The 57,671-nt window shown below is 41.3% G+C and carries 48 protein-coding genes, 1 tRNA gene and 2 pseudogenes (1 of these 51 running past the window's edge); 32 read left to right on the top strand and 19 right to left on the bottom strand.

The window, feature by feature from the left end:
• The 5 genes from AC2SLM_RS04175 to AC2SLM_RS04155 all read left to right on the top strand — a co-directional run.
• On the top strand, positions 1-161 hold the 3' end of the coding sequence (locus tag AC2SLM_RS04175) for a phosphodiester glycosidase family protein (protein ID WP_486552219.1). It extends 748 nt beyond the left edge of the window; 161 of the gene's 909 nt are visible here — the last part of the coding sequence; its start codon lies beyond the left edge, outside the window; it ends in the stop codon at positions 159-161.
• Positions 162-428: 267 nt separating this feature from the next.
• On the top strand, positions 429-1,520 hold the full coding sequence (gene ychF / locus AC2SLM_RS04170) for a redox-regulated ATPase YchF (RefSeq protein ID WP_486542204.1): 1,092 nt from the start codon (positions 429-431) through the stop codon (positions 1,518-1,520).
• Between the two features lie 187 nt (positions 1,521-1,707).
• Positions 1,708-2,292: a hypothetical protein gene (locus tag AC2SLM_RS04165; RefSeq protein WP_486552218.1), complete on the top strand. Its 585-nt coding sequence runs from the start codon at positions 1,708-1,710 to the stop codon at positions 2,290-2,292.
• A gap of 176 nt (positions 2,293-2,468) precedes the next feature.
• Positions 2,469-3,962: a deoxyguanosinetriphosphate triphosphohydrolase gene (locus tag AC2SLM_RS04160; protein WP_486552217.1), complete on the top strand. Its 1,494-nt coding sequence runs from the start codon at positions 2,469-2,471 to the stop codon at positions 3,960-3,962.
• 143 nt (positions 3,963-4,105) lie between these two features.
• Positions 4,106-4,801 carry a TetR family transcriptional regulator gene (locus tag AC2SLM_RS04155; RefSeq protein ID WP_486552216.1) on the top strand — a complete coding sequence of 232 codons (696 nt, stop codon included), beginning with the start codon at positions 4,106-4,108 and terminating at the stop codon, positions 4,799-4,801.
• Positions 4,802-4,820: 19 nt separating this feature from the next.
• On the opposite strand, the gene gspK is transcribed toward AC2SLM_RS04155, so the two are convergent.
• The 7 genes from gspK to tsaA form a co-directional block, all read right to left on the bottom strand.
• A complete protein-coding gene (gene gspK / locus AC2SLM_RS04150) occupies positions 4,821-5,954 on the bottom strand; it encodes a type II secretion system minor pseudopilin GspK (RefSeq protein ID WP_486552214.1) in 1,134 nt (377 codons plus the stop codon).
• Positions 5,941-6,912, bottom strand: a complete 972-nt coding sequence (locus tag AC2SLM_RS04145) for a type II secretion system protein GspJ (protein WP_486552212.1) — start codon at positions 6,910-6,912, stop codon at positions 5,941-5,943. Before AC2SLM_RS04145 ends, gspK begins: the two co-directional genes overlap by 14 nt.
• Positions 6,902-7,492: a type II secretion system minor pseudopilin GspI gene (gene gspI / locus AC2SLM_RS04140; protein WP_486552210.1), complete on the bottom strand. Its 591-nt coding sequence runs from the start codon at positions 7,490-7,492 to the stop codon at positions 6,902-6,904. Before gspI ends, AC2SLM_RS04145 begins: the two co-directional genes overlap by 11 nt.
• Positions 7,492-8,220 (bottom strand): pilus assembly FimT family protein, encoded by a 729-nt coding sequence (locus AC2SLM_RS04135; protein WP_486552208.1) that lies wholly within the window; start codon positions 8,218-8,220, stop codon positions 7,492-7,494. Before AC2SLM_RS04135 ends, gspI begins: the two co-directional genes overlap by 1 nt.
• Before the next feature lie 99 nt (positions 8,221-8,319).
• Positions 8,320-9,000: a TetR/AcrR family transcriptional regulator gene (locus AC2SLM_RS04130; RefSeq protein WP_486542220.1), complete on the bottom strand. Its 681-nt coding sequence runs from the start codon at positions 8,998-9,000 to the stop codon at positions 8,320-8,322.
• 158 nt (positions 9,001-9,158) lie between these two features.
• Positions 9,159-9,947 (bottom strand): TatD family hydrolase, encoded by a 789-nt coding sequence (locus AC2SLM_RS04125; protein ID WP_486552207.1) that lies wholly within the window; start codon positions 9,945-9,947, stop codon positions 9,159-9,161.
• Between the two features lie 147 nt (positions 9,948-10,094).
• The gene (tsaA, locus tag AC2SLM_RS04120; RefSeq protein ID WP_486552206.1) at positions 10,095-10,913 is read right to left on the bottom strand and encodes a tRNA (N6-threonylcarbamoyladenosine(37)-N6)-methyltransferase TrmO; all 819 of its coding nucleotides are present in this window, start codon (positions 10,911-10,913) and stop codon (positions 10,095-10,097) included.
• 435 nt (positions 10,914-11,348) lie between these two features.
• On the opposite strand from tsaA, the gene AC2SLM_RS04115 reads away from it, so the two are divergent.
• The 5 genes from AC2SLM_RS04115 to AC2SLM_RS04095 all read left to right on the top strand — a co-directional run bounded on the left by AC2SLM_RS04115 (position 11,349) and on the right by AC2SLM_RS04095 (position 14,622).
• Positions 11,349-12,122 (top strand): ferredoxin--NADP reductase, encoded by a 774-nt coding sequence (locus tag AC2SLM_RS04115; RefSeq protein ID WP_486542226.1) that lies wholly within the window; start codon positions 11,349-11,351, stop codon positions 12,120-12,122.
• Between the two features lie 157 nt (positions 12,123-12,279).
• Positions 12,280-12,366, top strand: a tRNA-Leu gene (locus AC2SLM_RS04110).
• Positions 12,367-12,539: 173 nt separating this feature from the next.
• Positions 12,540-12,869, top strand: coding sequence for a hypothetical protein (locus AC2SLM_RS04105; RefSeq protein WP_486552204.1), 330 nt, complete (start codon positions 12,540-12,542; stop codon positions 12,867-12,869).
• Between the two features lie 236 nt (positions 12,870-13,105).
• Positions 13,106-13,630 (top strand): cytochrome b, encoded by a 525-nt coding sequence (locus tag AC2SLM_RS04100; protein ID WP_486552202.1) that lies wholly within the window; start codon positions 13,106-13,108, stop codon positions 13,628-13,630.
• Positions 13,631-13,788: 158 nt separating this feature from the next.
• Complete coding sequence (locus AC2SLM_RS04095; protein WP_486552201.1) at positions 13,789-14,622, top strand: COG4705 family protein; 834 nt, start codon at positions 13,789-13,791, stop codon at positions 14,620-14,622.
• 149 nt (positions 14,623-14,771) lie between these two features.
• Here the strand turns inward: AC2SLM_RS04095 and AC2SLM_RS04090 are convergent, their stop codons facing one another.
• Positions 14,772-15,752, bottom strand: a complete 981-nt coding sequence (locus AC2SLM_RS04090; protein WP_486552199.1) for a CorA family divalent cation transporter — start codon at positions 15,750-15,752, stop codon at positions 14,772-14,774.
• Positions 15,753-16,079: 327 nt separating this feature from the next.
• Here AC2SLM_RS04090 and AC2SLM_RS04085 point away from each other — a divergent pair, with 327 nt between their 5' ends.
• From AC2SLM_RS04085 to AC2SLM_RS04045, 9 genes and pseudogenes are all read left to right on the top strand, one after another.
• Complete coding sequence (locus tag AC2SLM_RS04085) at positions 16,080-16,445, top strand: metalloregulator ArsR/SmtB family transcription factor (protein WP_486552197.1); 366 nt, start codon at positions 16,080-16,082, stop codon at positions 16,443-16,445.
• Positions 16,442-16,861 (top strand): YeeE/YedE family protein, encoded by a 420-nt coding sequence (locus tag AC2SLM_RS04080; RefSeq protein ID WP_486552195.1) that lies wholly within the window; start codon positions 16,442-16,444, stop codon positions 16,859-16,861. The genes AC2SLM_RS04085 and AC2SLM_RS04080 overlap by 4 nt, the downstream gene beginning before the upstream one ends.
• 64 nt (positions 16,862-16,925) lie before the next feature.
• Positions 16,926-17,381, top strand: coding sequence for a DUF6691 family protein (locus AC2SLM_RS04075; protein WP_486552193.1), 456 nt, complete (start codon positions 16,926-16,928; stop codon positions 17,379-17,381).
• 336 nt (positions 17,382-17,717) lie between these two features.
• Positions 17,718-19,400, top strand: coding sequence for a phosphoethanolamine transferase (locus AC2SLM_RS04070; RefSeq protein ID WP_486552191.1), 1,683 nt, complete (start codon positions 17,718-17,720; stop codon positions 19,398-19,400).
• Positions 19,401-19,405: 5 nt separating this feature from the next.
• Entirely contained in the window at positions 19,406-20,149 is a 744-nt protein-coding gene (locus AC2SLM_RS04065) for a response regulator transcription factor (protein ID WP_486552189.1), read from the top strand.
• 9 nt (positions 20,150-20,158) lie between these two features.
• A complete protein-coding gene (locus tag AC2SLM_RS04060) occupies positions 20,159-21,646 on the top strand; it encodes a sensor histidine kinase (RefSeq protein ID WP_486552187.1) in 1,488 nt (495 codons plus the stop codon).
• A 333-nt stretch (positions 21,647-21,979) separates the two neighbouring features.
• Positions 21,980-22,450, top strand: a complete 471-nt coding sequence (locus AC2SLM_RS04055; protein ID WP_486552185.1) for a diacylglycerol kinase — start codon at positions 21,980-21,982, stop codon at positions 22,448-22,450.
• 11 nt (positions 22,451-22,461) lie between these two features.
• A complete protein-coding gene (locus tag AC2SLM_RS04050; RefSeq protein ID WP_486552183.1) occupies positions 22,462-23,328 on the top strand; it encodes a PAP2 family lipid A phosphatase in 867 nt (288 codons plus the stop codon).
• A gap of 784 nt (positions 23,329-24,112) precedes the next feature.
• Positions 24,113-24,268: pseudogene (locus tag AC2SLM_RS04045) on the top strand (IS1595 family transposase); the annotation flags it as partial.
• Between the two features lie 46 nt (positions 24,269-24,314).
• Here the strand turns inward: AC2SLM_RS04045 and AC2SLM_RS04040 are convergent.
• The 3 genes from AC2SLM_RS04040 to AC2SLM_RS04030 form a co-directional block, all read right to left on the bottom strand.
• Positions 24,315-25,769 carry an SLC13 family permease gene (locus tag AC2SLM_RS04040; RefSeq protein ID WP_486552181.1) on the bottom strand — a complete coding sequence of 485 codons (1,455 nt, stop codon included), beginning with the start codon at positions 25,767-25,769 and terminating at the stop codon, positions 24,315-24,317.
• 244 nt (positions 25,770-26,013) lie between these two features.
• Positions 26,014-28,854: a DEAD/DEAH box helicase gene (locus tag AC2SLM_RS04035; RefSeq protein ID WP_486552179.1), complete on the bottom strand. Its 2,841-nt coding sequence runs from the start codon at positions 28,852-28,854 to the stop codon at positions 26,014-26,016.
• Positions 28,851-29,252: a (deoxy)nucleoside triphosphate pyrophosphohydrolase gene (locus AC2SLM_RS04030; RefSeq protein WP_486552177.1), complete on the bottom strand. Its 402-nt coding sequence runs from the start codon at positions 29,250-29,252 to the stop codon at positions 28,851-28,853. Before AC2SLM_RS04030 ends, AC2SLM_RS04035 begins: the two co-directional genes overlap by 4 nt.
• A gap of 400 nt (positions 29,253-29,652) precedes the next feature.
• Here AC2SLM_RS04030 and AC2SLM_RS04025 point away from each other — a divergent pair.
• The 6 genes and pseudogenes from AC2SLM_RS04025 to AC2SLM_RS04000 form a co-directional block, all read left to right on the top strand.
• A pseudogene (locus AC2SLM_RS04025) lies at positions 29,653-29,796 on the top strand (PepSY domain-containing protein); the annotation flags it as partial.
• A 48-nt stretch (positions 29,797-29,844) separates the two neighbouring features.
• Positions 29,845-30,060, top strand: a complete 216-nt coding sequence (locus AC2SLM_RS04020) for a PepSY domain-containing protein (protein ID WP_486552176.1) — start codon at positions 29,845-29,847, stop codon at positions 30,058-30,060.
• 246 nt (positions 30,061-30,306) lie between these two features.
• Positions 30,307-31,416, top strand: a complete 1,110-nt coding sequence (dinB, locus tag AC2SLM_RS04015) for a DNA polymerase IV (protein WP_486552174.1) — start codon at positions 30,307-30,309, stop codon at positions 31,414-31,416.
• Positions 31,417-31,546: 130 nt separating this feature from the next.
• Positions 31,547-32,698: a tRNA preQ1(34) S-adenosylmethionine ribosyltransferase-isomerase QueA gene (gene queA, locus AC2SLM_RS04010; RefSeq protein WP_486552172.1), complete on the top strand. Its 1,152-nt coding sequence runs from the start codon at positions 31,547-31,549 to the stop codon at positions 32,696-32,698.
• A gap of 141 nt (positions 32,699-32,839) precedes the next feature.
• Positions 32,840-33,655 (top strand): hypothetical protein, encoded by an 816-nt coding sequence (locus AC2SLM_RS04005; protein WP_486552170.1) that lies wholly within the window; start codon positions 32,840-32,842, stop codon positions 33,653-33,655.
• 284 nt (positions 33,656-33,939) lie between these two features.
• Entirely contained in the window at positions 33,940-34,422 is a 483-nt protein-coding gene (locus AC2SLM_RS04000; RefSeq protein ID WP_486552168.1) for a GAF domain-containing protein, read from the top strand.
• A 140-nt stretch (positions 34,423-34,562) separates the two neighbouring features.
• On the opposite strand, the gene AC2SLM_RS03995 is transcribed toward AC2SLM_RS04000, so the two are convergent.
• Positions 34,563-34,859, bottom strand: a complete 297-nt coding sequence (locus tag AC2SLM_RS03995; protein ID WP_486552167.1) for a tetratricopeptide repeat protein — start codon at positions 34,857-34,859, stop codon at positions 34,563-34,565.
• Between the two features lie 220 nt (positions 34,860-35,079).
• The gene (gene tgt, locus AC2SLM_RS03990; RefSeq protein ID WP_486552165.1) at positions 35,080-36,231 is read right to left on the bottom strand and encodes a tRNA guanosine(34) transglycosylase Tgt; all 1,152 of its coding nucleotides are present in this window, start codon (positions 36,229-36,231) and stop codon (positions 35,080-35,082) included.
• A gap of 375 nt (positions 36,232-36,606) precedes the next feature.
• On the opposite strand from tgt, the gene AC2SLM_RS03985 reads away from it, so the two are divergent.
• The 5 genes from AC2SLM_RS03985 to infA all read left to right on the top strand — a co-directional run bounded on the left by AC2SLM_RS03985 (position 36,607) and on the right by infA (position 41,129).
• Positions 36,607-37,119 carry a hypothetical protein gene (locus AC2SLM_RS03985; protein WP_486552164.1) on the top strand — a complete coding sequence of 171 codons (513 nt, stop codon included), beginning with the start codon at positions 36,607-36,609 and terminating at the stop codon, positions 37,117-37,119.
• Between the two features lie 117 nt (positions 37,120-37,236).
• Complete coding sequence (locus AC2SLM_RS03980) at positions 37,237-38,532, top strand: FimV/HubP family polar landmark protein (protein WP_486552162.1); 1,296 nt, start codon at positions 37,237-37,239, stop codon at positions 38,530-38,532.
• Positions 38,533-38,707: 175 nt separating this feature from the next.
• Positions 38,708-39,799 carry an asparaginase gene (locus AC2SLM_RS03975; protein ID WP_486552160.1) on the top strand — a complete coding sequence of 364 codons (1,092 nt, stop codon included), beginning with the start codon at positions 38,708-38,710 and terminating at the stop codon, positions 39,797-39,799.
• Positions 39,800-39,924: 125 nt separating this feature from the next.
• Positions 39,925-40,755, top strand: coding sequence for a tRNA pseudouridine(38-40) synthase TruA (gene truA / locus AC2SLM_RS03970; protein WP_486552260.1), 831 nt, complete (start codon positions 39,925-39,927; stop codon positions 40,753-40,755).
• A gap of 149 nt (positions 40,756-40,904) precedes the next feature.
• Positions 40,905-41,129, top strand: a complete 225-nt coding sequence (gene infA / locus AC2SLM_RS03965) for a translation initiation factor IF-1 (RefSeq protein WP_011961149.1) — start codon at positions 40,905-40,907, stop codon at positions 41,127-41,129.
• 278 nt (positions 41,130-41,407) lie between these two features.
• On the opposite strand, the gene AC2SLM_RS03960 is transcribed toward infA, so the two are convergent.
• The 4 genes from AC2SLM_RS03960 to leuC all read right to left on the bottom strand — a co-directional run bounded on the left by AC2SLM_RS03960 (position 41,408) and on the right by leuC (position 46,234).
• The gene (locus AC2SLM_RS03960) at positions 41,408-42,472 is read right to left on the bottom strand and encodes a L,D-transpeptidase family protein (RefSeq protein ID WP_486552158.1); all 1,065 of its coding nucleotides are present in this window, start codon (positions 42,470-42,472) and stop codon (positions 41,408-41,410) included.
• A 326-nt stretch (positions 42,473-42,798) separates the two neighbouring features.
• Positions 42,799-43,902, bottom strand: a complete 1,104-nt coding sequence (leuB, locus tag AC2SLM_RS03955; protein ID WP_486552156.1) for a 3-isopropylmalate dehydrogenase — start codon at positions 43,900-43,902, stop codon at positions 42,799-42,801.
• Positions 43,903-44,017: 115 nt separating this feature from the next.
• Positions 44,018-44,668: a 3-isopropylmalate dehydratase small subunit gene (leuD, locus tag AC2SLM_RS03950; RefSeq protein WP_486552155.1), complete on the bottom strand. Its 651-nt coding sequence runs from the start codon at positions 44,666-44,668 to the stop codon at positions 44,018-44,020.
• 129 nt (positions 44,669-44,797) lie between these two features.
• Positions 44,798-46,234 (bottom strand): 3-isopropylmalate dehydratase large subunit, encoded by a 1,437-nt coding sequence (gene leuC / locus AC2SLM_RS03945; protein ID WP_486552153.1) that lies wholly within the window; start codon positions 46,232-46,234, stop codon positions 44,798-44,800.
• Positions 46,235-46,667: 433 nt separating this feature from the next.
• On the opposite strand from leuC, the gene AC2SLM_RS03940 reads away from it, so the two are divergent.
• Both AC2SLM_RS03940 and putP read left to right on the top strand, forming a co-directional pair.
• On the top strand, positions 46,668-47,540 hold the full coding sequence (locus tag AC2SLM_RS03940; RefSeq protein ID WP_486542265.1) for a LysR family transcriptional regulator: 873 nt from the start codon (positions 46,668-46,670) through the stop codon (positions 47,538-47,540).
• Positions 47,541-47,889: 349 nt separating this feature from the next.
• Positions 47,890-49,389, top strand: a complete 1,500-nt coding sequence (putP, locus tag AC2SLM_RS03935) for a sodium/proline symporter PutP (RefSeq protein ID WP_486542267.1) — start codon at positions 47,890-47,892, stop codon at positions 49,387-49,389.
• A gap of 101 nt (positions 49,390-49,490) precedes the next feature.
• On the opposite strand, the gene AC2SLM_RS03930 is transcribed toward putP, so the two are convergent.
• On the bottom strand, positions 49,491-51,053 hold the full coding sequence (locus AC2SLM_RS03930; protein ID WP_486552152.1) for a surface lipoprotein assembly modifier: 1,563 nt from the start codon (positions 51,051-51,053) through the stop codon (positions 49,491-49,493).
• Between the two features lie 330 nt (positions 51,054-51,383).
• On the bottom strand, positions 51,384-57,671 hold a 6,288-nt coding region (locus AC2SLM_RS03925), incomplete at its 5' end, for a transferrin-binding protein-like solute binding protein (RefSeq protein ID WP_486552150.1).

Raw genomic sequence — 57,671 nt, 5'->3', positions numbered from 1 at the left:
TTAATTTTTATCAATTTGCCAATTACTTTAAGCAAGAGTTGCAATGTCCGAATGCGCTATTTTTAGATGGGGGTATCGCTTCTGCCCTCTACGCGCCAGACATTCATTATCAAGATAAAAAGAATATGGGTGTGATGGTTGGTCTTGTTGAAAAAGATTAGACGTAATAAACAGCTGATTAGTGGGTGAAAACAAATAATTGTTGCACTGGCACATTACCACACCCACTATCTGGCGAATTTTGCTACAATACGCCTTAATTTATTTAAGCAGCTGTTTTATTCACCTATTTAAAGCCATAAAGTGAAACGCTTAAAGTAATACCTTCTATTTAATACGTATATTCAATAGTCATTGTTATCCAATATCGCTATTCAATACATCACTTCATTTCAATTTTCATTAAATCAAGTTAAGAGAGACAAAACATGGGCTTTAATTGTGGCATCGTGGGCTTACCAAACGTCGGAAAATCAACCCTATTTAACGCATTAACCAAAGCAGGTATTGCCGCTGAAAACTTTCCTTTTTGTACCAAAGATCCCAACGTGGGCATCGTACCTGTTCCTGATCCACGCTTAAAGAAACTAGCTGACATCGTACAGCCAGAGCGTGTATTACCGACCACGATGGAGTTCGTAGACATCGCCGGTCTGGTCGCAGGCGCATCACAAGGTGAAGGGATGGGTAACCAGTTCCTAGCCAATATCCGTGAGACCGATGCGATTGCCCACGTGGTTCGCTGCTTTGACGACGATAACGTGATTCACGTTGATGGCCGTGTCAGCCCAATCGACGATATCGAGACCATCAATACTGAGCTTGCTTTAGCAGACCTAGAAGCCGTAGAACGTGCGATTGTTAACTTAACCAAAAAGGCTAAGGGTAATGACAAAGACGCACAAGCTACGCTTGATGTGTTCAAAAAGATTGAGCCTTTGCTAGCAGAAGGTAAAGCTGCGCGCGCTGCAAACCTAGATGACGATGAGAAAAAGCTAATTAAGAGCTATGGTCTAATCACCTTAAAGCCAACCATGTATATCGCTAACGTTAGCGAAGATGGCTTTGAGAATAACCCTTATCTAGACGCAGTACGCGAGTATGCGGCAAAAGACGACGCTATTGTTCTGCCGCTGTGCAACCAAATCGAAGCAGAAATCTCTCAGCTTGATGAGAATGACAAAGCTGACTTCCTAGAAGCGATGGGTATGGAAGAAGCAGGTTTAGATCAAGTTATTCGCTTAGGCTATAAATTGCTTGATATGCAAACTTACTTTACCGCTGGCGTAAAAGAAGTGCGCGCTTGGACCGTAAAAGTAGGCGCGACTGCTCCTGAAGCAGCCGGTGTGATTCACACTGACTTTGAGCGTGGTTTTATTCGTGCCGAAGTAATTGCTTATGAAGACTTTATCGAATATAACGGTGAGAAAGGCGCTGCCGCTGCTGGTAAATCTCGCTTAGAGGGCAAAACTTACATCGTTCAAGACGGTGATGTGATGCACTTTAGATTTAACGTATAACACTAACCTCCTATCTGTAATACTAAACAGATTATAAATAAGGTTCGCAAATACGGTTAATACAAAATAGCAATAAAGCCGATAATTGATTTATCGGCTTTATTTTGGGTTAGTATTGATATAATATAACATATCAACTCAACCACCATTCTTTTTATTCTGCTAATACTATTATAGGAAATTGCTTATGTCCGCCAATTTTACTTGCCTGTCTGGCTTAGGTCTTATCACTGCCATACTTACCCTCGCCGCTTGCCAGCCTGCTGATGATCATTCAGAAACCAGTCCAGAACATACTGCAACTGATACTACAGAAGCAATGCATGAGCATCATGAAGAAGATGAGATGCATGAGCACCATGAAGAAGACGAGACGCATGAGCATCACGAGCACGAAGCTCTAGAAGGCGAGCATGCAGAGCATGACGCACATCACGACCATGAGCACCATCACGATATTAATTATATTGCCTTACACTGTGAGCCTGAAGCGGATATTAGCGTTTACTACCACACGGATGTCACACCCAAAACAGCGCATTTACTAATTGACGGCATCGAATATGATTTAACCGAAGACAAAGCGCTGCAGCTTGAAAGCTACACCAGCAATCTTGGTTTAGATGAGAACCATGGCCTGGTTTGGCAGCGACAAGATGGCCAAGCCAGCCTATTTTCTGTTCCGGTCAGCATGGTACAAGCCAAGACCTTTGACGATCAAAGTCAGTTAAGTGCGCAAAACAGACTGTATCAATGTGAACAGGCTTCCTAGTTAGTGATTTAACCATTCATTAAATGCTCGATTTAGTCCCATTTAACCATCAGTAATGGCTAATTAGTCCTAGAATTTTTACCGTTTGGTAACAGTTCTGACAACGCTAGGCTGCCTATCCGTTTTTCTGTTATTCTAATTAGCAACTGTCTTTTACTTTGTTGATTGGGTGACCTATGACGCAGCCTAGCCTTAATCTAAAAAATCCGCTTAACTCTTCCCACTCGGCTACTCTCCCTGCCAATAAACGCTGGTCGTATTTATTTACTGACCGCCGCTTAGGCAATATCAAAAAACGTAATCCGCAAGAAAAATCCCGCACGCCATTTCATAAAGACTATGATCGACTTATTTTTTCACAGTCCTTTCGTCAGCTAAACCAAAAGACCCAAGTGCATCCATTAACCAATCAAATGGGCATTCACACCCGACTAACTCACTCACTTGAGGTGTCTTGCATTGGGCGCTCACTGGGTATGATGGCAGCAGAAAAATTACAAGATACCCTGTCTGATGGTCTGCCGCGCGGAGTCAGTGTCGGCGATGTCGGTGTCATTGTGCAAGCGGCTTGTCTTGCACATGATATCGGTAATCCGCCCTTTGGTCATGCCGGCGAATACGCCATTCGTGATTGGTTTAATCAGCCTAGCCAACAGGCGTTTTTGAGCCATATAGCGCCAGAGCAACGACTTGATTTGCAGGGTTATGAAGGCAATGCTCAAGGCTTTCGATTATTAACCCGTAACGAGCACCATCCTGATCGCGGTGGTATGCGCCTGACCTGTGCCACTTTGGGCGCATTTATGAAATATCCGTGGCTTGCTGAGCATAGCAATATCATAGATACCCATTCAAATAATGGCTCGTACAATCAAAGTAGTGAGTCGCAAGCCCTCTCTCCCATCGGTGCGCTAAATATTAATAAATATGGCTGCTTTAATAACGATGCCCATTTATTAGACAAATTAGCCAGCCAATTAAAACTACCCTACTCGCCCAATCATGATGGTTATGCACGCCATCCGCTTGCTTATCTGTTAGAAGCCGCTGATGATATTTGTTATGCGCTGATTGATTTGGAGGATGGCATTCATTTGAATATGATAGATTATCAGGATGTCGAGCCACTCATGTTAGAGCTTATCGGCTCTCGTGGCGCGCCACCTGAAGTGACAAACAATGCACCTATCGTACAAAAATTGGCTGCTCTACGCGGACGTGCCATGATGCGCTTGGTCGATAAAGTGACCCAAGCCTTTGTAACGCATGCCGATGCCTTGCTCGCCGGTGAACTTGAAGGCAGTTTATTTGATCATTGTGAGCCCAGTGTCTGTAACGGTATTGCGCGTGCCAAGAACTTAGCATCCAGTCAAATCTTTGCTCACCCCAGCAAAGTACGTATGGAGCTAATGGCCAATCGCTGTCTGCAAACACTACTGGATGCCTTTATGCCGCTGGCCTTATTACCTGTGACCAAACAGCCGATGCATTTTGAGCAAAAGCATTTAACCCAGTTGCTTAATCAGCATTTGCATACGCTCAACCGTCAATTGGGCGAAGATATTTATGATAATGCTTTAAATATCCTAGACTATCTGACCGGTATGAATGACCATGAGGCCTACCATCTGGCGCAAGATTTAAATGGTATTGGTGATAAAGGTTGGTAAGCTAATGAGCGTTGCTATCCGTTATCACTTTGTGCCTTTGAAAATTTTAGTTACTACCTTGTAAAGACTTGGCTGCGTTATTCGCTTTTGAAGATGCTATTATTAAGCGATACGATTCACTTTTATTTATTGAGACCGCTGATATGACCACCCCCTTAAACAGTCGCGAACAAAAGAAAAAACAGACCCGCCAAGCCTTTTTTAATGCGGTGCTTGATTTGTGCATGATGGGACAGTCGTTTGGGTCAATCAGCTTGCGTCAAGTCACCCGAGAGGTTGGCGTAGTGCCCACCGCTTTTTATCGCCATTTTGACGACATGGAGTCTTTGGGACGCAGCTTAGTAGAAGAAGAATTAGGCGAGGCGCTGTCGACTCTACGTAGCGGCCTGCAAATGGGGCGCACCCGCAGTTACGATCGTCAGATTGCCAAAAGCATTCAGCTGTTTTTTGCCTCCATCGACGCCCACCCTCGTTACTGGCAGTTTATGGTCAGTGAACGTTTTGGCGGCTCAGAATCAGTACGCAATGCCATTGATGCTCAAATCAAACTGTTCGCGCAAATCATGAGTGAAGATCTTGGCATTCAGCCGGCCTTTAAACATATTAACGCTGAGGACAGACGTCTATTAGCGGAGGCTGGATTGAATCTATTTTTGACATGGATTATCGATTGGTTGGATTTAACCTACTCGCAAACGCATGATGAAGATGTGGATGTTGAAAATTTAGAAGCCAAAAAAGAGCAAATGCTGCGTCAATGTACCCGTCAGGCGCAAATGCTATTTTATGGTGCTGAAAACTGGCGCTCTAGTGAAAAGACATTTTTAGAAAACGATTAAATATGACATTCAAATAAGACTAAAAAGCAGGGCGGTAGGTCCACAAACGTGTACCAAATGGCTCAATGGTGACAGATGCCGCTGCTGCATCAGAGCCATTCATACCTCCTGCTCCAAAGATTGCACCCGAATTACTGCTCTCTTCACCCTCAGACTCAGTACTTAGCTTACTGATAAAAGTAGTGGCATAGCGGTGCTGCTCTTCTTCTCTTTTCTTGACAACCACATCAATCAACACATAAAAGCCATGGCTGCGACTGTCAATCAACGACGGTGAATCGCCTTGCACCGCGGCCTCTATACTCGACCACGGTGCTTGTTGCAATAAGTCACTGATATTCTCAGTCGGCGCTGTTTGCCGAGCGGTCACCCAAGGCTCAAACTGCTCTGGCTGAATGTCCTTGGCCAAAGCGCTTAATAACATTGGTTCGGCAGTATTCACATTAATCGGTAAGTAATAAGGTACAGCGATAATATAAGGCTGTAATGAGGTGATAATCTCAGGCGTAAACCCTGTCACTGAGCTAAGCTGCTCCACGCTTAAAAACGGCTGATTAGGAGTCGTACTTGCCGCCGACTGAGCTGAGTTTTTATTTAAATAAACCTCTGACTCACTACTGCCTTGTTCAAAGGCCTCATCATCTGCATCTTGCCAATCTAGCACTGCATACGCCAGATTCGGCTCATGACCCAATTGACTTAATAAACGCTGAAAGACTTCAAGCGCTTGCTGATCAACCTCACCATCATGATATAAATTATTCACATTAAACCGAGCAGATGCATCTTTGATGGTCAGCCGAATATCATGACCACCTAGTGCAGTGGTTATCATTGGCTGCGCCCAAGCATCTTGTAGGCTATCGCTATCATTAACCCTAGCATCAGCCGCAATTAAGGTCGCCGCCAAATCTTCTGCAGCACGGATATCCTGAACAATTTCATCTTGAGTGACTAACAGCTCATATTGGCGCAAAGACAGACGTTGACTGGCCATCATAGAGCCTGCAACAACGGTAATAGCAACGACCAATAACAATACGGTCAATAGCGCTACACCTTGCTGATGGTCATAAGACACAGGGCTTAAACCCTTTTTGTGTCTACTAATAGATAGCGTCTTGACTGTCGATGTCAGCTTAGAATGGCGCATCGGCAGCCCCTACATTCTGGTTAGTGCTTGAGTTGGCATTACCATTACTGGTACCGCTATTAGTATTAGATTCAGTGTTAGTGTTCGTAGTGCCACTGCTTCCATTGGCTGTATTATTCTCATCGGGGACACCGTTTTGGTCAGCACTCCCGTTATTATTGACCCTATTATTATTCTGAATAACCTTGCTAGCTTGGGCTGATTTGGGCGGTAATGGACTTAGCGCATACGTCCAAGAAATTGGAATATCCTCACTGCCCAATTGAATATTAAAACTCACCTGTAAGCCTTTAGGGAGCAAAGGTGGCGACTCCTCATTTTCTGAGCCATTGATAGTGGTATTAGTGGACAGACTTTGTTCTTCTGGAAAGAGTGTGGCAGGTTGCGGTAATAAGACGTGAAACTGACCACCAGTGACTTTTTTTAACACAACACTTTGTAAGGGGTGCTCATTAGTTCGGGGTTCTAGACTACGATAACGTTGACGAATTAAGTTACCCTGATCAAACACATAGACGATACGCTCTAAACTTGGCGAGCGCGCATAACGGGGATCAGGGTCAGCATAACGCACAAAACTCAACTCGTTTTTCTTAAGCTCAAAAGCAGCCAAAGCGAGTGACACGACGCCTACAGTTTCAGGGTTTGACGCTTGTGAGTTTTCATCGACTACTGACTCATTTTGAGCATTTTGGCTTGAGTTATTTGGACGATTAGCGGCTGCCTGAGTTGGCTGCTGATATGGTGCGGCTTGTAACATATCGCGCTGTATTTGAGCGTAGCCGTATTGCAGTTCGGTCAAAACGTCCAGCTGCAGTTTAGCACGTTCTTTACTGCGGCTTAGACTGTCAAAAACCTGCCAGCCTGCCACAGCTAGCATAGCAAAGATGGCCATCGCTACCATCAACTCTAAGAGCGTAAATCCATTTTGTTGATGGCTGTTGGCTTTAATTGGCATCTTGATTACCGTCATTTACATTCAAATTAGCATTGGCATTTGCAGGCGGCACAGCGGTATTGGTTATACCTGTTGCAGGACTTGAAGTTTGATTTAACACCTTGCCTTGAGTATTACTCGGATTAGGCACCAACAGGGTGACATCAGCAATTGAATGCTGTACCTCGTTTGTCTGCTCATTGATGGGAGCCACTTCGATAGATAGCGGACGAATACTGTCCTCCATATTGCTCACAGAATAGTTGCCACTCCCTTCACCTAATACCTCGTCTATGCTCATAGGCACGATGGAAACTTGCCACGTTCTGCCTTGGGCAACTACTTTATTGACTTGGGTACTTTGCGGCCATTGTGGGCTTACTTGTAGATCCGCCGCAGTATTTTGTGCCACAAAATGGGCTAAGGTACGTGTCTTTAGATTATCAACGGAGCGCAGATACGTGCCACTTGCCTGACTGGCAACCACAGCAACGGTTGCTAGTATAGCAAGCGCTACCATGACCTCAATTAAGGTAAACCCTTGCTGAGCAGATGTATGCAGTGTTTGAGACTGTAATGAATCGTTAATTGTAGGTCTCATTATTCACCCACCTTAAGTCGCCCATCCGGCAATAAGATAATGGCATCACCGACTAGACGCCCATTGTGTCTTACCTCAATTCGAGCAGGCGCTGCCTCTCCTGTCCCAAACCATAAAGCTTGCGGCACGTCTGTATCCAAAAACCAAGGCTGTAATTGGTTGGTCTCAGATTGGGATGTTGAAAAAGAAAAGGACATATTATTAGCGGCATTAGCACCACTTTGCGAGGCGACTGTATCAAGCGGGCTGACGTCAATACTGACATTAGACGGTAACTGCGGTAAATCCAGATCCGGATCGACTACCCAGTTTGGCGTAGTTTGTGCGCCGTCTCTTGACATCGCTGTCAGTTGCATACTGTTTCGGCTACTGGTTGATGACCCTGATTGGGTGTTTTGAGCCTCAGCTTCAAAGGGCGCATAGGCATTATTGAGCGTTACAATAACGGGCTGTACTTGACCCTGATTATCCGCCTGCATGACCAGACCCATCGGCTGCATACGCTCCGCTGACACCAGTCGCACATAGCTTAAGCTATCAATTAGATGCTCATAAAAGGCACGGTTTTTGCGGGATTCGGTACTACCGACTGATAACGTCATCATGCCAGCAAAAACAGATAAAATAACCACCACCACCATGAGCTCAATTAACGTAAAGCCGTGCTGTGACTTAGTAGAATAAACCACAGGCTGATGTCGGCTGTCACGTTTTGGTGCTTGTGTCATAGGCTATGCCCTATGCTATATAAATAAATTGGTAGTCGTTGGTTTATCGTTTAACGATATGATTAACTCGTCTAGTACAGGTTATATTATTAGGGAGGGTTAGGAGGTTTTAGATTGTAAATGAGCTTCGCTTTCTGAATCAATTTGCTTCATCAAATCAACCATATCATCGTCAACTTCGTTTAGGCTTGGATACTGTTTTGGTAAATCAAGCATCTGACGCACTAACGCTAAACGTAGCGTATCGCGTCGACCCAAATAACGCTGATAGAAGCTTGAGTTAAGCAGGCTTGCACCGCCCTGACCGATTGACCAAATGGTAGACAGATAATCGCGCGTACTTAAGCCGCTGTTTTGGCTTTTTAGATACTGACTGGTGATATCGATCAAACGCTTCATGCGTGCGCGTCTGATTTCATATAACTCGCCAAACATACGGTTCAAACCGTGGGCTGACGCTGCTAGACGCTCTTCAATCTGATTAAACAATAGCGCTTTTTGCGGATTAAACAGCTGCTGCAAAATCATGCGTGAGACACCAGCTGCAGCGCAGTCATCGATTTTATTAATATTAAATAACTGCTCTTCATAACGAATAATAATACGAAGATACAGCTCATCTTTACTTGAAAAGTGCTTATACAATGTCCCTTTGGCCAGATCTAATTGATCAGCCAAACTGTCTAAAGTAATATCACCACTACCTGCTTCAAGTAAGAGTTGCTCAGCGGTGGCTAAAATCTTCTCTTCGCGGTTCTTGAATTGCTGCTGCCTGCTCATGCAAACTCCTAACCTTGTATAAACTTTAATAAAAATATCTGGTGTTAAAGCTCGGTGAAGTATTAAAAAAATGACGCTCTAGCACCGAGCTTTAAACACAAATCCAATAAAAAAAGAGGTATGACTCATTGGTCATAACCTTGCATAGGATACCCATTTTATTGGTATTGTGCCAGTAAATCCTCGAAGTTTTTTGTTGTGAGCTGTGCAACCTGCTCCTGACTCATATCAAACAAATCTGCCAAGCACGCTGCGACATAGGGCACATACGCAGGCTCATTCGACTTACCGCGCTTAGGTACCGGTGCTAAGTAAGGGCTGTCGGTTTCAATAAGCAGACGGTCTTTGGGTACTTTAACCGCAGCATCACGTAAGCTTTGCGCGTTTTTGAAGCTAACAATGCCTGAAAATGAGATATAAAAGCCCAAATCCAACGCCTTTTTTGCGGTATCCCAATCTTCTGTAAAGCAGTGAATGATGCCGTGCTCTGCTTTTTCAGCTTTTAGAATATCAATGGTGTCATGCTTGGCCTCGCGGGTATGAATAATTAGCGGCTTCTTTAGGCTTTGACTGGCATGTATATGACGCGCAAGACTCGCTTGCTGCTCCTGCTTATTCTCATCACTCCAGTAGTAATCAAGCCCTGTCTCACCAATGGCCCACACATGGTCTTTTGAAGCCATATCAACAAGGCGCTCAGTAGTCGCCGATTTTAAAACTGCCAAGTCTTCACACGGGTGGATACCCACACTCATACCTAGATTTAGCTTATCATCGCCCTGCGTTGTAATGATGTCGTAAATCTCATCATATTCAGCAAAGTCGCACATAATGGCCATGGCTCGGCTCACATTTGCCTCTTTCATTGCGGCAATGGCACCGTCGAGTTTGCCATCATATTTGCTTAAATCTAAACGGTTTAGGTGGCAGTGGCTATCTGTAAACATAAATACTCTTTTTAGATCAAATAAGGGTTTTGTGAATAATATTGCACATAATTGTCGTATCTACTTATTATCGTGACAACTGAGACAAATTCAAGCACCGCTTAACGGCACTGACTATTTAAAGCCATTATTTTGCTGTCGTAAAGGTTATAAATCAACAGGCTGTATCGAGACGATTTGCAATATATTCTCATTAATAGGCTGCAAATCAGCACCCTCTTTTAGCACGTGCTCACTTGCTTGGCAAAAGCCGATATCATAGTGTTTATATCTCATAAAAAACACCCGCTCACTTTCATGCTGACGATACGCTGGACGTGGGTCTTGCGCAATGAGCTGAATAATGACATCCCTATCATCCAGAGTTAATGTACTGGCCGCTTGCTGAGAGTAAGTGTCAAAATCAGACTGGGCCTCAGGCGTTACTATTACCTGCTTAAGCTGCGGCTTATCAGGAGCAAACCCGCTCACGGCATCACTTAGCGCATCGCTATAGCTAATATAGGGTTTGATATCGACAATCGGCGTGCCATCTACCATATCCGCCCCACTGATATGCAATCGCACCGAACCTGAAGCGACCTCTACCCGCACCAATTTGACCACGGACAGTCCCAATTGTGATGGACGATAGGTGCTACGTGTGGCAAATACCCCAAGTTTGGTATTACCACCCAATCTCGGTGGACGCACTTTTGGTTTAAAGTCCTCTGCTGCATTTGTCTGAGAATTAGCTGCTTGTTTTAAATGATTATGATGGGTATGCCAAGTAATCCACAAATGGCTAAAGTCCTCAATACCCATAAAAGCGTCAGGTGTATCGTAGGGTGTGACCATCTCTATCACACTCGATAATGCCACTAGATTTGGCTGACGTGGAATGCCAAACTTTTGAGATAAGGCAGAGCAGTGATACCCAATAATCGGCAAGGTGAGCTGAGGATGTTGTGTATGAGGCTGCGACATGGCTGTGGGTGAGGTACCTTTAATAGTCGAATAATAATTAAAAAAGCAGTCTGTATAAAATAAATGAAATGAATCGGTAGGCTGTAAAAGCCAGAATACAAGCCGTCTAAAATATGGCCTTATATTGTTTTGAGCATCTGTTATTCCATTTTACTATGAAACATTCATCCATTTTTACACTTATTGCCGTTATGATAAGCAATAATTTGTTATGATGTGCATCTTTGAATTATCCCTTAGGTTCGGCTTGTATTAACTCGATACTATCAATATTAATTAAGTTGCTGCCTAATATAATGTACCATCGCATTGCTTAGTAAGTTAATCGTTTAAATAATCAGTCGATGGCACCATAACATAACGATGTTTTAGTGCTTGTTCTTATAAGAAAACTCTTTTTTTAATTCTTTGCCATCATTTTTTATTGAGGCCTTTATGTCAAAATTTCACACTGAAACAGTGACACACGTACACCACTGGAATGACTCTTTATTCTCTATTAAGACAACCCGTGATGCCGGTTTACGCTTCCGTAATGGCGAATTTGCCATGATTGGTCTTATGGTAGATGGTAAGCCATTGATGCGTGCTTACTCTATCGCGAGTCCAAACTACGAAGAGCATTTAGAGTTCTTTTCAATCAAAGTACAAGATGGTCCATTAACCTCACGTCTACAGCATATTAAAGTCGGCGATGAGCTTATGATCAGTAAGAAACCGACGGGTACTTTAGTCTTAGACGACCTATTACCGGGTAAAAACCTTTATATGCTGTCTACGGGTACCGGTCTTGCGCCTTTCTTAGCGCTGTCTCGTGACCCTGAAGTCTTTGAGAGATTTGATAAAATCGTTTTATGCCATACTGTGCGTAAGGTTGAAGATTTAGCATATCGCGAAATGTTTGAAGAAGAGCTGCCTAATGATGAATTGTTCGGCGACTGGTTTAAAGAGAAGTTCATCTATTACCCAACCGTAACGCGCGAAGCGTTCCGTAATGAAGGCCGCATCACTGATTTGATGAAGTCTGGCAAGCTGTTTGAAGACATCGGCTTACCACCGATTAACAAAGACGATGACCGTGTCATGGTCTGTGGTAGCATGCCTTTTAACGCTGATATCTCTGAAATCCTTGATGGCTTTGGCCTAACAGTATCCCCACGTATGGGTGAGCCTGCGGATTATGTGGTTGAGCGTGCTTTCGTTGGTTAGTGATTGTTTGATGAATCAATACTTATGAGCCGTAAATTAGCAATAAAACTTCTTGACCGTGTTTGAGAAGTTGCTATAATACGGCTCCTAGCTTAACTACCCTGTTACCCATCATATTTATATATGATTCAGAATTAACAGCAAGCTAACCCTACATGCCGGTGTGGTGGAATTGGTAGACACGACGGATTCAAAATCCGTTGCCTTTAAAAGCGTGTCGGTTCGAGTCCGACCACCGGTACCAACACTAAAAACCCTTACAGACTATAATCTGTAAGGGTTTTTTCTTGTTTAAAGCTTACAATCAATAGCTCCTTAAATCCTATATCAAAATGGTTTTGATACTATCATGATACTTTGACTCCCCTGCCGATTACAGTATGATGGTTCTATTAGAACTTCCGCTAAGAGGCTAGCATGAAAATCAAACTCACCAAGCGATTTGTAGACTCTGTTGAGTATGCAACAAATGGTACCGATATTTATATGGATGAGGTACTGACAGGTTTTGCATTAAGAGTAGGCAAACAGTCAAAAAAATATACTCTACATAAACGAATCAACGGTAAGCTTTATCGTGATGAAATAGAAGAGACACACTTAATTACTTTGACTGAAGCTCATGAAAAAGCCAGTACCATGATGGTTAATATCAAAAAAGGTTTGCATGTTTATGATGGCTATCAAGCTAGTCCAGTTAACCAACCTGCTTCGAACTTTAATGTGCCTACGTTAAAATATGTTTAAGCGGTTTATACTAAGCTAGCGTAAACCATATTTACTATATTGTTTAGTATTAAAGGCTTACAGACATATTCGGTAAGCCTTTTTTGGACATTAATTTTGCGTATAGCCATCCGCCTTTTATCTAATCAATCTTAACACTTTCTTAACATCCTATACCTTATAGTCATTAAATTAGAATCGATATAATTTATTCTGTCACTCGTTAAATTGACAGGCTTTAAATATGGGAAAATACTATGGAAAGTAATACATTAAATAATAAATGGGCAGTGAGCAGTCGAATATTTCACTGGGTGAGTTTAATACTACTAGTCATAACTTGGGGCTTATTTGTGCTCTATGAAAATAGCGAAAATATCTCCTATATAAATTTACATAAAGCCTTTGGCCTCAGCCTGCTATGCTGGATGCTTGCTCGATTAATCAACCGCCTGATAACCCAAACACCGCCAAGCCTACCGATGCCAAAATGGCAGAATTTAATATCTCATTTGGTTCATCTGGCATTGTATGGTTTATTAATTGCCATGCCTATCGCAGGGCTATTGATGACCGTTTATGATGGTCATCCAGTGAGCTTCTTCGGTTTATTTGACATACCTGTTTTTGTAACGCCAGATCATAACACCTCAAAATTCTATCAAAATTTACATACAAACGTGATTTGGTCATTAATTCTAACTTTTACGGCAGTTCATATCCTTGCAGCGCTTTATCATCAATTCTTTAAAAAAGATAAGTTAATAAATAGGATGATGTAACACGTTACCTGCATATTGCTTTTGTAACTTAATACAATGGGATTTGTTTAGTATGGTGATCAGACAATAATCTTAACGCTTTCTTAACTTATGCATTGATAATTTAGACATTCAACAACATGACATATCGTCTGTTGATAATTATAGTGAGTTAGGAAATGGCTATAATGTCTAGAAACGCCGAAGGTATTAATAATAAGAGTTTTCACGACAACAACTCTAATCATGTTAAAAATAGCGGATCATATAGTAGTGCATTAGCAAAAGTGCCAGAAGTAACCCTAGTCTTCTGGTTGATCAAAATTGCCTCTACGACATTGGGTGAAACGGCAGGGGATGCGTTATCAATGTCGTTAGATCTTGGGTATATCGTTAGTACAGGTATTTTTGCCGTTATTTTCGCAATCGCCGTTGCCACCCAAATCAAAGCAGATCGATTTAATAAGTGGTTGTATTGGGGCACCATTATTGCGACTACAACGCTCGGAACGACAATAGCAGATTTTGTTACTCGCTCATTAGGAATTGGCTATGCAGGAGGGTCTGCCTTACTGCTAGGCTTACTCGCTCTAAGTTTATTAACTTGGCATAAAAGTATGGGCAGTATTTCTGTTGATAGTATTACTAACCCTAAAGCAGAAGTATTTTATTGGACGACCATTATGTTCTCGCAGACTCTTGGTACAGCACTCGGAGACTGGGTGGCAGATACTAAGGGTATGGGGTACACAACCAGTGCGGTTATTTTTGGAAGTTTGCTTGCCTTAATTGCAATAGCACACTTTTGGACGCGTATTTCTAAAACCTTGTTATTCTGGAGTGCCTTTGTACTCACCCGACCTTTGGGATCTGTACTCGGAGACTTTTTAGACAAACCTATTGACCATGGTGGATTGGCATTGAGTCGCTTTGGGGCATCGGCAGCTTTGCTTGTATTTATTGTGCTTTGCCTTTTAATCTTTAAACAACGTGCTAGTGCTAAAAGCCATTAAAGTAAAACCTCAAGCCATTTAACACGATCCCACGTATCAAATAATAAAACATTCATCATTAATAAGTTGGGCACCTCAATTTGAGTTTGAGGGGGCCTAATTTAAAGATTTGGTACTACTTTCGAGACAAAGTTAATGGGATTTTCTGTTTAAATCCACTTTTTCTTTCTAAAATAATAAACAATAAATAAGGCAGTTGATGCCATTCCGCTCAGTACAATGAAATATCCATATCGCCATTTTAATTCTGGCATGTATTCAAAATTCATTCCATAAACGCCTGCTATAAACGTTAACGGTATAAATACCACAGATATTATAGTCAGCATTCGCATAATTTCATTTAAACGATGACCCTGAAAGGAAAATATAAGATTAATTTTACTGTCTAAATTCGACAACTCAAAATCAATCTCGCTGATTAGGTTGTTCGCTTGTTCTTTGAGTTCAATAAAATATTTGGTTTGAATATCAAGGTTATTAATCGTCTGTAATTTAACTATTGTATTGCGTAAACTTAGCGTCGCTTTTTTAAAATTTAACAGCCGCATTTTTTGTTGTTCAACTTTTTCTGTAAAATAGGGAGTAGGTTGAATGTTAGACACATTCAAAAAATCATCATCGTTATTTATAATATTTTCAAAGGTAGTCTCATAGCTCGATACCATCGATTCAATAATAAGAAACATGAGGTAATCAACTTTTTTGCTGCGTATCAGTCCTTTACCTTGAGTTAATCGCTCCCTAATCCATTCAAAATAAGTTCCTTTTTCTTCCTGCAAACTCCATAGCATATTTGCAGATACGACAAAAATCATTTGTTCGCTATTGAGACTATTACCCTCTGTCATTAATACTTTTATTGCAATAAACAGCACATTATCTAACTCAATAACTTTATTAACGTGCCCCTTTTCTTGAAATAATTTTAATAAAAAGTCATCAAGGTTATTTTGAATAATAACCTGCTTAAAATCTTCAAGTTCAGTTAGCCCATAGGTGTTTAACCAGTAAACATCGTCACTTTGGGGATCAAAAATTAAACTTTTAAAGTTGTCACAACGAACGTTTGTAACGTAGGAGGGCGAATAAGTAATCAAGGTTGAATTTTCCAAAAACTTGTTATTCATTGATATACCTATGCACTCTGTTGTATTTATGGCAACCCATAACTCAGTTTAAAAAACTGCCTATTCGTAAAACATGGGGCTATTTAACTCTTTTTTAGGCTAAGCCGTTTAAAAGTTTAGAGGTTAACTTTGCCTGTATTTTTCTCTTCAAAAGCCATTCTGTCAATAAGATTTATACCCTAATTAGCTACTAATACCAACTATAAAAAGCTTTATTTAAATTATATAGCTTTATATTATATAAAAATATATAATATAATTTAATAGAGGGTAGTTAAGTAATGTTATGAGCAATGATATTACTATTTTTAAACTAGAAGTATTTTAATGGCATCAGTGATTGGGCAGTCTGTCGACTTTGACCAACTTAAAAACAATGCAGATAAAGCGGCAAAACTGCTTAAGTCTTTGTCGCATCCCGATCGTTTGATGCTGATATGTCAATTGGTTAAGGGATCGGCTTGTGTTAGTCAACTTGAGAAATTAACCGGTATCCATCAACCTAGTTTATCGCAGCAGCTTGGGATACTTAGGGAGCAAAATTTAGTGACGCCTGAACGTCAAGGTCGTCAAATTTATTACTCCATTGCCAGCGATGATGCTCTAGCCGTCATGCAGATACTTTATGAACGTTTCTGCGATCCACTGACCTCTACCCAAACCCTTAACTCAAATAGAGAAGTAGAACTATGACTGATTGGCTTTCATTTACCCCATTGTCAGCATTGATTGGGGGTGCATTCATAGGATTATCGGCTGCTTTACTTATTTTAGGCATCGGACGAATCTTGGGCATGAGTGGTATTTTTAAATCAATGCTGACCCAATTGCCCCGTCTAAGTTGGCAGTTTAGCTTTGTGGTAGGGATGGCAGTGACAACGTGGGGCTATAGCCTATTGATTGGATTCCCGAATTTTTCAATTGAGGCGTCTCCATTATTAATTATTTGTGCTGGTTTATTGGTCGGATTTGGTACACGATTAGGCTCAGGTTGCACGAGTGGGCATGGGGTATGTGGCATTTCAAGGCTATCGCCTCGCTCACTTGTTGCGACGCTAACTTTTATGGCGAGCGGTATTGCCACTGCTACCCTATTCAATATTTTTTGAATCCTTATTCTATATGTAAACCTTCTTTTAATAAGGTAAATCATACTCTTTTTGGAATACTACAATGTCAGCATCATACAAGACCTTTATTTTAAGCTTTAGCGCAGGGGTGGTTTTTACACTCGGCTTGATTGTCTCTCAGATGGTGGATCCCAATAAAGTAGTGGCATTTTTAAGTATCTTTCACAATTGGGACCCGTCATTGGCTCTGGTAATGGGCGCAGCAATTTTGGTTGCCATGCCCGCATTTATGATTGCCAAACGAAAATTTAATAAGCATCAGCCTGCATTTGATGGCTCAGATATTGAGCTTCCCAGTAATAGTGCTATTACTCCTCAGTTACTCATCGGTAGTATCTGCTTTGGCATAGGTTGGGGGATGCTTGGATTTTGTCCTGCCCCTGCTTTGGTATCTGCTTTTGCTGGATATTGGCAAGCCATGCTATTTATTGTAGCCATGCTCGGAGGTTTTGGATTGCATGGTGTATATGGGTTTATCACTAAATCAAATCTTAATTAGATTGTAGGCTGATGCTTTTTGCCCAGCAAATCAAAACCTATAATCAAAACTGCTGGGCTAAAGCCACAGCCTGCGTTAAGAGTTTAGAATTGAATACCTTTTCTAAAAATTATCTTATCTTTATTAAACTCGTTGAACCAACCACTAGTAGTGTTTGCACTATTTTTCCTCGGTATCTTAAATTTTTGAGTGGGTCTAAATAACTTTTTTTAGTTTTAAGTTTAAAGTCTCTATTTTTGAGTTTCTACTTCAATCCTGAATCTTCTTAACATCTTCTTAACGGGGCAATTGCTATTTTAGGATTCAATCCTTAAGTTACCGTTGAGAAGTCACGCCATGCCCCTAACCCAAAATTCAATCTCAAATATAGTCCTCGTTGAACCCATAAAAGATCCAAATTTAAAGGGCTTTAAGCATGTGCTTAAAAACCGGGAAATCAATCTTAATTATTTAATTTTAGGCGTGGTTATATTTTTATTGGCGACCGCAAATATAGGGTTTTTTAAACAAGTAATAAGCCTCTACCCTATACAAAGTAACCTAGGGTTTTTTCTGTCTTTAATAGGTTTGCTTTTTGGACTAATGTGGTTGGTTGTGCAGTTGTTGACGTATCGTCCCATTGCAAAGTTTGTACTTATTACGCTTCTTCTTATCGGCGCTGTCTGTGGTTATTTTACTGATGCGTATGGCACAATATTTGATACCAACATGCTTATTAACAGTATGGAGACGGATCATGCAGAAGCAATGGGATTGTTTTCATTCAGTTTATTACTACGTGTGCTTTTAATGGGTATTGTACCGGCTATTATCATTTTTAAATTACCCATTAAGCGCCTGACTTGGCGTTCTGCGCTTCTCCAAAGAGTGATGACTTTAGTATTGGCAATTGCTGTCATAGCCGTCTGCCTATTACCCTTTGGGGATCAATACGCCAGCTTTTTTCGTCAACATAAAATGGTGCGGAACTATGCAAATCCTATCACACCAATCTATTCAACCATTAAATTAGGAACGGATTACCTAGATAAACTAAACCGTCCTGATACCTTGATTCCTCATGCAACCGATGCAAAACATGTGACGTCTGGCACCCAAAGCGTCAAACCTAAACTAATGGTCTTTGTTGTGGGTGAAACAGTTCGGGCAGATCATATTAGCTTAAATGGATACCCACGCGAAACCATGCCTTTGCTAGCCAAACAAACCGATATCTATAGCTTTAAAGAGGCAACCTCATGTGGCACTTCTACTGCTTATTCAGTACCTTGTATGTTCAGTTATGCAGGTAGGGAAGATTATGACTCTAAAAATGCCGCTTACCATGAAAACGTATTAGATACCCTGCATAAACTGGGAGTTAACGTGATATGGCGAGACAATAATTCAAGCTCGAAAGGGGTCGCTGATCGAGTGACGTATCAAGAATTTAAGACATCAGATAACAACCCTATTTGTGATAGTGAATGCCGAGATATTGGCATGTTAGAGGGCTTTGATAAACTAGTAACGCCTCAAGATACTTTGATATTATTACATCAAATGGGCAACCATGGTCCAGCTTATTATGAGCGTTATCCCAAAGAGTTTGAGGTATTCAAACCTGTATGTATGACCAATGAGCTGTCAAAATGCAATACTCAATCGGTTATCAATGGGTATGATAATGCCATCCGTTATACAGATTACTTTTTAAATAACATTATTGAAACGTTAAAGCCTTACCAACAAACTTACGATGTGACGATGATATATGTGAGCGATCATGGAGAAAGCTTAGGCGAAAATAATATATACTTGCATGGTCTCCCCTACTCAATTGCCCCCAATGAACAAAAACATATTCCCGTCATTATTTGGTCACCTTCAAGTAATCATATCGACAAATCAAGTATTGAAGCCTTATTAAATAAACCGGTGTCTCATGACTTTATTACCCCGACTTTGCTGAATTTTTATGGCATCAGTTCTGAGGAAACGAAAGGTAAGCCGACTTTTTTCAAAACGTTATCTAAGTGACATTTATGAATACACCTGATCCCAAAAACTCTGATAAGGTTATACCTAGTCAAATCACCGACAAATGCCACATACTTATTATTGAGGATAATCCTGATATCGTCGCTAATATTTATGCTTTTTTTGAGCCTAAAGGGTATGAATTAGACAATGCTTATAACGGTAAAAGCGGTCTTAATTTGGCATCACAAAATCGTTATGATGTTATATTACTTGATGTCATGCTACCGGGAATGGATGGTACGCATCTGTGCAAAACACTGCGTCAAAAATGGCATGTTAAAACCCCGATATTAATGTTAACGGCTCGGGATACTATTTCGGACAAAGTGATAGGGTTTGAGAGTGGCGCTGATGATTACTTAGTCAAACCTTTTTCTCTAGTGGAGCTTGAGGTGCGCATTAAAGCCTTAGTGCGACGTCATCAAAATAAACACTTTGAAGAAGAGTTGAAAGTAGATACACTGGTATTAAACACCCAAACTCATACTGTTTATAGAGACGGTAAGTTAATTAAAGTTACGCCGATAGGCTTTAAGATTCTTAAGACATTAATGAGCGAAAGCCCAAGCTTGGTTAGTAAAACTGACTTAGAAATTAGCGTTTGGGGGGATGATATACCGAGCAGTGATGCACTTCGCACCCATCTACATACGCTTCGCTCACAGGTCGATAAACCTTTCGATAAACCCTTGATTCACACGGTATCTGGTGTCGGTTATCAGATTGTTAGTTCTAAATTGGATTGAACCAATACTATGTTTAAAAAAAATAGTGTGTTTGAACTCAACTCAATAAAAACAAAGTTTCGCCTGTCCTATATCTTATTTGCCATCATGCTGTGTTCTACCTTCATTTTTATATTCTATATCGCCGAAACAAAAATCGAAAAGTCTTTAGTGCAGAGTAGGTTACAACAACAATTGCAGTTAAGCTTAAAGGAAAACGGGGATCAATCGGTTTATCACAGCAATCCAGGAATAAATATCTATAAGTTTCAATATGCCCCTGAAAACTTAAAGCATTTAGCGACTGATACCGTTCAAGAAATCGAAGTCATCAGTAATGGAAATAACTCAGAGTTGCATTACTTTAAATATAACTATGAAAATCAAACCTATCTTTTAACTTATTTAGAAAATGCTACACTTTTAGATACCCAATATCCAGTTTTAACCATTTTTGAAAATATAGAAGAAATCATGTATGAAGCATTGCTTGGTGCCTTGCTATTGAGTATTTTACTTGCTTTTATATTCTCCTATTTATCTTCAAAAGCGATTATAAAACCAATTTTAGATTTAAAAAATGCGGTTGAAACCGATTATCAAGACTTAAGTCAATTATCCAATGTACCCACAGAAGTTGAGGTGCTTGCACGCACTATTGAAAATAAAAACAGACAACTCTCAAGTTTTTTGTTACGTGAACAATTATTCACAGGAGATGTCAGTCATGAACTGCGTACTCCGTTAACGATTATTATGGGGGCGTCAGAGGTGCTAGAGTCTCAGCTTAATGAGGATAGCCCCTTACGAGAATTCACCACTAGAATTAATAAGACCGCTAAAGATACCTCACAAATGATCAGTGCCTTATTATTATTATCAAGAGCCCCAGAGCAACTTGACACTCCTCAAACGATTATTAATGAGGTTGTACATTTAGAAGTTGAGCGGCTTAGCTATTTAATTAAATATAAGCCTGTCATCTGCACCGTTCATTCTGACCTAGAATATAGCGCCTACGTCCGCCCAGAACTCCTTAAAATGGCCGTTGGAAATTTAATAAAAAATGCCTTTCAATATACGGACGAGGGTGACGTTGTTATATCTATAGATGACAAGAAAATATCTATTGCAGATACAGGAATGGGCATACCTGAAGCTAAGACACATTTGATGTTTGAGAGATTTAATCGATTAGAATACTCCAATCTTCATAGCATTCATCATGAAAGCACTATTCATGAAAGTACTAAGCCCGACAGCAGTATTCATGAAAGTACTAAGCACGAAAACCCTAAGCATAAAAACAACAACCAGGAAAGCGCTAATCATGAAAGCATCAATCTAGAGGATAATATTAATAAAATACCCTCCACTAGTCCTTACTCTAAAGCTAATGTTGAGGGAACGGGTTTAGGGTTGAGTATTGTTCAGCGTATTATTTCGCATATGGGCTGGCGTATGACCTATCAATCAAATGAAACTGGCGGCAGTACCTTTACTATCTTTTATCAATAACTTAAACCTATAGTCAGCGAACTACTAAACGGTTACAACGTTTACCTTGTTAAGCCTACTCCCATATTACTTGCTACTTGCACTCGGTTGACTTGTAACCATTTTAGACTTCTTTGACTATATAACCCGATTTTAATTTACAAGGCTGGTGCTTTGGGCATAGAAATTCAAGACATTGAATCAGAAATGCTGCGCTTAAGCCACATCCTACCTTAAAACTTGAGAATGAGGTAGTCATTCATAAAGGATTTAGAATTTAATAAACCCACCTTAACGCTTTCTTAACCCGCCTCTGTATATACTCAAATTATCGCTTAAAACAGAGCACTTTTTATGACCAATGTTAAATCCAATGAACATCAAAACGAGACAACTCACGTTATTGGTGAAACACCATTAGATGTCTCACAAGCGCTAAACGCTGATAGTTTTGCAGGAAAGGCGAAAGGCAACAAGGGTATCGTTCGTATCATAAAAGCGACAGGGTACTCTTTAGATGGATTTAGAGCGGCTTATAAATATGAAGCGGCTTTTAGACAGGTATTGTGGCTGAATATTATTTTATTTTGCTTCACCATACTTCTGCCCTTAAGTATTGCCCTTAAAATGATACTAGTCGTCGCCTCGTTCCTATCCCTTATTGTGGAGTTAATTAACACCGGTATTGAGGCCAGTGTCGATCACACCTCCACTGCGCAGCATCCTTTGGCAAAAGTGGCTAAAGATGTCGGTTCTGCAGCGCAGTTTTTAGTATTATTACTACTATTCATTTTATGGATGATAGCGTTATCAGAATTATTCTAGGTCTAATCCACGTGTCAAACAAACTAAAAGGCTTTACTCATCCTAAATCTCTCATAAGAGATCCTATAAGAAATCATGTGCACTTAAAAAGCTTCTGTTTCAACACATGGCTTTTTTTGTTAGCTCTAGCGGTGTTCTCGACTTTAATGTTTGAACATAGTGGCGTTGATGTCACTATTAGCAATTTGTTTTATCATAACGAGCAATGGTTAATTGAAAAAAATGCCCAACCTTGGCGTGCTATTTTTTATGACCTACCAAAAAGGCTGATTATAGTATTTGGGATATGGTTAATAGTAAGTCTATGGTGTCAATGGTCATTACAACGTCGAATAAAAGACATAAATAACAATAATATTAAGAATACTAATAAAATTAAGAATAAAAATGAAAATAAAACCAGATCAAGGGTTAACGATTTAATCACTATATTTGGCAAATTATCATTAACTTTCACCCCTCGTGAATTAAGTTATATCTTAATATCACTAATAGCCGTCCCCTCCATTATTGCTACTCTAAAAACGTTAACGCATGTTGCTTGTCCAAACCAATTAACATTATTTGGTGGTCAATATGCCTACCTATCCTTGTGGCAGGATGTTATATCTCAAACATCTGCCAAATGCTTTCCAGCCGCTCATGCTAGCGCTGGATTTGCGTTATACGCTATTGCTTACCTACCTCGTTTTTATCGTTTAAAAAATAAAATAATCCTGTTAGTTACCTTATTGGGTTGGACAATGGGATTTTATAAAATGATGATTGGTGATCATTTTTTTAGTCATACGTTGGTTTCTATGTGGCTGTCATGGTTTATTGTTTATGGGATTGCAGGGATTATCTTTAAAAATAATATTAACTTTAATAAAATTTGAAAAACTTCGAAGACTATACAATCTTTTTAAAAATATTGCATCATTGCAAAGAAGATCCTATTTACTTAGGGAATCTTTTGGAAGGTTAGTTTGAACAGATATAATATATTTCAACAGGTCACGGTCAGTAAATCAGAGGTAAACTTAATAACCTAATTTTTCATACTAAGTAATTTAAGTTTGATTGCCGTGAATTGGTGGACTAATTGATATGAGAAACTAGTTCATAATGTTTAATACATACTTTATGAGTATGTACTATTGTTTTTATCAGATAAATTGAGTAGATGTCCTTTTTTAAATATAAATAGCCATTAACGTGCGTGAAACAGTGTCCTTAATGATTGTTAAGCTATATGCTATATACAGTCAAACACCTGTTTTAATATTGTTTCTTTAATTAGCTACCACGCGCTCAACTCCTATATGTTCCTGCTTTGTAAACCACTAGTAAGTTGAGATGATTTAGTGCTTGATTCTAGTCATGCAATACTACAACAATAATCTTACCGCCCTCTAGCAATTATCACATTTGTTTTATAACTTCAATTCATAGGATATGTCTAATGCTCATCCAACAAAATAACATCTATAACAAGAGCTAATATCATCGCTATGCAGGCTCGTTAACGCTATCCACCTAATATAGTATCAATTGGCATATCCTCTAAATCATAAATCTCCAGCTCACTCATGACTTTAATAACATTATGCACGGCTAGAGTTACTCTAGCATAAAAAATTAAGGGGCTGAAGTAGATAAGCACTATGCTAAACTACTTTTATGAAGCTAACCCGTTGTAAATTAAGTAAAAAAGTACAATTAAAGCTGCTTGAATACTTTGTGCTTGAAGTAACTGCTCGTTCAGCGGCTGATATACTCGGTATACAACCAAATTCAGCTATCTTATTCTATCGAAAGATAAGACTTGTTATTGATTAATACCAAGGGCCTTATTATTAGCAGTTTAAAATTGGATACGGGTCTACATCAAGAAAAAGTAGGCCCATGATCCAACGATAACGGATGCAATAATATTTAATAAAACGCCAGTTCGTACCATCTCGGATTGTTTAATCAATCCGGTACCAAACACAATAGCATTGGGCGGAGTTGCCACAGGTAACATAAACGCACATGAAGCACCGATACCAATAATCATCACTAATACATGCGTCGGTATACCCATCTGCTCTGCAATAGCGACGAAAATAGGTACCAGTAATGCCGCTGAGGCTGTATTCGAGGCAAACTCGGTTAGGAATATAATAAATAATGCCATCGCCAATAAGATGATAAACAGGGGTGCAGTTGCTAACGCGCCTGCCACCGTCTCCCCCATCACCACAGAAGCACCGGATAGTTTCAATACATTAGACAGCGCAATACCGCCGCCAAATAGCATCAATACACCCCAATCGGTGTTATCAGATACCTGCTTCCAAGAGACTAGCCCGAAGCTGACTACAGCGGCAGCGGCTGACAATGCAATGATGGTATCTGTCTTTGCGATACCAAAGGTAGCACCAATCTTCTTACTGAATATCCAAGCGAGTACCGTTAGTACGAAGATAATAATGGTTAATACCCTAGACTTAGTCCATGGAATATCAGCGGCCTTTACTTGCGTAAACTTAACGTTTAAGTTGGGTTTTAAGAACAAATACATCGCACCGATTAATAATGGCAGCAGTACCAGCATCATTGGAATACCAAATTTCATCCAATCTGCGTTTGATAGTTGCAGCGCTTCTGCAGCAATGCCGTTTGGTGGGGAGCCGGTAATTGAGCCTAGGCCGCCGATACTGGCAGAGAATGCGATACCCAGTAAAATAAACACAAAGGTACCACGGTCCTTCTCTCTATCTACTTGTGTCAACATACCAATAGCAAGAGGCAGCATCATCGCCGTGGTTGCTGTATTTGATATCCACATGGATAAAAACGCAGTTGCTGCAAATAGTAGCATCACCGCATTACCCAGTCGCCCACCAGATAAAGCAATGATATTTAATGCAATTTTGGCATCAAGCTTTTGTACATGCAGAGCGGCTGCCAGCGCAAAACCACCAAAAAATAGATAAATAAGAGGGTTCGAGAAGCTTGATAGCGCTTTGGTAGTATCAAAATCTGGGATACCAATGACTGCACCAATAATCGCCACCAATAGTGCTGTGATGGTAACGTGAATAGCTTCGGTCAGCCAAAGCCCACCGATGAATACTAATAAGGACAAGCCCTTATTCACATTAACATCAAAGGGTAAGACATTAAAAAGTATCAGGCTAATAGCAGCAAACAAGGCAACAACAATTAAGCCTTTGCCAGTACCCTTGGGAAAAGTATCGGTAAATAGGTATTCATTGCCATCATTGGGTATGTGGTTGTCTAAGTTTTGATTGTCATTGGGCGATGGTCGTACGTTATTAGGCTCTGTCATCGGGCATCCTTATCCATAAAGTAGTTGTGTATACCTTTAATTCTTCTCAACTATAGTACAACATTTAAACCAATTAATTAACTATCATAACAGACCGTCAATTTTTTATTAAGATACCAATTCGACCTCGATTTCAATCAAAGATTCACTAATTAATGAGCAACTCGATAAGCTTAATAAGAGCTATCTTAATCTACTGCGCCTGTGGGCGGAATGTTGAGGATAGCTTTTATTTCTAAAGGGTCTACTCCTGAATCAAATAGTCATAAAGCGAGTCTTCCACTGGCTTATCAAGTAAGAATCTAAAATGAACGACTGGCTGTCCTTTGTCAGTCTCCCCTTGCTCAATCGAATCAGGCTCAATGGCAACATCGCCTAAATAATAAAAATCTGTGCCCTCACCATCTTCTTTTTTAACAAACAAAAGTATGCGCTTAGAGTCGATGACGTTCTTAATCTCAGCACTGCAAAGTTTTCTGTTTGATCGTGACTCCCAAGCAAACTCAGAAGGATTAATAAAGTGGTCGTTGTAATTAATATCACCTTCTAACTCTTCTGCCTTATGATAGGTAACGAAGCAAGGCGTGACCTCATTTCTTGTTCTATAACCGTAAACAGTACTACTAATATCTTGTTCCCAGTTTAATAATCGGCAAACATCTTTCCTGCTGTATTTGTGATATCTAAGTAGACCATCGACGTACTCTTTATCAGAAAAAACAGCGTTAAATGTGGCAATGGAATATTCAATCGAATCAACGAAAAATAGCTTAAACGTATCGTTTGCTAATGCCTTTTTTAAGCCTTCACCTAAGTTAAAGACATCATCTTCTAGCCTAATATTGTCATAGTCTTTTTTGATGAAATTAAAGTTAATATTAATCAGCAGTGATTTGATGGTTTCATCATCAATAATATAGCCATACATGCTTTGTATTGCGCTTATAAAGTCGTCTTTATGTAGACTACCCTCTTCAATCAGTCGTCGTAGTAATAAACTTTCCTCAACACGCTTGCCGTTATTGATATTAAGCGTAAACAGCTCTAGAAGTGTCTTTAAATCTGGTGAAACTGTGCCTTGATAATCGTTTTCAACTCTTTTAATGAAGTTTAAATAAGACTTTGAATATGATGCGAATAACCACGGGTCTCTTGATCCATACTTGATGAAATCCATCATCATCGGGATTCTACCCGTCTTATGTTTTAAGTCCTCGTAGTCCTTTTTTAAATCCGCTAACTTTTGCATATTGGCATTTTTGATAGACTCAAAAATCTTTTCTCGTGCTATCTCATCAAAATTAACGGTCGATGCACCTGGAATAAAATCACTGCCACTTCGAATCAGTTTTCGAATCGTATCTTTGTTAAACGAGCGGTCACCATACAAGGCAATAGGCACTAAATAGTTATTGGAATAATTGCCTATAAAGTCGATAACCGTTAGATACTCTTTACCTTCTGCTTTTCTTAGACCTCGACCCAATTGCTGTACAAAGATAATGGCCGACTGAGTCGGTCTTAACATCATAATTTGATTCACGCTCGGTATGTCGATACCTTCGTTGAAAATATCTACCGTAAAGATATAGTCAATTTTGTCACTGTCTTTGCTCTCTAGCCGTCGAATCGCCTCTAATCTGTCATCCTCTGAACTTGCACCTGATAAAGCGATAGAAGGATAGCCCTGCCTGTTAAATTCATCGGCCAGTTGTGCCGAAATTTTATTGCTCGAACAAAATACCAGACCCCTCACTTCTCCAGAGTCGGTACCATAGAATTTGGATTTGGCAATAATATGGCTCACTCTCTCTTGGCTAGTCAATTTATTAAAGTCTGAATGCTCATCAATGACTTCATTATTAACAGTTATATCTGTCACCCCATAATAATGAAATGGCGATAGCATACCTTCATCAAGCGCACGATGCAGTCTAATCTCATAAGCAAGATTGTAATTAAACAGCTCAAAGATATTAGCCCCATCCGTACGTTCTGGCGTCGCTGTCATTCCTAGTAAGAAACCAGGATTAAAGTGCTTTAATATCGCCTTGTACGAATGCGCGCCTGCCCTGTGGGTTTCATCAATAACGATGTAGTCAAAATACTCAGGACTAAATAGATCTAAGTTCTCTTGTTTTGATAAGGTTTGTACAGTCGAAAACAGATAGTCACATTCGGTCTCTTTATATTGACCCGAGAACAGACCCATAGATATTTTAGGGTCTAATAAGCTTTTAAAAGTTCGCATTGCATCTTCAGCAATCGTTCTTCTATGCACAATGAATAAGAACTTTTTAGGCCGATATTGCTGTACATCAAAGGCAGATAAATAGGTCTTACCTGTTCCCGTCGCAGAAATAATAAGCGCTTTATTCTTACCCTGTTTACGTGAATCACTTATGTTTTTTAAGGCCTCATGCTGCATTCGATTTGGCGTGACTGACTTAGGTATGATCTTTTCCTCTGCAACCTTAACCTGCTGTCTGAGTAACTTTGCTCTATTCCAAACCTGTGAATACTCTTGAATAAAGTCAGGCGTGACATCTTTTGCTACCGCAAGCTCTTTATCAAATTCACTAATGACTTGCTCATATAGCAGTCCATCATCAGTAGTTGAAACTTTTAGATTCCACTCCTTATTGGAACAAAGGGCACTTGCGGTAAGATTACTACTGCCAATTATGACGTTATTTGTACGACCGTGTTTAAACAAATAACCTTTTGAGTGAAGGTCATTGGTCGCAATTTTTAAAACAATATTCTTAAATTTAGACAACTTTCTTAACGCATCAGGCTGGGTAAAGTTTAAGTATTGCGAAACAAGTAGCGTCCCTTTAACGTTTCTTTTCTCAAGCTCTTGCAGGCAATTAATAATGGTTGCGACACCACTATTTGTCACGAAAGCGACAGAGATATAAAACTCATCGCAGCCACTGAGCTCTCTTAATAAAGTAGATAAAAACTTCTTACCTTCTTTTTTATCATTGGTCAGCAAAGCAGCCTGATAATTTTTATTGGCATTATAATGTTTGTTGATAAAGCTCTTTTTTAGGCTTTGATCCAGAGAGTTAATCTCCATCATCTAGCCATCTCCTCAACCAATTTATTGACGATAGGAATATCAGCAGCAGCCCAATCTAGCTGCTTTAGTTCACTAACATTCAACCACTTAAATGAGATGTGCTCTGACAGCTCAAACTCTCTGGTTGGCGTCGAACAGATAAATGCATGCATCTGAATCTTAAAATCAGGATACTCGTGATTCACAATTAAAAAGTCTTGTTCAACAGCCACGTTCATTTTCAGCTCTTCGTAAATCTCTCTAACCACAGTCTCTTGTGGTGACTCACCCGATTCTATTTTGCCGCCTGGAAATTCAAACTTTTTTGAAATGTACTCAAGTTTATTAGGACCCCTTTGAACACATAATATCTTGTCATTATTTATAATAATCGCTGCCGCTACATTCACTTGTTTCATTATTTCTATGCCCTTAAAATTTATAAATACTATTATTCTTATTAAATGCCGCTATTTTAAAGATTATATATGTTTGATTGAATTATCAATATCACTGACATCTATCACTTTATCAAGTATTTATCGCATTATAATAAGGGTTTAGACACCAGAAACATATCTTAACCTCCCCGTTGACTGTTTTACACGCTACTCTATGTTTTAACAAAAACTCTAGAGATATCGACCCTCGGATTTGAAATACTTTATATCAGAACATCAAGATTTATATGATTTATCAGTATTTAAGGAGTTCACTATGAAAACCTTATCAGTATTAGCAACGTCAGTATTATTAACCTTTGGCGCAGTGGCACCAAGCGTTGCAGCGACCACATAAAGTGCCACCACACAAGGTCAAATTGGCATTAATAAAGCCATCAGCATTGCCAAACAAAAGGCGCAAGGTAAATTAAAAAGTGTTGAGTTCGACGATGATGACGCAGAATATGAAGTAGCGTTTGCCTCTACCACGAGCAAATCTGAAGTCAAAATCAATTCACGCACAGGCGCTATCAATAGCAACATACAAAAGCGTTTAGACAGTGCCGAAGTGGCAAAATATACAGCATTAAACAATGCCAAAGTAGACTTAACCAAAGCGATGCAAATCGCTGCTCGCCAGTCAAAAGGCCGAGTCATTGAGGCGGAGTTTGATGTTGAGAACACCACGCCAGTCTATGAAGTGAAAACGGTACGTAGCGGCGAAGAATATGAAGTGGTCGTCAATGCCAATACGGGCCGTGTCATTAGCATGGAGCGTGATTAATCCCATTTATGCACTCACTACCAGTCACCGATTAATAACGACTTGTTTATTGTTTAATGAGTAACAACCACTGGCTTAAACAATAGCCGCATTGGCTATTTACCCCTTACAGGCTAGGTTCTGTAGGGGGTAATTTTTGTGGAGCGTATAAGACTGATATACTACAACTATAAATAGGCAGCCCGAATAAACCCCTATAATTTAGCTCTTTACTGACTCGATGACACCGTTGTTTATGATAACCCTATGAGCGAACCTCTCACCTCCACGACTGAGGAAACCACACCGCCACAGCGTAAAATTATTCATCTAGATATGGATGCGTTTTATGCCAGTGTCGAGCAGCGCGACTTTCCAGAGCTTAGAGGAAAGCCTTTGGTGGTGGGCGGTGATCCCAGTGGTCGCGGCGTGGTTGCGGCTGCAAGTTATGAGATACGCAAGTTTGGCGTACGCTCTGCTATGTCTTGCTATGAGGCCAAGCGCCGTTGCCCTGAGGCTATATTTGTACGACCAAGATTTGAGGTATATCGCAGTGTGAGTCAGGACATTCGAGAGATTATGCTCAGCTTAACTGACAAAGTTGAGCCGTTATCACTTGATGAAGCTTATCTTGATGTCACAGGTATCAAAGAGCATCATGGCTCAGCCACTTTAATGGCGAACTGGCTACGCGCGCAAATTTATGAAAAGACGCAGCTACGAGCATCCGCTGGTGTATCCTTTAATAAAATGCTTGCCAAAATTGCCTCCGATATTAATAAACCCAATGGCATTGCCGTTATCACTCCCGAGCAAGCCGAAAGCTTTATATCCAGCCTGCCTATTGAGCGCTTTCACGGTATTGGCAAAGCCACGGCAAAGCGTATGCATGAAATGGGCATATATAACGGTGCAGACTTAAAAGCCATGTCGGTAGATACTTTGGTACATGAATTTGGTAAACGAGGACGCTTTTATTCAGAGATTGCACATGGTAATGATACCAGACCGGTTAAGTCTGAACGCAAACACAAGTCAGTCGGATCTGAGACTACCTTTCGCGATAATTTAAGCGATACTGAAAGCTTGCTGGTACAGATATTTGAACAAAATGCCGATGCCTTTGAACAACTGTCTAAAAAGGGGCGCTTAGGTCATACCATTACCCTTAAAATTAAGTATTCAGACTTCACCCAAATTACCCGCTCACACACACTACACACGCCTTTCCCCAGTGCAGACTCTGCTCATTACTGGCTACGCAAACTGCTTGATGATGCGCCGCGCCATTTACCTATTCGTTTGGTTGGGGTCACATATTCTAACCTTACAACCTTGGACGCTGTGAATAATCAGCCTGATTTATTCGGTCTATAGCCTGTTTATACAACCAACACCTAGTCAAACTGACTCAAAAAAGCCGCGTTTCTGTTAAACTAACCGCCATTATTGATAGCCTAGATATAGGCTACATCTCTCATACCTCAAAATCGATTAAAGACCGCATATGACTCACTCTACTGATCAAAAAAATGACCAACATACAGACACTGCTGGCTATCTGAGTGTCAACGACTATGACTATAATCTGCCTGATGACTACATTGCCCGTTATCCACTGGCTGAGCGCAGTGCCTCACGCTTAATGTACTTACCGGCGCAAACTGGCCCTACTATTGACATTCAAGACAAGCAATTCGCTGACCTACCGGACTTATTAAACACGGGTGACTTGATTGTGTTTAACGACACAAAGGTCATGAAAGCACGTCTGTTTGGTCAAAAAGACACCGGCGGTAAAGTCGAAGTATTGGTCGAGCGTTTAACCGATGACGTGCAGTTTAAGACCAATGAAGAAGGTCAAAAGTTTGAGAATGTGGCACTGTGTCATGTGCGTGCTAGCAAAGCGCCAAAACTTGGGCAGACTGTGTTACTCGGTGATGGCAATATCGAATGTGTGATGATAGGTCGTCATGAGAACTTATTTATCTTAAGCTTTAAAAATCCAATCTTGCCAGATTTAGAACACTATGGTGAATTGCCGATCCCGCCGTATTTTGAACGTCATGCTGATGAAACCGATAATGTACGCTATCAAACTGTGTTCCATGACCCAGCCAAGCTAGCCAGCGTGGCGGCGCCAACCGCTAGCCTTCATTTTGATGATAAAGTGCTACAGCAGCTTGCCGACAAAGGCATTCACACCGCTTACGTCACCTTGCATGTTGGCGCTGGCACATTTGCGCCAGTCAAAACCGATAACTTACTCAATCACACCATGCACAGTGAGTATGCCAATCTGCCACAAGACACTGCGGACTTAATTAATCAGACGCATAAAAATGGCAACAAAGTGATTGCTATTGGCACCACCGTTACCCGTGTACTGGAAACGGCTTATCAAAAGACTGCCAATGACAACGCAGAGGTTTCCGCTTGGTCGGGCGATACTGATATCTTTATCTATCCTGGCTTTAAGTTTGGGGTGATTGATACGCTATTAACCAACTTTCATTTGCCTAAATCAACGCTATTAATGCTGGTCTCTGCGTTTGCTGGCAAACCTAATATTGAGCAGGCTTATCAACATGCTATTGAGCAAAAATACCGTTTCTTTAGCTATGGTGATGCCATGCTATTAGAGCGTCTGAGGTCATAATTACTATTGGCAACAAGAATATCTATGTCTTATAATGTATTAATCACGTTAATAATATGTTTATTTCAGGTGAATCTAACTCACTAAAGTTTAAACCAGCAATATATTCTTAAGTCTATGTAAACTAAAACGAGAATACTTATGAACCCTTATATTAAAATCACGACCCTTATATTAGCCACTGCTTTAACCGCTTGTGGTGGCGATTCATCTGATTCAAGTCCTACTACTAAAGCAGCTAATCCGGCCTCACCTAAAAATATACAAGGGTATTATGAAAGTATCGTGCAAGCTGACAATGGAGATGAACTTGTATTAACCATGTTGGTTAAACCTAATGGAGAATATTTCGGTAGCTTCAATAACTACATAGGAAATACGACTGCCTACAACAAAGAAGTTTTTAGTGTTTATAGTGGAGAACTTACTCTCCAAGATAAGGTTATTTCAACTCAAGTCACTGAGTTCGATGATGCTGATCTTATTAGTACTATTCGTAATTATTCTGCTACTGCCAACCATACACCAAAACAAAGTATCGTATTTGATCTAACCAATACTAATACAAGTCTTGATAAGAAAGCTTACACCCTATCCTATATAGATTTTAACGGTTTACCATTAAATGACTTTAGCGGGACTTACACTGGCGCAATTTCCCAAGTAGCTTTCAAAAACAATATATCTTCTATGACTATCAGCAACACAACAGATGCCAATCGTAAAAGCTTAAATCTTAACTATTCTCAAAACTGTCGTTTTGAGGGCTCCATAATAGACAACAATTATGACATCAAGTTTTATGATTACGATGGTCACTTCTTCGGTACAGGGTGCCCAAGTACTGATCGTTTCCACGGTGTCACCTATGTTTTGAATAATACTTTTATATTAGTAGGTACTAACGATAACAAAACTAAAGAAATGAGGGTTCTTAAGCTGGGATTTAATAAATAATCATCCTAATCACTTAACTAAACATTAAAATCTCAAATTCTAGAATAGGTTTGAGATTTTTTTGTACACGCCTTTATGCTGATAGCGTTTATTTATAAAATAACCCGAATCTCAACTCTTTTTTCTTAACCCTTAATTTTAAAGGACTTAAAATATTTACTTCTGTAGCCTTATTTTTATAAGCCTTTAATTATCAATAACTTATAAAGAGCTTAGAGTAGGGTAAAATAATAAAATCGCTTTTCTTATTTAATTAGCGCAATTTAACAAATGAGAATAATAGGATGCACAAGATTACTCCCATTAATTCAATGGACAATAAACCTGAAAAATACCAATTATTGCTTAAACAAGCCGAATCTATCATTAGTAATGAAAGTGATTTAATTGCCAACATGGCGAACCTAACTGCCCTACTTAAGGACACCTTTGGCTGGTTTTGGATTGGCTTTTATCGCGTTGATACTGCATCGAATCAGCTTATTCTTGCGCCATTTCAAGGCCCTCTAGCCTGCACTCGTATTGATTATGGCAAAGGTGTCTGTGGTGAGGTTTGGCAGTCTGGCGAGACCCAAATCGTCGATGATGTGAATGCGCATCCGAACCACATTGCTTGCTCATCATTATCACAGTCAGAGATTGTGGTGCCGATAAAAAATCAAGACGGTGAGGTTGTTGCGTTATTAGATATCGATTCAGATAAATTGGCGACGTTTGATAAAGTCGATGGTGAGTATTTGGAGAAGTTGGTTGAGTTGTTGAAGTAGTTTTTATAAAAAATATGAAGTTCATGGCAACTTTGTCTTTTTTAAGATTTTAAATACTTTATCTAGATAGGCAAAAGAAAGCTGACGATCACTGCATTGAATATAAGCTCTTAAACAATTCGTTACCAGTCTTAAAAACGTCACTTGCTTTCATCTAGTTCTATACATGCCAAGTTAAATCCATTATCACAGCTTTGTTGTAACAAGGATGCAGCTGTTACATAATCTTGATTAACGCCGATGCCTTGTTCATATAAGACAGAAAGATTAAATTGAGCTTCTACATGCTTCTGGTTTGCAGCCGCTTGTAGCCATTTAAATGAGTGTGTCAGATTTTTCTCGACGCTTTGACCAGTGCCATACATTAATCCAAGTTTAAATTGGGCATCTGCATTACCCAATTTGGCTTCTTTCTGAATTGCATTAGTTAAAGTCATACTCACACTTAACATTTAAAAAATTATGTATCATACAGAAATACTATATTAATAGTATGAGCTTAGAAGGTTATTAATTGACTCAAAATATAGAAAGAGCAGAACCAAAAATATTTGTATATTAATACATTATAAGCGCAAAAAAAGCGAGACTGGCTAAGCCAATCTCGCTTTTACTCTCAAGCAACTGCCTAAGACTTGAATGACTAAATATTAAAGACTATTCAAGCTCTAAAGCCGGAACTTCTTGACCACGTTTGTGATAAAAATCAGCCACAAACTCATCGAAAGTGTCGTTATCAATCGCATTACGAATGCCTTGCATCAAGCGCTGATAATAACGTAGGTTATGAATGGTCGCTAATTGTGCGCCCAGCATTTCTTTGCATTTGTTTAAATGATAGAGATAAGCACGGCTGAAGTTTTGGCAGCAATAGCAGTCGCATTCTGGGTCAAGTGGACCTGTATCTTCACGGTATTGACTGTTGCGAATACGCACCACGCCTTGGTTCTCTTCATTGCCAGTCACAAAATAATGACCATTACGGGCGTTTCGAGTTGGCATCACGCAGTCAAACATATCCACGCCGCGTCGTACCGCTTCTAAGATGTCTTCTGGCTTGCCCACTCCCATTAAATAGCGCGGTTTGTCCGCTGGCATGATCGCTGGCATATAATTTAATACACCGATCATCTCATCTTTAGGCTCGCCTACTGACAGGCCACCAATGGCGTAACCATCAAAGCCAATCTTTAATAATCCCTCCATGGATTGACGACGCAGGTCTTCATACATACTGCCCTGCACAATCCCGAATAAGGCATTGGTATTGCCCAGTTTGTTGTGCTCATCGACGCAGCGCTGACCCCAACGTAACGATAGCTCTAGTGATTTTTGTGCTTCACCAAAGGTCGCAGGATAAGGCGTACATTCATCAAACTGCATCACAATATCTGAGTTTAATGAGTACTGGATTTGCATTGATTTTTCAGGCGATAAAAACACTTTAGCGCCATCAATCGGTGATTTAAATGCGACGCCTTCTTCGGTAATTTTACGCATTGCACCAAGGCTGAATACTTGGAAGCCGCCTGAGTCTGTCAAAATAGGCTTATCCCAGTTCATAAACTGATGCAAACCACCGAACTTATCGATAATATCCGTACCAGGACGCAGCCATAAATGGAAGGTATTTCCCAAGATAATATCGGCACCAATGTCCTCTATATCACGTGGTAGCATGCCTTTTACGGTGCCATAAGTACCGACTGGCATAAAGGCTGGAGTTCGAATATCACCGTGAGCCAAATGGACGGTGCCTCGGCGCGCACGTGATTCGCCCGCTGCGGTTTTGTGTAGGGTAAATTGCATAGAATTAACTCTGAATAAATAGATTTAAAAATAGGATGAAAACTAGATAGTGCTTAAGCCAAAGGAAGTCGTGATTCGGTTGATTTGTACTAATGCGCTCAATGAAACAAACCGGCGTTAATCGGCATTAATGAATAATACGAATTATAACATTGCTGGAATAATTGAGGTTGGCTATTGGGTATAATTGTTACGCTCACCAAACCACCCATTAACGGCTAATCATAGAATTAGCTAGTAATCGTTTGTTTACTTTGGTATAAAAGCGGTAGCACTGCAATAATCACTCGACTTCATACCTTATTTATGAGGCATAAATCGTGTATATCAATGCTGCCATAAATGACCGTTTATTTTACAGGGAATAGTTCTGACATGATGTGCATTCGTAAGCAGCGCCCCGCGTTCTCAACAACCTTAGGCATGTCACTGTTATTGCTCGTTAATGTGTCTGCTATGGCAAATATATCTGTAGCACCTATAGCCCAGACACCCTCTACTTTTAGCGTATTAAAGACCCAAATTATTAAAAGCCACGCCCTGCCAACACTTGGTACTTCTTCAAATAATTTTACTGCTTTAAGTCTGATAAACAACCAGACTCTGCCTCCCCTATTTAATAATACTTCTTCTACCGGCTCGCTCAATACGCTGTCTAACAAAGGTGAATACACACCGCTGAATCTATTGGCAGCCAATAAAATGCCCGTTCTTATTAAAGACTTAAAGCCATCTATTAAAGATGTATCAAATCATCAGCGCTTTCAGCCACTATTTCTATTTAATACAGTACCGCCAATGATGCCAACGACTGAGTCTTTTAATAAAAACATCAACAGTTTGCCCTATTATTTATCAGACAATTTGCCAAATTTTGCTAAAGAATAACCGCCAGACCCTATTATTAAAATCATAAGCCGCCTAACATTGACTTAATCTATTTTACTTATCTCACATCACTACTTATATTATGATGACATACAATTTAAAGGTGAGGACCATTTTATGCTGTTAAAGATTACCATCGTTTTTATTTTAATTGCCCTAATAACAATCCTCGCCTATATCATTTTGCGTCATAATGATGGCGACGCCATGCCAAGTAAACAAGGCAAGCATAAGCTGCCGCCTGAGCCTGCTAAAATAAGAGAGAATAACTACTTACATAATCCAGAAGCAAACGAACCTATTGCCAAAGCTACAGCAGACAGCTTACCTGAGAATCTAAAAAATCAGGCGCCATTAGCAGAAAAACCAACAGACCAAAACCTAGAGCAATCGGCTGCAAAGGCAGTAGATAAGAAGGATGTCTTAGCCTCTTCTACTGCGCCTGTAACTACACTAGAGAACACACCTAAAGATTTACAGCCAGAAAAACCTGCGACTAAAGCTATTGACGAGCCTAAAGTAGATAAGCCCAAGACGGCTGAGGTTAAACAAACAGATACCGCTCATAAAGCAATCGTTTCAGATGACGATACTGCTAAAACAGATACGAGTAATCAACCTTCTTTGTCTAAAGCAACCTTTAAGCCAATCAAAACCAACACAGCTGCTAAACCAGAAGCACCGATTACTATTGATAATTCGGCCAATACCTTAGCCGAAACCAAGGCTAAACCTGTCACTGAAGCTGAAACCAACACTGACGTTGAACAACCGAAAACTGATGCTGAGCAACCTATCGTAGTTGCTGCCAAGCGAGTTGAAAAGACAGAAGCGACATTAGCTGATATAGAGGCAAAACCAGAGCCAACATCGAAATCGGATGTGAAAACGGAATCTAAAGTTGATGACTTATCACGCTCAGAGTCAAAAACACATACCATTACTATTAAGCCTGCAGCAGCGCCAGAGATTAGTGAAGACACACAGGTCACTAGCAATCGTTACATCGTAGATAATGAAGAGAGTCAGAAGTCACCATTAAAAACTGATAGCTCTTTAACAAATACCGCTTCAACTGAAAGCTGCGTATCTGATAACGCAGCAGCTAACGACTTAGTTTCTAGCCTGCCAGCTGACATAGACTCACAGGTTAATGAGACAGCGGGTCAAAGTAATTCTCAAGACGCAAAACAGGTAAACGACGATACGACAAGCGAAAGCGAGTCAATGCCTGCCTTTGACTTTGTTAAGCAGATTGATAACGCACAGCTTACGTTAGATCTAGCTCATCAATACTTAGAAGTCGGTGAGTATGACAGCGCTAAACGTTTGGTAAGAGAAGTTATTTTGTCTGATGATGCTACAGCAGCGCAGAAGCAGAATGCACAAGATGTACTCGACCGCTTATATTAAAAATCACTAAATAGGCAAACCTCATAGGCAAACTTCTTTTGAAAAGGCATCAGATACTCACTTGGTGCCTTTTGTATTTTAGTCTCGGCTTAGAAGCGGTATACTGTTAGGCTAGCCTGCACGCTGCAAACACAAATACGATTTAGCCTTAAATAATAAGAGCCAGATATCTAATATGACCTCAACACATCGCTCAGATTCGACAGCCAATCTCCACGATCAAGCCAATCCTAATAAGATACAGCTGATTTATGCCGGTGGTACTTTTGGTAGCTATGGCAAACCTTTGGCTGCTCTACCCGCAACAACTTTCTTACCGCTGTTGATGGATAAAGTTCATCAAAATATCAATCCGAATATTGAGGTGTTGCAGAATAGTTGTGTGAAGGATAGTAGCCAGCTATCACCGCAAGATTTGGCGCATTTTTATCAGCTTATTCTGAACCGTTATGCCAAAGGTCACAGGCAATTTGTATTAATCACCGGAACCGACACCTTAAGCTATCTCGGGTCATTTCTGGCAGAGGCCTTCGCCGGCTCTGACATTTGTGTGATTCTAACGGCTAGTATGCGCCCGTTATTCGATGCCAATGACATTCATAACTACAGCATCGATCCCAATAGCGATGCTTGGGGCAATTTATCTGAGGCCATTGGTTTATCTGCGTATGGTGAATCTGGTGTCTACATCACCTTTGCCGGAGAATCTTGGCCGGCTCAAACCGTGCAAAAAATACACAGCCATGACTTAATGGCCTTTACCGGACACAGCCGTGCTGGATATCCAGCGACTAGTTATGTCAAATCCTTGCCTACCGCTAGGCGCAATAACTGGATTTCAGATGCTCAAGATAATTTAGCTCCCCTATTAAATAACGCGCGCGAAGCAGTCGTTGCTACCCTTTACTGCGTACCTAATAACGTTGATTGGATGGTAACCCAGCTAAAGAACTTACTGAACTTGCCACCTTGTGGCGTGATTTTAATTGGCTTTGGTGCCGGCAATATTCCCTTTAGCAAAGTCATTGCCAGTACTATGGACGACCTCTATCGACATGGGCATATATTGGTTTGTACTACCCAGTGCCCTTACGGCGGGGTTAGCGAAGCGTATGCAGCAGGCAGTTGGCAATATGAACATCATGTTCTCTCTGCCGGCAGACTCACTATTCCAGCGGTATATGCGCGCTTAATGTGGCTGCACCTTGCCTATAACACACCTACCCGCCGCAGACAACGTTGGCGTTATAGCGTGACCCAGCAATAGTTCAATAAACGCTCGCATTGATATTAATCTGCACGCCTTTATTCAAATTAAACCTTCCATCATTCAATCAATAGCATTTGGCAATACACATGACATTTGAGACCCAAGCAGCAGCACAAACTTCTATGGATGCACCTTCTGAGAAGCCCACTCAAACCTACGCCCTAGGTATTGAGTTTAATGGCTCAAGCTATCATGGCTGGCAACGACAACAAGAAGTGTTGTGTGTGCAGCAAGTGATTGAAGAGGCGCTTAGTAAAATTGCCAATGAGTCTGTCGAAGTCGTTGCGGCAGGACGCACCGATGCGGGTGTACATGGCGGCAATATGATGGCGCACTTTACTACCAGTGCCAAGCGCGGTATCTATAACTGGCTACGCGGTGCTAATAGTCTATTGCCTGATGATGTGGCGATCCGCTGGATACAGCCCATGCCGGATGAGTTCCATGCCCGCTTTGGTGCCATTGCTCGCCGTTATCGTTATATTACCCTCAATCAGCCGCAGCGCCCTGCCATGCTCAATCACTTAGTAACACACATTCATGAGCCACTCGATTTAGCATTGATGCAGCAAGCGGCAGCTTATATTGTTGGTAAGCATGACTTTAGTAGCTTTAGAGCTGCTGCCTGTCAGTCTAATCAGCCGGTGCGCAATATTCACCATGCCAAACTGTTTGAGCATGGGCAGTTTATTGTCTTTGATATTCAAGCCGATGGGTTTTTGCATCACATGGTTCGCAATTTGATGGGTACGTTATTTGCCATTGGCAAAGGTGAGCTACAACCAGAAGATTACCTACGCATCCTCGAAGCCAAGGACCGTACTATCGCACCGCCGACTGCTTCTCCTGATGGTCTGTACTTTATTAATGCCTACTATCCTGAGCATTTGCAAAAGCTATTACCTGAGCTGCCGCTGACACCGCAGTGGTTAAACTTGGCAGAGTCGCCTTAATGGTTAGCAGGTTGTATGTAAAACATCTCTACTTGCCCTATGCTTACAGGGCATAACAGGAAGCATACACAGTGCTAGTTTGCTAAATTGGCGCTATTTGCGTATAATAATGACCTACAATTCTATTAAACGGGTTAACCCAAATAATTATGGCAAAAAAAGACGACATTATTGAATTTGAAGGCGAAGTCATCGACACCCTTCCAAACACGCTTTTTAAAGTGCGCCTAGAGAATGGTCATGAAATCATTGCCCATATCTCAGGTAAGATGCGCAAACACTATATTCGTATCTTAACAGGCGATAAAGTTAAAGTTGAAATGACGCCTTATGACCTAACTAAAGGTCGTATCACTTACCGTGGCAAGACTTAATCGTCTGCTCTACGTTGAGTTGATAAGATAACAGGTGTCAAACAGCTGATTATCTTATCACTATAGAAAAAGCCGCTAAGTAAGCGGCTTTTTTGCGTGTATAATTTTTAACGGCTCTCTTAATCGGTCAGGCTTAAGCTTAATTATTAAAACTTGATTATTAAAACTTGCTTATTAAAAAAAGTACCCAAATAAAACGGCCCTACTTTTAAAGTAGGACCATTTTATTGTATAGCGGATAATTAAGGATATAGTCTGACAATAGCAATCAAATTTGCTTATTCAAATTCTACTGTCGCATCATCGTCAATTGTACCAAATAAGGCTAGCGCATCCCAGTTAGTAAGACGGACACAGCCTGCAGAGGCTTGACGGCTGATACGCTCAGGATCTGGTGAACCATGAATACCATATGACGGTTTGGTTAAACCAATCCACACCACACCAACTGGATTGTTCGGACCTGGAGGAATAATAGTTTTGCTGCCATCATTCCCAGTATAGGTATAGTTTGGCTCATGGACCTTTACTTTTACCTTATGTGTACCTGAAGGCGATGGTGTCGCGGTGCTGCCCACAGTAGTGGGGTAAGTCGCGACTAAATTGCCGTCCTTATCATAGGCATATAGAGTTTGATTGCTCTTTTTAGCAACCACTCGGCTGACTGCAGCGGTATTTGGATTGCCTGGGTTATATACCGTGATAGTCTCGCCTGCTTTAAAGCTTTTACCTGGATTTAGCTGTTTAAGATACTGCATATCCATATGGAATTTCTCAGCTAGACCCTCTGGAATGCTTTCATAATACATGCCTTCAAGCTCACCTTTGGCTTCTGCACCTGCCGGAATCTTAGTAGTCTTAAAATTCACATCATCATCAGTCAACGTGTAATTAACCAACACAGGTTGATTGGCCAATTCACTGTTATTAGTCAATGCATTCCATGTCTCTTGGTTTAAGTTATTAGTCACTGACAACCCATTGGCTTGTTGGAATGCCTGCATCGCTTTGCGTGTGTTCTTGCCCCACTTACCATCAATAGCACCCACACCATGATGATTCCAGTTAAGCATGGCTTGTACTTTGGTGCCGATGGTTTGATTTAACTTAGTACCTGACTTCCAGTTACTGCTATTTACTTTTTTAGCGGTGCTAGATAAATTGTCGGTAGAGTATTTAAGCGTAGGTAATACCTTATTCAAGGTGCTTTTTACCTCACCGCTGCCCTCTAACTTTTGGCTTACACCAGTTTCAGCGATTGCGCCAGTAGATAATAAGATCGCACAAGCCAGTACAGTCATTTTTTTGGTTAGCCCGAAGGGAGTATGCGTTTGCAAAGTCATTATTAGATATCCTCAAATTAATGCAATATAAATGGTTAAATCAGGCGCTTGGTTCTAGTTGGCTTATCGTTATTTAATTGGCAGTATTGGCCTATAGCTAATAGATAAAAATTAAAAATTAAAACCGTTTGCCCTGCTAGATGTTCTTCTTATTGTGTGATGTCTATATTACCTATTAAGTAAGATGCTTTGAACGGCATAAAAGTTAAGATATGCTAACTTATGTATATCTGAACGTAAAAAAACGCATCAGACTCTTAAAGAGTGTAATGCGTTTTGAATTTTAATGGCCTTGTGCTTTGAGCCTTAACGATGTATCGCTTGGCTTATTGCAGTTTGGCAAGTACCGCTTGACCCATCTCTTTACAGCCAACCACTTTGAGGCCTGCCTCAGAGCTGTCCATGATATCGCCTGTACGTAGGCCATCGTCTAATACATCGCTAACCGCTTGTTCAATCGCAGCGGCTGACGCTTCATGCTTAAAGGTATAACGCAGCATCATCGCAACGGATAAGATAGTCGCCAATGGGTTAGCCTTATCCTGACCAGCGATATCTGGCGCACTGCCGTGACACGGCTCGTACATACCTTTACCTTGCGCATCCAAGCTTGCTGAAGGCAGCATGCCGATTGAGCCGGTCAACATCGCAGCTTCATCAGACAAGATATCCCCGAACATATTACCTGTAACCATCACATCGAACTGCTTAGGGTTTTTAATCAGCTGCATACACGCATTATCAGCGTACATATGGCTTAAGGCCACATCTGGATACTCAGACTCTTGCAACTTAATCATGGTCTGCTTCCAAAGCTCCGTCACTTCAAGCACATTGGCTTTGTCCACGGAGCAAATCTTTGCCGGTGTGCCATTGGCTTTGGCACGCACTTGCGCCAAATCAAACGCCACTTTACCAATACGCTCAATCTCTGAGGTCTTATAAACCATGGTGTTATAGCCTTGCTGCTCACCATTATCTAATGTACGGATGCCGCGCGGCTCACCGAAATAAATACCACCTGTCAATTCACGTACAATCAGCAAATCTAAACCAGAGATAATCTCAGACTTAATACTTGATGCATTTGCTAATTGCGGATACAGCTTAGCGACACGTAGATTAGCGAACAAACCCAGTTCACTACGAATCTTAAGCAGACCGCGCTCTGGACGAATACTGCGCTCAATACCATCCCACTTAGGGCCACCAACAGCGCCTAACAACACTGCATCCGCTTTACGCGCTTTATCTAACGTCTCATCAGGCAGAGGCACGCCATAATTATCAATAGCAACGCCGCCAATATCAGCCGCTTCTAAGGTAATACCTAAGTCAAACTTACCATTGACTGCTTTTAAAACATCCACGGCCTGAGTCATAATCTCAGGACCAATACCATCACCTGCTAACGTTAATACGGTTGCCATGTTTTTATTCCTAAATAATATTCTTTTAAATGGGGAAATTATCGAGCAATTTGCGATTTATATCGTTTTGCTTAGTCATTTTAATTTTGCTTAGTTATTTTAATATAAATAACCTTTACGCTTTAACGTCTTTAAATATCCATGGGGTCTTTTGTAGCATCTTGGTTTCATACTCTTTAATCGCATCGCTTTGCTGCAAGGTCAAACCAATGTCGTCAAGACCGTTTAACAAGCAGTGCTTACGAAACTCGTCAACTTCAAACGGATACTCAGTACCATCTGGTGCAATGACCACTTGACGCTCAAGATCTGCTGTTAGCTCATAGCCCTCATTAGCAAAGCATTTCTCGAACAACTCATCTACTTGTTCTTCGGTCAGTACGATTGGCAACATGCCATTTTTAAAGCAGTTGTTATAGAAGATATCAGCAAAGCTTGGTGCAATAATCGTACGAAAGCCATATTCTGATAATGCCCAAGGCGCATGCTCACGGCTTGAACCACAGCCAAAGTTTTTACGGGCAAGTAAAATATTAGCACCTTGATAACGTGGTTTATTTAATACAAAGTCTGGATTAATCACACGTGTTGACGGGTCTTGACCCGGGTACCCTTCATCTAAATAGCGCCAATCATCAAACAAGTTCACACCGAAGCCGGTGCGCTTGATTGACTTCAAAAACTGCTTGGCAATAATTTGGTCAGTATCTACGTTTGAGCGGTCAAGCGGACAAACAATACCAGTTTGAATATTATAAGCTTGCATAATAAATATATTCCTTAAAAATGGTCGAGAAGAGAGCGTCTATATTGGGTCAATTGGTGCAAATATGCCTAGCGACTAATGAGGACTCTTTGCAAACCGCTAAGTGTCTGCAAATCACTAGACGTATTATTAAAAGTGACGCACATCCACAAAGTGACCAGCCAATGCTGCCGCTGTTGCCATTGCTGGGCTTACCAAATGGGTGCGACCGCCATTACCTTGGCGACCCTCAAAGTTACGGTTTGAGGTTGATGCACACTGCTCACCTGGCTCTAATTTATCGGCATTCATTGCCAAGCACATTGAACAACCTGGCTCACGCCACTCAAAACCCGCTTCGATAAAGACCTTATCAAGGCCTTCTTCTTCTGCTTGCTGCTTCACTTGTCCAGAGCCGGCAACCACAATCGCCTCTTTGATGTTATCAGCGACTTTACGGCCTTTAATCACTGATGCCGCTGAACGCAAATCTTCAATACGCGAGTTGGTGCATGAACCGATAAAGATACGGTCTAATTTAATATCAGTAATCGGCTGACCAGCAGTTAAGCCCATATACTGATACGCACGCTCCCAGGCTTCGGCTTGAATATCGTCTTGAGCTTGATCAAGTGTTGGTACATTATCAGTCACATCCACGACCATCTCAGGAGAGGTACCCCAAGAAACCTGTGGTGCAATCTCGCTACCATCAATTTCAATAATCGCATCAAAATGAGCGTCTGCATCTGAGTGTAGCGTATTCCAGTATTCAACTGCTTGATCCCACTCTGCACCCGTTGGCGCAAATGGACGGCCTTTAACATAATCGATGGTAGTCTGATCGACAGCAACCATACCCACGCGAGCACCCGCTTCAATCGCCATATTACATACAGTCATACGGCCTTCCATGCTCATATTTTCGAATACATCACCAGCGAACTCAATTGCGTAACCCGTACCGCCTGCTGTGCCAATCTTAGCAATAATCGCTAATACCACATCTTTAGCTGTAACGCCCTCGCCAAGCTCACCATTAACGCGAATGAGCATATTTTTAGACTTTTTCTGTACCAAACACTGAGTCGCCAATACATGCTCAACCTCAGAAGTACCAATACCATGAGCCAAGCAGCCCAATGCACCATGAGTTGCCGTGTGTGAATCACCACAAACAACCGTCATACCTGGTAACACTAAGCCTTGCTCTGGTCCCACAACGTGCACAATACCTTGACGCACATCATTGATGGTGAATTCAGCGATATTAAATTTGACACAGTTGTCATCAAGCGTTTTTACTTGTAAACGAGAAATCTCGTCCTTAATGCCTTTAACACCTTCTAAACGCTCTTTACGCACAGTCGGTACGTTATGGTCTGGAGTTGCGATATTAGCAGACAAGCGCCAAGGTTCACGATTAGCCAGTGCTAGACCTTCAAAAGCCTGAGGACTGGTTACTTCGTGTAATAAATGACGATCGATATAAATAAGACTTGAACCGTCATCGCGTTTGCTCACCAAGTGGGCATCCCAAAGCTTGTCATAAAGCGTTTTTGCAGTATTTGAATTTGTTGCTGACATGGAAGGTATCCTTGCTGGCTTATAAAATTAAATTAACTAAATATTGTGTTCTAAAAGCAGGTTAAAAAATTGAATAATAAAGAATAATAAGGGTTTTATTAAAGATAATGATAAAAATCAATTAAAACTAATCGCTTGATGCAAACATATAAATAATAATCAGATGTCTCATAACAATATTATATATAATAATAGGAATATGACTAATGGCATCTGTTGCTATAAGCTTAGCAGCTTTCTTAATTCACCCTCTCTTATGGGTTGACATTAGATTTAATGTTAGGGCGGTAGATTGAAACTTCAATCAACGTGTCTCTTATCTATTGAGATTATAACAGCTAAGTTATATAATAATAATTGATGATTTTTATCATAAAGCAAACTTTATCTTATATGTAATTCATACATACACTTTTTTTGTTTTAGGCTGACCATGAATACCACAAATTTGACAACCTTTATTACCGTAATGCAAACGGGCAGTATATCAGGGGCGGCTGAAAAGCTTTTTATCACTCAGCCTGCTGTCAGTAAGCGCATCAAGAATTTAGAAGATGAGTTTAAGGTCACCTTATTTGATACCTTAGGCCGCGGTATCGTGCCGACTGCGGCTGCAAATGAGCTGCTACCACATGCCAAGCGTTGGCTAGATGATTATGATAATTTTAAGATAAATATTCAAAATTCACAGCAAACAATCTCTGGTAAGTTGGTCATTGGTACCAGTCACCACATTGGTCTACATCATTTGCCGCCAGTTCTAAAGCAGTTTATTCAAGCTTATCCATCGGTACAGCTTGAGGTGCATTTTGTTGACTCAGAAGCGGCTCACAAAGCAGTATTAGATGGCGAGTTGTCTTTGGCCTTTTTGACCCTACCACCTGTCTATGACAAGCGCTTAACCTATCATACGTTATGGTCAGATCCGCTGTTTTTTGTGACTGGCACCTTATCACCTCTTGCTCATAAAAACGCCGTAACTTTAGAGCAACTGGCACATTACTCTGCTATCTTGCCTGCCGCCAATACCTTTACGAGCCAGATTACCCTAGCGGAATTCGCTAAGCAGAACCTTAAGCCTTACGCGACCATGACCACCAACCCTCTAGAATCGATTCGTATGCTGGTATCGGTCGGACTCGGCTGGTCAGTATTACCGCAGACCCTAATTAACCAAGAGCTTGCCTGTATTGATATGGCAGATGACCTTGAGCTGCAGCGTTATTTGGGCGTGGTGATTAACCCAAGTCTAACCCGTTCAGCCAGCGTTGATGCCCTAATGCAGATGCTCGCCCCTATCGATTAATCATAAAAGTCTTTAAAGCATGGCTAATATCTGGGCAAAAACTGGTTGAATAGCAAATTTATCATCTATAACCATTAATGCTATTCGTAATAACCTTTATTTTGCTTTATAATACTCCTATATTGCCAAAAGTTAATAGGATGTAACCCAATGGTGAGAGCGCTGATACTAGGGCTTTTAAATTGATAGTGGATGATTGCTATGCAGGTAAACTATGTGAGAAAATCCATCAAATTATTCTATTAATTTTTGTTGATACATTTTTAGTTCACATAACAAAACCATTATGATACTAGCTGCATAATGGTTTTTTTGTGCTTAAAAAAATAAATCATATAAGGATTTTATTATGAATGGAGTATCAACAGGCGTGCTGATATCGCTCGCCTTATATTTTCTACTGATGATTGGCATCGGTATCTGGGCCTACTTCAAGGCTGAGAATGATTCTTCAGGCTATATGCTTGGCGGTCGTAACCTTAGCCCAGGCGTTGCAGCTCTTTCTGCTGGCGCATCTGATATGTCAGGTTGGTTGTTACTTGGTCTACCTGGTTATATGTACAGTTCAGGCGTGGTGAGTATTTGGATTGCGTTAGGCCTGACCATGGGCGCTTTTGCAAACTATATCTTAGTCGCACCAAGACTGCGCGTCTATACTGAGATTGCAGATAATGCCATCACCCTTCCCGACTACTTTGCTAACCGTTTTGAAGACAAGTCTCATCTGCTTAGAGTTATTTCAGCCATTGTTATTATCTTATTCTTTACCGTTTACACCGCAGCAAGCTTAGCTGGTGGTGGTAAATTATTCGACAGCGCTTTAGGCATGTCTTATAGCACTGGCCTTTGGGTAACTGCAGGCGTTGTTGTGGCTTACACCTTATTTGGCGGCTTCTTAGCGGTATCGACCACTGACTTCGTGCAGGGCGTTATCATGTTATTTGCCATGATTATCGTACCAGTTGTTGCCTTCACGGACCTTGGCGGTATTAGTGCAACGACCACAGCCATCCGCAATATCGACTCTGAGATGCTAAACATCTTTAGTGGCATGACCTTCTTTGGCATCATTTCATTGATGGCATGGGGTTTAGGTTACTTTGGACAACCACACATCATTGTACGCTTTATGGCCATCCGCTCTGTCAAAGATGTGCCAACTGCACGTAACATTGGTATGAGTTGGATGATTGTCAGCTTAATCGGTGCATTAATGACAGGTTTTGCTGGTCGCGCTTATGTACAAAAAACAGCGATGACCTTAGATGATCCAGAGACCATCTTCTTAGTATTTACTAACTTCTTATTCCATCCGCTGGTATCTGGTTTCTTATTGGCCGCTATTTTAGCAGCTATTATGAGTACCATTTCATCTCAGCTGTTGGTGGTATCAAGTTCATTAACGCGTGATGTTTATAAGCTTTTCTTTGATAGAGACGCGCCAGAGGCACGTCAAGTGTTAGTCGGTCGTATCTCTGTTGTACTTGTCGCTATCGTATCTATCTTCTTAGCATCAGATCCAGATAGCTCTGTTCTATCATTGGTTTCTAACGCTTGGGCAGGCTTTGGTGCTGCCTTTGGTCCATTGGTTGTGATCAGCTTAATGTGGAAACGTATGAACCGTAATGGGGCTCTAGCCGGTATGATTGTTGGTGCTGTAACTGTCATTCTATGGGTTTACGGCGGCTTTGAAACAGCAGACGGTACTGCGTTAAATGACTGGTTATATGCCATCATTCCAGGCTTTATCTTAAGCTCAATCGCTATCGTTGTTGGTAGTTTAGCAACTGCCGAGCCAAGCGATCACATTAAAGCGAAATATGAAGAGATGGAACTAAACCTAAAGTAAATCTTTTCTTACAAAAATCTTATTCTTAAATCAAAAAAACCTCGTCATTGAATGACGAGGTTTTTTTGTAGGTTTTTTATGGACAATTATTAGAATAACTCTTAGAAGGTTTTGGTTAACAATACCGTTGCCGTTTTATCATCACGATCATCATAGTACTTGAAGTTACTCTTTGTTTTGTCATAATCAAACACCAAACGCGGTGTCAAGCCAAGCAGCGTGAAATCACGTTTCCAAACTTGCAAACCTAATGATGCTGTCTTATCTTCGCGTCTGTCTCCAAAATCACCACCAAAGGTTCTGTAGTAACCAGCTAACCCGCCACCTGATAAATCATCACCTGGATTGTCATATTTCTTTTTAGCGTAGCCGACAGTAGCCAAGGTTGAAATACCTTTATTCCATTCACGGCCCCAACCTAGGTTAATAGAGTTACGGTCATAACTAATGATACTTGAGTCAGGCACGTCATTGCGATAATGACCCACACCACCATAGAAGTATTGACCCGCGCTTTGTAGATATAATCCATTTAGACCCACAAATCGGCCGTCTGTCTCACGATTTTTATCTTCGTCTTTATCAAATGTTTCGTTAGAGATTATACCCGTTGCGGTAAGCTTGAAACGAGGCTTTATCCAACGTGAGCCTTTTACGGTCAGCCCTTTACGCCAGCTATAAGGGTCTTTGCTATAAAATCGTCTGGTTACAAACGGCGTAACAGATACGTCATTTTTAGCATCATCATAACCCACACCTGCTGACGCAGTCAGTAAATAGTCATTGTACTCACTGGCATTCCAATAGCCTTTAACAAAGGCATTACCGCCTACTTCTGCATAGTAGTTTTTGGACAGGTTAATACGTTTATTGGCACTGGCTGATACTTGCACCCCGTTACCAGACTCTTTTTTGACGGCATTATAGCCATTGGGTTTAAAGTCGTCTGGAACATCGTTTAAGTTATCATCTTCGATGTAGCTAATAGAGGCGTTAAACTTCCATTCTTCTTGCTTCTTGATACGATCTATCAACCCCTCTACTGTTGCCATCACTGGCTCGGGAATGTCCACCCCTCTGAGCTTCGATAACTGATCTTGAGCTGCTGCGTATTGTTTATCTGCATATAAAGTCTGAGCCAAGTTTAAACGTACTGGATGAAAGTCAGAGTTGTTTGCTAACATCCCTTTATAAATTTCAATGGCCTTTTTATTCTGACCTTCACTACGATAAACGAGTGCATCCGCAAACTTAATCAGCATCGGATCATTCAGTTGTAGTGATTTATAGTGAGGTAATAGTGCTTTCACTGTTTCCATATCTTGAGCAGCGATTGCCGCATTCAGATATTTAGTGAAGGTCAAAGGATCAGCTTTTAATGCTTCGATATCTACATTTTGTGCAGTCCGTAACGGTTGACGCTGTGCAAGCGCACTTTTTAACTCTGATGTGGTGACCTTGGCAGTAGGTACCGTTTTATCAAGTACAGCATTACGCTTCTCTAGACGTACTAGCTCTGAAGCTAAATCATTTGAATCATCAACGACGCCATCATAATTCGCTCCTTCTGGAATATCGTCGGCAGCATAAGCGAATGGAGTGTAAATGGCAGCAGCCATTAATACGGAGGTACTGAGAGTTCTTAACAAAAATGGGTGCTTCATGGTTATCCTTACCAATGTTACTTGAATCCAACGTTCAATTTATATCCTATAATTAAAGCACTTAACCTAGTTTGACTAGGGTACTAACACGAATACTGATCGTAAATTTAGTAGTATTTCGCAAAAGTAATATAAGCTACCTTAACTATAAGATATTTATAGTAATTTTGCGAGTAAAAAATATCTTTAAGCTGTTATTTTTTCTAACAACAGTCTATCTAATAATTTATGCTATCTAATTCAAATCGTTAACATCACCTCTCAACTAAAAAAGCGCCCCCATTTGGGACGCTTTTCTACTATAGTTCAAATAATCGTTAGGCTTTTGAATTACTGCTTTTCAGCACCGAACGTACCTTGGAACCTAGTACCTGTACCAGCAACTGTACCTTTGCCACCTTCCACAGAAGCATCTTGATATATACCTCCTAAGAACTTAGCGTCTGCACCATAGAAACCACCTGCAGTATCGATGCCATTGACATTACCAGCAAATGTATTACCATCAATGGTCGCTTCAATACCAATCTTATTACCTTCAGGCATATACTTAAAGTTACCATCAAACGCAAGCTCACCAGCTACTGAGTTATTCACGAAGTCAACGTCAAAGCTAGATGTCCCGTTGACTGGCGCTGTACTAGTATTGTCATCTAAATGAATATTCTCAATATAAGTTGCTATACCAGTGTACTGTGCCTTACCATCATTAACTTGTTTTAAGTAGTCAATATCAGCTTGATTGGTTAAATACCCTTCAACATAAACATTAGTAGCTCTAGAAACATCTCCTACAAGTGAGTTAAAGTTTCCATACACGTGTCCAACCTGCATCTGCTGGTCAAAGTTTTCATATACTGAAGTATACTCATATGTTGGATTTGAACCCCCTTTACCAGCATCTACTTTAATTTCTCCAGAGCTTTGTAAGGACACTTGGATGGGTTCAAGCACACTTGAAGGTTGAACCATATCTCCTCGAACAACGCCTTCACTGAAGCTCTTGAAGTTATCGCCTTGACGATTATCTACTGGAACTTCAGCGCCATTTTCTACGGTAGTTGTCGTAAATTCAGACTTATCATCACGTATAGCAACATAGCCTATAGCATTATCGAGCTGACCAAGACCAAATGGAAGGGTCTTCTCCTTACTACTCAACGCAGTTGATTGGAAGCCTGTCATTTTAGGATCAGGAGCTACTTCTGGATTAGTTGGCTCGCTTGGGTTTGTAGGTTCACCTGGCTCTACAATAACTGGTTTAACTCTTTCTGCACCATAAGTACCTTGAACGCCATTGCCGGCATAAACACCGCCTAATAAATCAGCACCTTTACCATAGAAACCGCCAGATGTTTTAATACCGTTCACATTTCCTGTGAATTTATTGCCGGAGATATCAGCACCAACTGTTATCGTATTGTTATCGTTAAATGATAGTTCACCATCAACTGACTTTGCAACAAAATCAACATCAAACTTAGAGCTACCGTTAACATCAACAATAAGGTCCTTATCATCCATCAACGTTGCGACACCAGTATATTGAGCTTTACCCTCTTCTGTTTCTTTACCTGCAGCTAACTTATCAATATCACTAACGCTCGTTGAATTACCTTGAACATACGTAGTAGAGGTGAAGTCTTTACTGACGCCACGTTGCAATTCACCATATACATGACCAATTTGCATTTGATCATCAAAATTATTATAAACTGACGTGTAGTTAAGTTTACTATTAACAGGTGAGTTTGCCCAGTTTTTAGCTAATACATTGACAGAACCTTTACTTTCACTAAATCCATTTTCTAAGTTAGTATCGTTATCACCCTTCAAATTAACTTCGATCGGATTTAGAACTCTATCACTTAACTCATTTGTGCGAAGTAATAGTTTGTCATACCCAGCCGAATAATTGTCTAGTATTTCAGACTTACCTTCGATTACTGAATTTTGAACGCCCGAAATTGCAGAATCAGACTCATCAAACTGATTGGCTAAGATTTCAGCCTCCTCAGCTCGTTTCTGAGCTTCTGCAACTGCTAATTCCGCTTCTTGTTTGGCTACCTCAGCCAAAGCTTTCGCTTCTAAAGCAGCTTGCTTAGCCGACTCAGCTTCTGCTGCTTCGGCTTTGGCTTCTTCTGCTTGTGCTTTTGCAGTATCCGCTTCTGCTTGGGCGGCGTCTACTGCAGCCTCTGCTTCGGCTTTAGCCTCGCCAATCGCTTGCTCTGCTGCTACTTGTGCCGCAACTAAGGCTTCTTCTGCGGCGGCTTGTGCAGTTTGGGCTGCCGCTTCCGCTTGAGCAGCCTTAGTTGCCGCCTCTATTGCTGCCGCCTCTGCAGCTTCTGCTGCTTCTGCACGATCTATTGCAGCCGCCTCAGCAGCTTCCGCCGCTTCTGCACGCTCTATGGCTGCGGCAAGTCCACCATCTCCTCCTTCACCTGCATTAGCTAGGGCTTCTTGGGCTTTCTCTAACGCTTCTTGTGCCTTAGCTGCATCTTCTTGTGCTTTAGTCGCCGCCGCTTGGGCTGCTTCGGCTTTCGCTTGTTCCGCTGCTAACGCTGCTTGGCTAGCGTCTGCTGCGACTTGAGCTTCTGCTGCGGCCTGTTCTGCCGCTGTTTGTGCATCTGATTTAGCACCATAAGTACCTTGTGCGCCATTGCCTTCATATATGCCGCCTATATATTGGGCATCGCCACCGTAGAATCCGCCTTCGGTTGCATACCCTGCGTTGTCATCAGCACTACCTGAGAACTTATTGCCTTCAATACCTGCAGTTAAACCAATGTTACCTGCTTGGTTAAAGCTTAAGGTGCCATCTAGTTTCTTAGCCACAAAGTCTGCAGTAAATACTGAAGTTCCAAATTCAATGTCATTACCAATGCCAATTTCACGATACGTCGCATCACCTGTATAACCTGCTGTACCATCTGTTGGTACGTTCTCAGCTAATGTGGCATTACCGATAACGGCTGCTCCGTTCACAGGAATCTTTGTATCGCTTAGACTAGCAGTACCGTCAATATGACCAACAAGCAAGTCATCACTATAGTTTTTATAAACTGAGGTATAAACCAGTGGTAACACACCTAAGTCTGTAGCGATTTCAGTATTATCTTCATGACTCATAAAGCCATTAGCCAGTTCTGTATCACCCTCTCCAGATATAACCACGTCAACGATAGGTAATAAATTATCAGAAGCTATATCAGCTCGAGCTTGAAGGCTATCACCTGCTACCTCGAAATCACGTGTAGTTGCAATAAAGTCACCTAAGAGACCGGTTACTGATGCGCCTACATTGATAGTTTGCACGCCAGATTTGTCAGCTTCAGGATCATTCTTGATAGCAGCAGCTTCTGCTTTATCTGCGGCAGCTTGTAATGCAGCTTGGGCCGCATCTGCCTCAGCTTGGGCTGCTGCAATAGCCGCTTCTGCTGCTTGTTGGGCTGCGGTGGCTTCAGCAAGGGCTTCTTGTAATGCTTCTTCTTTACGGGCTACTGCCGCTTCTAAGGCGTCTGTGTTACCACCGCCTGCAGCTAGTGCATCGGCTAGGTCTTGCTCAGCTTCGGCTAGGGCAGCTTGTGCTTCTGCTAAATCAGCTTTGGCTTGATCCGCTTCTGCTTGTGCTGTTTCCGCTTTGAGCTTTTCAGTAGCGGCTTGTGCTTGGGCTTCTTGAGCTGCTTGCTGGGCGGCGGCAGCTTGGGCTTCGGCTTGTTCCGCTTTGGTGTTCGCTTGCGCTATGGCTATCTCAGCGTCTTCTTTAGCTTTTTTAACTTCTGCTTTGGCAGCGCTCACTTGCGCTTTGGCTTCTTCTGCCTCTGCTTTTGCAGTATCCGCTTCTGCTTGTGCGGCATCTACAGCGGCATCCGCTTCGGCTTTGGCTTCACCAATGGCTTTGTCTGCTGCTTCTTGTGCCGCCACTAAGGCTTCTTCAGCTGATTGTTGGGCGGACTTCGCTGCAGCTTCTGCTTCTTGCGCTTTAGTTGCTGCTTCTTCAGCTGCTGCTTGTGCGGCTTCTGCGGCTGCGGCTTTCGCTAGTGCGGCTGCTAATCCACCGTCTCCACCTTCACCTGCATTGGCTAAGTTCTCTTGCGCTTTAACTAATGCCTCTTGTGCTTTCTCAGCATTGGCTTGAGCTTTGTCTGCTGCTGCTTTAGCAGCGTCTGCTGCTGCTTGCTGCTCTGCAATGGCCGCTTGCGCTGCATCTGCTGCAGCTTGTGCATCTACTGCTGCTTGCTCTGCTGCTGTTTGTGCATCAGATTTAGCACCATAAGTACCTTGGGCGCCGTTACCTTCGTAGACACCACCTAGATATTGTGCGTCACCACCGTAGAATCCGCCTTCGGTTGCATAGCCCGCGTTATCATCGGCACTGCCTGAAAATTGATTACCATCAATACCTGCGGTTAAACCAATGTTACCTGCTTGGTTAAAGCTTAAGGTGCCGTCTAGTTTCTTAGCCACAAAGTCTGCGGTAAATACTGATGATCCAAATTCAATGTCATTACCAATTCCCATCTTGCGATACGTCGCATCACCTGTATATCCAGCTGTACCTTCTGTTGGTACGTTCTCAGCGACTGTGGCGTTACCTATTACGGCTGCTCCGTTTACGGGTAGTGCACTGTCTCCTAGTGCTGCTGAACCATCAATATGACCAATACGCATGTCATCTTGATAGTCTTTGTAGATTGAACTATAGGTTAATGGTAAGTCTGCTTTGATTGGACTGGTTATCGATATCAGAGCTTCACCATCATACTGCTTAAAGCCATTACTCATCTCAGCGTCATTGTCTGATGAGGTGGTAATCTCTACTGCGGGTAGTAGGTTGTCTGATGCCACATCTGATCTTGCTTGAACACTGGTGTCATCCGCTGCAAAGTCACGTGTTGTCGTGTTGAAGGCCCCAAGTGGCCCAGCGTTAACGTTTAAGGTCTGTACGCCAGATTTATCAGCTTCAGGTGCATTCTTAATTTCAGCAGCTGCAGCTGCATCAGTAGCCGCTTGTAATGCGGCTTGTGCGGCATCTACTTGAGCCTCAGCTGCTGCAATTGCTTCTGCTGCTGCTTGTTGGGCTGCGGTTGCTGAGTTCTGGGCTGCTTCAAGTGCTGCTGCTCGGCGATCTACTTCTGCTTGTAATGCCTCTGTATTACCACCACCTGCTAATGCATCTTGTAAGGCAGCTTCTGCTTCTTCAAGCGCCTTTTGAGCGTCCGCTAATTCTGATTTAGCGGTTTCTGCTTCTTTCTGAGCCGCTGCCGCTTTGGCTTTCTCTTCAGCAGCTACTTGATTAGCCGCTTCTGCTGCTTGCTGCGCTTGTAGCGCTTCTTGCTGTGCTTGGTCTGCTTTAGCGTTGGCTTCAGCTACCAAGCGGTCTTTTTCTATCTTCGCTGTAGCAGCGGTATCTTTGGCTGCATCAGCTTCTGCTTTCGCTGTCTCGGCTGCTGTGTTGGCAGCTTCGGCTTCGGCTTTGGCTTCAGCAACTAATTTCTCAGCTTCCGCTTTGGCCTCACCCACTGCTTTGTCTGCGGCTGCTTGAGCAGCTGCTAGGGCATTTTCTGCGGCAACTTTCGCTGATTCAGCGGCTTGTTGCGCAGCTTGTGCTGTTGCAGCAGCATTTTCTGCAGCTTCTGCACGCGCTAGAGCGTCATTTAACGCCTCTTCATTGCCCACGTTATTATCTGCGTTTTCAGCTCTTTCTTTTGCTTTTTCTGCGTCTAGTTGCGCTTTTTCTGCATCGGCTTTCGCTTGTTCAGCAGCTGCTTTCGCTTGTTCAGCCTCTGCGTTCAACGCATCAATCTGTGACTGTACCGCATCTGCTGCAGCTTGTGCATCTACTGCTGCTTGCTCTGCTGCTGTTTGTGCATCAGATTTAGCACCATAAGTACCTTGGGCGCCGTTACCTTCGTAGACACCACCTAGATATTGTGCGTCACCACCGTAGAATCCGCCTTCGGTTGCATAGCCCGCGTTATCATCGGCACTGCCTGAAAATTGATTACCATCAATACCTGCGGTTAAACCAATGTTACCTGCTTGGTTAAAGCTTAAGGTGCCGTCTAGTTTCTTAGCCACAAAGTCTGCGGTAAATACTGATGATCCAAATTCAATGTCATTACCAATTCCCATCTTGCGATACGTCGCATCACCTGTATATCCAGCTGTACCTTCTGTTGGTACGTTCTCAGCGACTGTGGCGTTACCTATTACGGCTGCTCCGTTTACGGGTAGTGCACTGTCTCCTAGTGCTGCTGAACCATCAATATGACCAATACGCATGTCATCTTGATAGTCTTTGTAGATTGAACTATAGGTTAATGGTAAGTCTGCTTTGATTGGACTGGTTATCGATATCAGAGCTTCACCATCATACTGCTTAAAGCCATTACTCATCTCAGCGTCATTGTCTGATGAGGTGGTAATCTCTACTGCGGGTAGTAGGTTGTCTGATGCCACATCTGATCTTGCTTGAACACTGGTGTCATCCGCTGCAAAGTCACGTGTTGTCGTGTTGAAGGCCCCAAGTGGCCCAGCGTTAACGTTTAAGGTCTGTACGCCAGATTTATCAGCTTCAGGTGCATTCTTAATTTCAGCAGCTGCAGCTGCATCAGT

The sequence above is a fragment of the Psychrobacter sp. CX16 genome (genome assembly GCF_057396245.1).
This window is presented reverse-complemented; position numbering and strand designations above follow the sequence as displayed.

Excerpts from the sequence above, each read along its gene's own strand:
- ychF (WP_486542204.1), top strand. The coding sequence starts at position 429 with ATGGGCTTTAATTGTGGCATCGTGGGCTTACCAAACGTCGGAAAATCA.
- AC2SLM_RS04165 (WP_486552218.1), top strand. The coding sequence starts at position 1,708 with ATGTCCGCCAATTTTACTTGCCTGTCTGGCTTAGGTCTTATCACTGCC.
- AC2SLM_RS04160 (WP_486552217.1), top strand. The coding sequence starts at position 2,469 with ATGACGCAGCCTAGCCTTAATCTAAAAAATCCGCTTAACTCTTCCCAC.
- AC2SLM_RS04155 (WP_486552216.1), top strand. The coding sequence starts at position 4,106 with ATGACCACCCCCTTAAACAGTCGCGAACAAAAGAAAAAACAGACCCGC.
- gspK (WP_486552214.1), bottom strand. The coding sequence starts at position 5,954 with ATGCGCCATTCTAAGCTGACATCGACAGTCAAGACGCTATCTATTAGT.
- AC2SLM_RS04145 (WP_486552212.1), bottom strand. The coding sequence starts at position 6,912 with ATGCCAATTAAAGCCAACAGCCATCAACAAAATGGATTTACGCTCTTA.
- gspI (WP_486552210.1), bottom strand. The coding sequence starts at position 7,492 with ATGAGACCTACAATTAACGATTCATTACAGTCTCAAACACTGCATACA.
- AC2SLM_RS04135 (WP_486552208.1), bottom strand. The coding sequence starts at position 8,220 with ATGACACAAGCACCAAAACGTGACAGCCGACATCAGCCTGTGGTTTAT.
- AC2SLM_RS04130 (WP_486542220.1), bottom strand. The coding sequence starts at position 9,000 with ATGAGCAGGCAGCAGCAATTCAAGAACCGCGAAGAGAAGATTTTAGCC.
- AC2SLM_RS04125 (WP_486552207.1), bottom strand. The coding sequence starts at position 9,947 with ATGTTTACAGATAGCCACTGCCACCTAAACCGTTTAGATTTAAGCAAA.
- tsaA (WP_486552206.1), bottom strand. The coding sequence starts at position 10,913 with ATGTCGCAGCCTCATACACAACATCCTCAGCTCACCTTGCCGATTATT.
- AC2SLM_RS04115 (WP_486542226.1), top strand. The coding sequence starts at position 11,349 with ATGTCAAAATTTCACACTGAAACAGTGACACACGTACACCACTGGAAT.
- AC2SLM_RS04105 (WP_486552204.1), top strand. The coding sequence starts at position 12,540 with ATGAAAATCAAACTCACCAAGCGATTTGTAGACTCTGTTGAGTATGCA.
- AC2SLM_RS04100 (WP_486552202.1), top strand. The coding sequence starts at position 13,106 with ATGGAAAGTAATACATTAAATAATAAATGGGCAGTGAGCAGTCGAATA.
- AC2SLM_RS04095 (WP_486552201.1), top strand. The coding sequence starts at position 13,789 with ATGGCTATAATGTCTAGAAACGCCGAAGGTATTAATAATAAGAGTTTT.
- AC2SLM_RS04090 (WP_486552199.1), bottom strand. The coding sequence starts at position 15,752 with ATGAATAACAAGTTTTTGGAAAATTCAACCTTGATTACTTATTCGCCC.
- AC2SLM_RS04085 (WP_486552197.1), top strand. The coding sequence starts at position 16,080 with ATGGCATCAGTGATTGGGCAGTCTGTCGACTTTGACCAACTTAAAAAC.
- AC2SLM_RS04080 (WP_486552195.1), top strand. The coding sequence starts at position 16,442 with ATGACTGATTGGCTTTCATTTACCCCATTGTCAGCATTGATTGGGGGT.
- AC2SLM_RS04075 (WP_486552193.1), top strand. The coding sequence starts at position 16,926 with ATGTCAGCATCATACAAGACCTTTATTTTAAGCTTTAGCGCAGGGGTG.
- AC2SLM_RS04070 (WP_486552191.1), top strand. The coding sequence starts at position 17,718 with ATGCCCCTAACCCAAAATTCAATCTCAAATATAGTCCTCGTTGAACCC.
- AC2SLM_RS04065 (WP_486552189.1), top strand. The coding sequence starts at position 19,406 with ATGAATACACCTGATCCCAAAAACTCTGATAAGGTTATACCTAGTCAA.
- AC2SLM_RS04060 (WP_486552187.1), top strand. The coding sequence starts at position 20,159 with ATGTTTAAAAAAAATAGTGTGTTTGAACTCAACTCAATAAAAACAAAG.
- AC2SLM_RS04055 (WP_486552185.1), top strand. The coding sequence starts at position 21,980 with ATGACCAATGTTAAATCCAATGAACATCAAAACGAGACAACTCACGTT.
- AC2SLM_RS04040 (WP_486552181.1), bottom strand. The coding sequence starts at position 25,769 with ATGACAGAGCCTAATAACGTACGACCATCGCCCAATGACAATCAAAAC.
- AC2SLM_RS04035 (WP_486552179.1), bottom strand. The coding sequence starts at position 28,854 with ATGATGGAGATTAACTCTCTGGATCAAAGCCTAAAAAAGAGCTTTATC.
- AC2SLM_RS04030 (WP_486552177.1), bottom strand. The coding sequence starts at position 29,252 with ATGAAACAAGTGAATGTAGCGGCAGCGATTATTATAAATAATGACAAG.
- dinB (WP_486552174.1), top strand. The coding sequence starts at position 30,307 with ATGAGCGAACCTCTCACCTCCACGACTGAGGAAACCACACCGCCACAG.
- queA (WP_486552172.1), top strand. The coding sequence starts at position 31,547 with ATGACTCACTCTACTGATCAAAAAAATGACCAACATACAGACACTGCT.
- AC2SLM_RS04005 (WP_486552170.1), top strand. The coding sequence starts at position 32,840 with ATGAACCCTTATATTAAAATCACGACCCTTATATTAGCCACTGCTTTA.
- AC2SLM_RS04000 (WP_486552168.1), top strand. The coding sequence starts at position 33,940 with ATGCACAAGATTACTCCCATTAATTCAATGGACAATAAACCTGAAAAA.
- AC2SLM_RS03995 (WP_486552167.1), bottom strand. The coding sequence starts at position 34,859 with ATGACTTTAACTAATGCAATTCAGAAAGAAGCCAAATTGGGTAATGCA.
- tgt (WP_486552165.1), bottom strand. The coding sequence starts at position 36,231 with ATGCAATTTACCCTACACAAAACCGCAGCGGGCGAATCACGTGCGCGC.
- AC2SLM_RS03985 (WP_486552164.1), top strand. The coding sequence starts at position 36,607 with ATGATGTGCATTCGTAAGCAGCGCCCCGCGTTCTCAACAACCTTAGGC.
- AC2SLM_RS03980 (WP_486552162.1), top strand. The coding sequence starts at position 37,237 with ATGCTGTTAAAGATTACCATCGTTTTTATTTTAATTGCCCTAATAACA.
- AC2SLM_RS03975 (WP_486552160.1), top strand. The coding sequence starts at position 38,708 with ATGACCTCAACACATCGCTCAGATTCGACAGCCAATCTCCACGATCAA.
- truA (WP_486552260.1), top strand. The coding sequence starts at position 39,925 with ATGGATGCACCTTCTGAGAAGCCCACTCAAACCTACGCCCTAGGTATT.
- infA (WP_011961149.1), top strand. The coding sequence starts at position 40,905 with ATGGCAAAAAAAGACGACATTATTGAATTTGAAGGCGAAGTCATCGAC.
- AC2SLM_RS03960 (WP_486552158.1), bottom strand. The coding sequence starts at position 42,472 with ATGACTTTGCAAACGCATACTCCCTTCGGGCTAACCAAAAAAATGACT.
- leuB (WP_486552156.1), bottom strand. The coding sequence starts at position 43,902 with ATGGCAACCGTATTAACGTTAGCAGGTGATGGTATTGGTCCTGAGATT.
- leuD (WP_486552155.1), bottom strand. The coding sequence starts at position 44,668 with ATGCAAGCTTATAATATTCAAACTGGTATTGTTTGTCCGCTTGACCGC.
- leuC (WP_486552153.1), bottom strand. The coding sequence starts at position 46,234 with ATGTCAGCAACAAATTCAAATACTGCAAAAACGCTTTATGACAAGCTT.
- AC2SLM_RS03940 (WP_486542265.1), top strand. The coding sequence starts at position 46,668 with ATGAATACCACAAATTTGACAACCTTTATTACCGTAATGCAAACGGGC.
- putP (WP_486542267.1), top strand. The coding sequence starts at position 47,890 with ATGAATGGAGTATCAACAGGCGTGCTGATATCGCTCGCCTTATATTTT.
- AC2SLM_RS03930 (WP_486552152.1), bottom strand. The coding sequence starts at position 51,053 with ATGAAGCACCCATTTTTGTTAAGAACTCTCAGTACCTCCGTATTAATG.